The organism is Empedobacter stercoris (assembly GCF_020281205.1).
Lineage (GTDB): Bacteria > Bacteroidota > Bacteroidia > Flavobacteriales > Weeksellaceae > Empedobacter > Empedobacter stercoris.
Genome location: NZ_JACXZC010000001.1, coordinates 57672 through 115342, shown reverse-complemented (window position 1 = coordinate 115342; position 57671 = coordinate 57672). Strand labels below are relative to the sequence as shown.

Below are 57671 nucleotides of genomic sequence, written 5' to 3'. Positions count from 1 at the left end.
GCATTTGAAGAAGTTGCGATCAGGGAATAATCTGTAAAACTATTTTTTCGGATATATGATTTAATTGCTCCTTTTGCGTAAAGTCCAATCCATCCATACACAATAATTAAAGGATAGAATAAAAAAGAAATCCATAAATAAAAAAATCGAAAGCGGTTTCAAGCCAATTCATGATTAGTGTTCTTGAATAATTTGATTAATAATTTGTCTTAATTCGGGAGAATTTGATTGAGTTGAAAGTTGTAATACCTCATTTTTATCACAACAATGGATTAATGCTTTCACACTTGCTTTTTTTACTGAAAATGATTCATTTTCTATCGCCTGAGTTTTCAAGAATAAACTATTTTCTGGATTTGAAATTAGTTCTAAAGCTTTCAAAATTTGCAATTGAAATTTCTCTTCATATCTTTCGTAATGATGAATGAATAAAGTTGAAGTGGTTTCACTTTCGATTCTAACCAAAGTTTTAATTGTTTCTTTCAAGGTTTTTTCATCAGAATCGTGCAAATTTTCCGCAACCAAATCGTGCATTTGTAACAATTGAAACTTACGAATCAATTTCATCGCAAAAACTTTTACACTCTGATTCGTTGATTTCAACCAATTCGAAATTGACTGCTCAACCTCATCATTATTTGGTAAAGTGTTAATTGCTTCCAATAATTTTAATTGATGCCAATCTGTTAATTGTTCTTGTAAATCATCCAAAAAATATAAACCTTCAAAACCAGAGAATTTCACCAAACCATATTGAGCTTCTGTACGAACCAACTCATTTCTATGATGTAGCAAAGTTTTAATTTTAGGCAAAGTTTCGATGCAATTCATGGCTGTCACTTCTTGTATAGCTTCGGCTATTTCGTATCCTTTTTTACTGTTTAATTTTTGTAAGGATATTTTCTTGAGTTGATATTGTCCAAATAAATTACGAATATTCTCTTTAGAATTTCCCGAAAAGTTATGTTCTGCTTTTAGGAGTTTTTTAATGAAATAATGTTTGAATAAACTTGATTTTAAATAATCATTAAAATCTGTATTCTGTTGATTATTTTCTTCTAAAATCGTTTCATAAATCTCTTGATCAATAATCGCATTCCACTTATTTTTCTTTGTAATGATTTTATATTCAATAATACTTTTCAACAATGTATATATGATAATCAAAAAAAGTAAAATAAGTAGAATATAAATTCCTACGATTAACTCGGTATATGTTATGATTTGTAGGATAATCATTGTATTATTTTAAGATTTTTTTTACGCGTACTGATAATTCAACAGGACTAAATGGTTTTACCATAAAATCATTTGCACCAAGATCAAAAGCTTCCACAACCACATCTTCTTGTCCTAAAGACGACAAAATAATAATAGGTGTTTCAGCATTTTTACTCTTTCTAACAGCACTAATAATCTCCAAACCAGAAGCAAAAGGCATCATAATATCAGTAATAATCAGATCAATATTTTCTGTTTCTATCTTGTTGATTGCTTCTTTTCCATTTCGTGTTAAAACAACTGTATAGCCTTCTTTTTTAAGTTTATGCTCAATTGTTTTTAAAATCAATTCGTCGTCTTCGGCAATTAAAATCTGCATTCTATTGGTTTTTAAATATTTTTTAAATAATTAATAACTAATTCAATTTCGTTTTCTATTCGCATTATAAGTTGGTTTTCTTCTATGTAATTTATAGAAGTTGCTTTTTCGATTTGTTCAGTTAAATCAGCCAAAATAAGAAGTCCAGCCGTTTTCGAAGTTCCTTTTACTTTGTGCCCTAATTGATTGATTTGTTCTAAATTTTTAGTATTACTATGTGTTTTAAACGCTATTTTGTCTTTTTCTAATTCATTGATAATAATTTCGATAAACGTTTTTCTGAACGATTCATCATCTTTTGTATAATTATCAATCATTGATACATCAATATGATTTCCAAAATCTTCGTTTTCATTTTGCGTTTCTTGAGAAAAATCCAACCATTTTTTCATCATATCTACTATATCATTTTCTCGAATTGGCTTCGCTAAGAAGTCAGTCAAACCAACCTCAAGACATCTTTCTTTTTCGCCTTTCACATTTCCCGCTGTAACGGCAATAATCGGGACATCTTGATAATTATTAATCAATCGAATAAATTTCGTTGCATCAATACCATTCATTTCTGGCATTTGAATATCCATTAAAATTAAATCAACTTGATTTTCTTGACAAACAGCTACTGCTTCAGCTCCATTTATAGCCGTGTACAACACACTATTTGGTGCTATATTTTTTATGATTTGCTGATTCAGTGCCATATTCACCATATTATCATCAGCAATAAGAATATGAAATTGTTTAGAAAAATCTTGTGTATTTTCGTTTGGTTCTTCTATTTCTAATGTTTGATTTTCCTTCGAATCGATGATACTTTTTCGTAATGTTTCGAATAATTCTTCTGATTTTATTGGTTTTAATAAACGAGAATTTATCCCTAATTCTTTAGCTTTCTGAATCAAAAATTCATCTTCAGATGAGCTATGCAATAACACTAAAGGTATTTTTGTTTGTTTCGACTCAACGTATTCTTTTATTTTCTGAATTGTTTCTAAACCATTTAAAACAGGCATGTGATAATCCATCAAAATAACATCATACACTTCACCATTCAACACTTTTTGCAACGCCTCTATTCCGTTATTTGCAAGGTCAGAAGTGATTTTTTTAAACTCTAACATATGCTTCAAAATAACCTGATTACTTTGGTTATCATCCACAATCAGAATATGTTTTATCTCGTCTAAATGGTCAAATTGTTGATTAAAATTATACTCGTAATCCACTTCCAACTCAAAGTAAAATGTAGAGCCTTTATCGACTTCACTTTCCAATTCTAAATGACTTCCGAAGTAATTTAACAATTTATTTGAAATGGTTAACCCTAATCCTGTTCCTCCAAAACGTTTACTTACAGTACTATCTTCTTGTGTAAAAGCATCAAAAATTTTGGATTGTTTCTCTGGTTTAATCCCAATTCCAGTATCGCGAACAGAGAATCTAAGTTTCGCTTTCTTCCCTTCTTTAATTGGTTCGACTTGACTAATTTTAAGTTCTATTTCACCTTTTTCGGTGAATTTCACGGCATTCCCAAGTAGATTAATCAAAACTTGTTTTAGACGCGCTTCATCAATCCAAATAAATTGTGGTAAACTATTATCGATATTTAATAACAGTTCTATTTTTTTATTTTCGGCTTGATAAAGAATAACATTAATGACTTGATTTCCTAATTCGAATAAATTATTTTTTTCAATCGAAACATCCATTCGCCCCGATTCAATTTTAGAGAAATCTAAAATATCATTAATAATTGACAACAATGAATTAGCAGAATCATTAATGTAATTCAAATATTGTTTCTGTGATTGATTAAGAGGCGTTTTCAACAATAAATCAGAGAAACCAATCACTCCATTTAATGGTGTTCGGATTTCATGACTCATATTTGCCAAAAATTCCGATTTTGCTCTATTTGCGATATCTGCATTTTTCTTCGCTTTTTTAAGCTCTTTATTCTTTTTGACAGATTCGGTGATATTTTGAGAAAACATAATTAAGCCGCCAATTTGTTTTTTATTGATGTACCATGGATGAATTTCCCAAGCATAATGCTGTTCCGAATCGTATTTCGGAGTACTAAAAATGGAATCTGGATTAGAGTGTGATTCTCCTTTTAAACACGCTTCATAGATTAATTTTCTTTCTTCAGGAACATCATAAATATCGTAATGCGACTTTCCAATTACATTTTTCTTTTTAACAACAAACTCTTCACTCCATTTGTTACTTAAAGTCAAATAATTCATTTTATTATCAAACATTGCAACTGAAGCAGGTACATGATTAATAAACGTTTCGAATATCGCTTTTTGTCTGGCTAATTCTAATGTGTATATTTTCTTATCATTAATATCTTGAAATATCCCAAAAAGACTAACGCATACTCCGTCTACAAACTCTGGAATTCCTTTGCATCTCACCCAAACAGTATTATTCTTTTGCGTGATAATTTGTAATTCCAAATCATACGAAATTCCTTTCTCTATAGCATCCTTAAACGCTTTCTTAATTTTAGGATAACTTTTCTTAGGTTCATAAAAATTAAGTGCAGTTTCTACATTTGGTTCATAATCTGGCTCAACTTCGTGTATTTTTTTTGTTGTATCAGCCCAAATTAATTTGTTGTGAATTAAATCAAATTTCCAACCACCAACGTTTGCTACTTCATAGGTATGGTCTAATAATTGACGAACGCGATTCAAGTCTCTTTCCAAGATTATTCGTTGCGTCATATCAACCGCAGTACTCATCACAATCGGATTTCCATCATTATCTTTATCCAAAATATTACTGTACAACCAATAAGTCAACATACCATCCTTTTTAATCAAAGGCATCAACCCAGAATTTTGCTTTTGCTTAGCAATTGTATCTATATACGTTTCATACTCTTGGTGATTTGCTTTTGGAATTAATTTTTTAAGATCCAAATCTTTCGATTCTTCCTCAGTATAACCCATCGATTCTAAACCTTTTTTATTAATGGATAAAATATTACCATCCAAATCGTGAATCGTCATTAAACCAAGCGAAGAATTGAAAAAATTTCTAAACTTACGTTCACTGTTTTCAAGTTCCTCCTTTTTAGAGTTTTCAAGTGTAATATCTCGTCCAAATAAGAAAATCTCGTTATCATACGAAGTGTTTGATTTAGTATACCACTCAACCAATTTTTCTTCCTTCGTTTCTATTGAATACATCAAACATTTGAAATGATTCGAACCTGAATTAGTTTTCAAATCAGCCAAAAACATTTGAACTTTTTTCTTATCCTTTTCTGAAACAAAGTCTAAGAAATTTTTCGAAGGAATTGATTGGTCATTTTTAACTTCTAAAACTTTTTTAAAGGCTGGGTTAATTGATTTCAATACACCATTAATATCAGCAACTCCGATTAAATTATTCGAAATTTTATAGATATTTTGAAAGTAAGCAGCGTCTTTTTTTCGTTTTTTACTGACCAATAATTTTGTAATATTTTTCCCTAATTGAATCAATAAACTTCGTTGTTTATCACTTAATTTTCTTGGATGATGATCGTTAACACAAAGCGTTCCCAATGCATTGCCGTTATCATCTATTAAAGGTACACCTGCATAAAACTGGATGTTTGCTGCTTTTACGCCTGCTATTTTTTGTGCTGGTTCAAATTTATTTACATCATCAATGACTAAAATTTCATCTTCCATCAAAGAAAATTGACAAATTGTTTGCTGACGCGGAACTGCATCCACTTCTATTCCACAATTCGCTTTGATGATTTGATAATCTTCGTCAAAAACAGAAACTAAAGCAATAGGTGTATTGCAAATTAAACTTGCGGCATTTGCAAAAACGTCTAATTCTTCGTCTTTGTCATGTGCTTGCAAATTATAATCGTAAACTGCTTGCAATCTTTGCTTTTCGTTTGCTGGGATAGGATAATTCTCCATTAAAATTGATCTGTTTTTAATAGGAAAGTAGAGGAGGCTAAATATATTACATAATTATAAATATTTGTAATCAATTAATTTTAAAAAAGTTTAATTTTTTAAAATCATATTTATTTTCTTACATTAGTTGCATAAAAGGGAATCGAGTGCAAATCTCGAGCTGTCGCGCAACTGTAAGTAGTGAACACTATAAGCCAGACCACTTTTTAGATGATGCTTTCGCGATTGAAGCTCAATCAAAACTACAATAATCTCGGTTTTTGTTGAATTGATTGCACTTGATTTCGAAAGCATTTTTATTAAAACTTAGTTTATAAAAACATGCTAAAAGAAGAAATTCAACACCTTATTGACCTTAAAACAAAACCTCTTGGAGCTTTAGGTTTATTAGAAAAAATCGCTTTGAGGATTGGTTTAGTTCAACAAAAAAATCATTTAGAATTAGTTAATCCACATCTAATTGTTTTCGCAAGCGATCATGGTATTGCACAATCTGGCGTAAGTGCTTATCCTGCGGAGGTTACACCGCAAATGGTTATTAATTTCCTAAATAATGGGGCTGCTATTAATGTTTTTTGTAATCAAAATGAAATCGATTTAACAATTGTTGATGCAGGAGTCAATTATAATTTTGAAGATTATTCGGTTCTGAAAAATTGCAAAATTGCAAAATCAACCAAAAACTTTTTGTACGAACCTGCAATGAATGCAGAAGAATTGCAACAATGCTTTGATCATTCGAAGAAAATTGTTGATGAAATCGCTCAAAACGGAACGAATATTATTGGTTTTGGGGAAATGGGAATTGGAAACACTTCATCTGCATCAATGATTATTCACTATTTAACTCAACTTCCACTTGAACAATGTGTTGGCCGAGGTACAGGCTTGAATGATGAACAATTGCAAAACAAGATTAATATTCTGACTCAAGCAAAGGAAAATCAAGGTGAAATAAATGATCCGAAACAAATTTTAGCAACTTTCGGAGGTTTTGAAGTCGCGCAAATGACAGGTGCAATGCTCGCTGCTTATGAACATAATATGCTGTTGATGATAGATGGTTATATTGCTTCAGCTGCAATTTTAGTCGCATCAAAATTGAAACCTGAAATTTTGAAAAACGCTATTTTTTGTCATCAAAGTGATGAAATTGGACATCGTTATCTATTAAATTATTTCAACGAAGAACCTATCTTGAAAATCAATTTACGCGTAGGAGAAGGAACAGGTTGTGCTTTGGCTTATCCAATTATTAAAAGTGCAGTAAATTTCTTTAATGATATGGCAAGTTTTGAATCTGCTGGTGTCAGTAATAAAGAAACTGAAGTGGAATGCTAAAAAAAGAAATTACTTATTTCCTAACGGCATTGATGTTTTTTACTCGAATTCCAATTCCATTCAAGATTCCTTACAGCAACGAAATTATGAATCAATCGCAAAAATATTATGCTGCTGTTGGCTTATTGGTTGGTTGTTTTAATGCGATTATTTATAGTGTTTGTCAATTTATTTTACCTGTTGATATTGCGATTATTATCACCATGATTACAAGTATTTTGTTGACTGGTGCTTTTCACGAAGATGGTTTTACTGATGTCTGCGATAGTTTTGGAGGAGGTTATGGTAAAGAAAAAATTATGACAATTATGAAAGATAGCCGAATTGGAGCTTATGGAGTTATCGGTGCAATCTTGTTATTGTTATTAAAATTCACCTCTCTGAAACACATTGCAGAAGATAATTTTTGGTTGATTATTTTCACTTTAATTGCTGCACATTCGGTAAGTCGTTTTTTTTCTGGAATGATGATTTACACCCACGAATATGTCACCGATATTGACAAAAGCAAATCAAAACCAATGGCGAGTAAAGCTTTACCGATTAAAAACTTGCTCATAAGTTTTCTATTTTGTTTACTTCCTTTTATAGTTTTTGGCGAATGGAAATTCTTGTTGATTTTACCACTTTGTTATATAGGTAAAGTCTATTTGGGTTGGTATTTTAAGAAATATATAGGCGGTTATACAGGCGATTGTTTGGGAACTGTACAACAAGTTACCGAAGTTTTATTTTATTTAGGAATACTGATTATATGCAAATTTTTGTAATACGACATACAAAAGTCAAAATCCCTTCATCGGTTTGTTACGGACAAACCGATGTCGATTTGACAGACACGTTTTTAGACGAAGTAAAAGAAATACATGCTAAAATCGATCACGATTTTGATACTATTTTTTCGAGTCCATTGAATCGTTGTCAACAATTAGCCTACACTTTTTCTACAGAAATTATTTTAGATAATCGATTGAAAGAATTCAATTTTGGAGACTGGGAAATGAAACCTTGGAACGAAATTCCTTCGGAAGAAATCAATCCATGGTACGATGATTTTGTAACGATACCAACTCCAAATGGCGAATCGATGTACGAAATGTTTTTACGCATCTCTGATTTTATGAACGACTTAAGAAATACCAAACTTCAAAAAATATTAATTGTTGCTCATGGCGGAGTAATTCGATTAATATGGTGTTATTTGTTGCAAATACCAATTAAAAATGCATTCAAAATCCCTGTAAATTACGGTGAAATTTTTCAGTTTAATTTAGGTGAAACAAATGAGGAAGATTTTATAATGAGAAAAATGTAGACTAATTCAACATCCAATCAACTAAACTTTCCTTCTCTACTATATTCCAAGAATGCGGATGTTTCTGACCATTTGCTCTAAAGCCTCTATTCTCCGTTTCAATAAACTCTACACTCTTCGCTCCAATTGCTTTCAAATGCGAAGCCATTTTTTTTAATTTAAAAGCATTCAAATCTTCATAAGTTCTATTTCTATTCGAACTTTGCCACTCTATATCTGGCTCACAATATAATCTTATCTTAATATTTTTTAAAAATTGAATATTCTTATTAGAATTTTTAGACATTAAATAGGGTGAATAATACTCGTAGTTCTGAATCGAATCTTCTGGAGCACCTAATTCTTTATTAAAAAGCTCGATTAAAAATTTGCCTTCTTCTACCGCAGCTTTACTTACATTCTCTTCAATATCTTTTTTTGCACTTTTATATAATTCTTCTAAATCAATTGGAGAATCGACTACAAAAACACCTTTAGGCTGGATACTATTTTGTTCTTTCATCAGTTCATTTCCTATCAAAATTGCTACATTCCCTCCACTCGAAAATCCTCCTATATAAAGGTTAACTTTATTTAATTGATGTTGATTTAATATATCAATCAGTCGAGTTATTATATTTTTTTTCTCCTGATCGGATAAATATAATTTTTGGTTAAAATTAAATAACAAAGTCGTAATTCCTTGCTGGTCTATATGTTTTATAAATTTCGCTTCTTGTTTTGTATGTTCTATATCACAAGGAAAACAAGGAAATAAAATCAACAAAGCCTTTTGGTTTGATGCAATTTTCAACTCGTAATCTAACTCTTTACTCACTTTTGTTTCTATCACAGATTGTTTACAACTAAATGCTACGTAAGCAAACAGGAATACGAAAAGCAATTTCATAATTTTAAATTGTTTCATTATTCGCTACAAACTCATTAACAATTGTTCTCAAACTTTTATTCAAATCAAGGTCTACAATATCTTTTATAGACATCAAACTCTCAATTTTCCATGTATCATTTGTTAAAGAATAGGTTTCTAATTTAGAAATTAAACGATGATAAAAAATTTCCTCTCCTATTTCATATTCAAGTTTACCTATAAATTCTTCTAAAGTTGTTGAAGGTTCTGGCCAATCATTTTCGGCATCAAAAAGTTTTACAGCTACAATAAAATCATTTTTTGATTTGAAATTATTTCGCTCAATTAAGTTAAATAAATCTTCAAATGTCATTCAAATTATATTTTAAACTAATTTCTAAAAAAAAATCAACAAGTCAAATGTTTCAAAATTAATTTATTAGAAAAAAGTTATAAAATTTATTCTAAAAACACTTGCAAAAGTGGTTTTATTGACCTTATATTTGCACTCACAACGCGGGAATAGCTCAATTGGTAGAGCGTCAGCCTTCCAAGCTGAATGTTGCGAGTTCGAGTCTCGTTTCCCGCTCTTTGAAATATTAGATTCAAAAAATCAAATTTTGCCTTGGTGGTGGAATTGGTAGACACGCAGGACTTAAAATCCTGTGTCCATTAGGACGTGCGGGTTCAAGTCCCGCCTGAGGTACTTTTTTAATTTGATTTTTATAATGTATGCGGGAATAGCTCAATTGGTAGAGCGTCAGCCTTCCAAGCTGAATGTTGCGAGTTCGAGTCTCGTTTCCCGCTCAACAAAAGCCAAAGATTATTTATAGTCTTTGGCTTTTTTATTTTAAACTTTTTATTTGCACATAAAAAAAACCTCATCAAATAAAGGTTTGATAAGGTTTTAATTATTTTTCAATACGTATCGAACTAAATTTCTTGTTCAGCTAACATTTGTTTGTATTTTTTTCCTTCGATAAATTTTTTCTCTGCCCAAATTGTTCCTCCTGGAATAATTGCTGCAACAAAAAAGATCCAGAAAATTTTCATCGACCAATTGTATTTTTCCTTTAATATGTACAACAATATAATATAAGCAATAAAAAGTCCTCCGTGTACTCTTCCTGCGTGCGTTACCCAAGTCGGGTCATCCCAAATATATTTCATTGGCATGGCTATAAAGAATAAAATAATTGCAGAAAGTGCTTCTAAGTACCCCGTTATTTTAAATAATTTCAACATTCATCTTAAATTTGAGCCAAAAATAAACTGATTTTTTTAGATTTTAGCTATTACTTATCAATAAAACAAATACTTAACTTTTAATTTATACGTTATTACAAACAATATGCGATATTTTGTTCACATTATTTTTCTTTTATTCACATCTATTCTTGTGTTTGCACAAGAAAAAAAAATACAATTTTATCGATACAATGATGAAACAAAATCGTATACAAAAGATTTTGAAAGTAAAAACCTCGATTCTTCTTTAGACTCACTTCAAAAAAATGGTTACTATACTTTAACGATTGATTCCATCAAAAATGAGAAAATCTATTTGAACAAAGGGAAAAACTACCAAAGAATTTGGGTGAAAAACAATGATTTATTTGAGAATAAAAATGATTATTTTCCAACCAATAATTTAGATTCTATTCTGAATAAATTGGCCAAGACAAACATTAATGAAGGTTATCCCTTTGCACAAATAAAACTTGTTACAAATGGTTTTCAACAAAGTGAGCAACGAATAGAATTGCTATTAAACAAAGGGAAGCAACGAACAATTGATGGTGTAAAATTAATTGAATATGAAAAATTATCAAAAGGTTATTTGCGTCATGGACTTAACATCAAAAATGGAGAAATTTACAGTGAACAGAAATTAGCATCTATTTCTACTTTAATGCAGCAAACCAATTATATTGCAGAAGTACAACAGCCACAAACCTTATTCAAACCAGATTCTACGATCTTATATTTGTATCCGAAAAAGATTAGTTCCAATTATTTTGATGGTGTTTTAGGTTTTGGAACAGATGATAATGGTGATTTCAAATTAAACGGAAACGTACAACTTTCGTTGAATAACGTGTTTAATAGTTTAGAAGAAATTCGATTAAATTGGATTGGAACTGCTAACAAAAACACATCACTAAATATCGGTGTTAAAGTACCTTATCTATTCAAATCTCCGATTGGTTCTGAAACTAATTTCAAACTTTTCAAACAAGATTCTGTCTTTGTAAATGTAGATTTTTCGGAACGCTTGTTTTATCAACTCAACCTCAATTCAACAATTGGTGTAAGTGGAATGGTGCAATCTTCGAACTTTTTATTAGAAGATGATTCGTATCTAAAATCGAGCTATGATGATTATTCTAAAACAGGAATTGGTTTGAGTTATAATTATTTTTTAAAACACCCTTTTCGTTTGATGGAAGGAAAATCGATGTTAGATGTTGCGGTAAATTCGATTCGTAAAAAGGAAAAGAATTTTTCGTGGACAGAAGAAATTGATAATAAAACGGTAAACCAAATTGAAATAGGGCTAAAGACCTTTCGCTTATTCGAATTAACTGACAAACACTACATCAAAACTGGTGCAGAATTTAGAGGTTTACTCACGAAAGACGATGATTTTTCTGAAAACGAATTGTATAGAATTGGTGGTTTTGGCAGTTTTAGAGGCTTCAATGAAGAAAGTATTACCGCCAATATGTATGGTTTTCTGAATGTCGATTATCGTTTTGTTCCAAGTGAAGCTTTCTACATTGGTTTATTTGCTGACTATGGTTTTATTGATAACAAACGTGCAAACCTAAATACATCTTTGTTAAGTTTCGGAACTGGAATTTCATTTTTAACGAAAATGGGTATTTTCAATTTGAGTTACGCCGTAGGAAAAACAGACGAAACCTCTTTCGATTTCAAAGAGTCTAAAATCCATTTTGGAATTTTAAGCCAGTTTTAGTTATTTATAATATTCATCAACAAAATTTAATTACAAACAAGGTTGTTTTACCTTTCCCGAGGACTCAGTTTATTACAAACAAGGTTGTTTTAGCTTAACAAATGTATTGTGTGAATGGATACTAAGAAGTTTTATTAAAAAAACTTTAAATTTTTATAGGTTTATTGTTAACATTTTCGTAAAATTAGCTACTTATAAAAAACTCACACAAAATAATTTTAAAAATGCATAAAATTTTTTATCCAATTTTCGCTTCAGCAGTAATGCTTGCAAGTGCTCAATTGGTATCTGCACAAGACAACTTAGTTAATGCCTTAAACAAAAATGTTAGTGAAAATAGTAAAGAAGCTTTTCAATTTACAGATGTTATCAATTTAGCTAAAACGCCAGTAGAAAATCAAGGATCTTCAGGAACTTGTTGGTCATATTCAGGAAATTCGTTCTTCGAATCAGAAATGATCAGAATGGGAAAACAACCTATTCAATTGTCTTCTATTTTCAATGCAAGAAATACATACGTTGAAAAAGGAAAACAATATGTACGCATGCATGGCGCCACAACTTTGGGAGATGGAGGATCTTTCTTTGATGTTTTAAACACGATCAAAAAATATGGTGCTGTTCCTACAGAAGTTTACACAGGCTTAAATTACGGAACAAAAATTAACCAATTTGGTGAAATGGCTGCCATACAAGAAGGAGTATTAAAAGCTGTTGTTTCTAATCCAAATGGAAAACTAACTCCTAATTGGGAAAAAGCATACACAGCTGTTTTAGATAGTTATTTAGGAACATATCCGTCTGAATTTACGTACAACGGGAAAAAATATACACCGCGTACATTTGCAGATCAAGTGGTAGGAATTAATCCAAACGATTATGTTGCGATTACATCGTTCAAAGAGCATTCGTATTACAAACCATTTGTATTGGCGATTCCTGATAACTGGGCATACGAAGCTTTTTACAATGTTCCGATGACAGAAATGACGGATAATATTGATTATGCTTTAAAAAATGGATTTACTGTAGCTTGGGCGACGGATGTTTCTGAGAAAGGATTTAGCTGGAAAAATGGAATTGCTTATGTTCCTGAAATTGATTTTGCTGATATGACTTCAACACAAAAAGCAGAAATGTTCAAAGGTCCTAAAGCAGAAAAAGTAATTACAGAAGACATGCGTCAAGCGGCTTTCGATGATTACCAAACGACTGATGACCATGGAATGCACATTGTTGGAATTGCAAAAGATCAAAACGGAAAAGACTATTACATCGTTAAAAATTCTTGGGGATTAACAAACGACTACGAAGGATATCTTTATGTAACAAAAGCTTTTGTTCAGTATAAAACAACAAATATTTTAGTTCACAAAAACGGTGTTCAAAAACAAACATTGAAAAAATTAGGAATTTAATTTCTAATCTCATCATAAGTAAGAAAAGCTCCTATTGGAGCTTTTCTTATTTTACATTAAATGTAAGTTGTTTTGTATTGGATGGAGCATCTTTCTCCCAGCCTCTTTTATAATCAAACTGTATCGTACACTCTCCTTTACTACCAGCTATCACTGTATATACATTTTTACTTGGTACGCCTACCATTCCTTCTTGCTGTTTTTTTACATTCGACTTATCAACAATTTTTACACTACAACCATCAGGTTCTGTAGTAAACCAATCGTATCCAGTAGAAGGATTAGAAGTCACTTCTAATTTTATTTGATCTCCTACATTTAAATTGATTGTTTTGGCATTTTCGACTGTATCCAAATTGATTGTTTTCTCATTATTTATATTCGCTGCACAAGCCATTAACAAGGTTGAACTTCCTAATAAGAGTAAAGTTTTTTTAATCATAATTTATCGTTTTGATTATTTTTTTTTATAAAAACAGTTACAAAGCTATTCAACTAAGCGCTTTTTCAACTAATTTTGTGTTTTATTTTTTAGTCAATAATTATGCCTCAAAATGTAACTATTCGCATTTCTCCTGCAGAAGCAGCAAATGAAAATATTTTAAAACAACGTTTAGCATCTGCCGTTAAAACTAAACCGGAGAATATCAATGCTTATCAAATCATTCGTCGCTCATTAGATGCGCGAAGTCGAAATATTATCACTCAATTACAAGTTAATGTTTTTATCAATGAAGATTTTTCGGATGCTTTCGAGTTTCATCCAAATCTTCAGAATGTAGAGAATAAACACGAAGTTTATATTGCTGGTGCTGGTCCAGCTGGATTATTTGCTGCATTAGAATTAATTGAGCAAGGTCTTAAACCAATTATCATCGAACGTGGAAAAAATGTTCGTGATCGTCGTCGCGACTTAGCTGCAATGAACAAAGAAGGAAAAGTAAATCCTGAATCTAACTATTGTTATGGTGAAGGTGGAGCTGGAACTTATTCGGACGGAAAATTATATACACGTTCTACAAAGCGTGGAAATATTCTGAAATCTCTACAATGGTTTGTACATTTTGGCGCAACAGAACGCATTTTACAAGAAGCTCATCCCCATATCGGAACTAATAAATTACCAGGAATTATCGCCAACATGCGCGAAGCAATTATCGAATGTGGTGGAGAGGTTTGGTTTGATACAAAACTAACGGATATTCTTATCGAGAATAATCAAATTAAAGGAATTGAAATTAATCACGATAAAAAAATTAAAACATCATCGCTTATTTTAGCAACAGGACATTCGGCTCGTGATATTTTCAATATGTTGAATGAAAAGAATGTTTTAATTGAAGCTAAACCATTTGCATTAGGCGTTCGTGTAGAACATCATCAAAGTTTGATTGACTCTGCTCAATATCATTGTCCAATCGGAACAGAACGCAACGAATTCCTTCCCCCAGCATCCTATTCATTAGTTTCGCAAGAAGCCGGTCGTGGTGTTTTCTCTTTTTGTATGTGTCCTGGTGGAATTATCGCACCTGCTTCTACAGATGAAGGAGAATTGGTCGTAAATGGTTGGTCGCCATCTAAACGAGATGGTTTTTTTGCTAATTCGGGAATGGTTGTAACAGTTGATGAAAAAGATTTTGCAAAATATGGATTTACTGGACCTTTGGCAGGAATGAAATTTCAACAAATGGTAGAACAAAAAGCATGGCAAGCAGGTGGAGGAAAACTAAAAGCTCCTGCTCAACGAATGACTGATTTTGTTTCAGGAAAATTATCAAATTCGTTAAATGACTGTTCTTATTTACCAGGTTTAACATCTGGATTATTAAGCGATGTTTTACCAAAAGAAGTTCATCAATCATTACAATTAGGTTTCCAAACATTTGGTAAAAAAATGAATGGTTACTATACCGAAAATGCAAATATTGTGGCAACAGAATCCAGAACTTCTTCCCCTGTTCGTATTCCGAGAAATGAAGAAACCTTAGAACATACGCAGGTTGCAGGATTATTTCCTTGTGCTGAAGGTGCAGGTTATGCGGGTGGAATTATTTCTGCCGCCATGGACGGAGCAAAAGTTGCAATTGCAGTGAAGAATTTTATCGAAAAATAGTTTTATATTTAATACTCAAAATAAAATACAGATGTCAAGCTGAACTTGTTTTAGCTTCGCATCTTTAGAAATGATGAATTTAGAAAAAGTAAATAATCTCAAATTTTTATTGATTTCAATAGCGCTGATTTTAATAGGTTATTCAATCAACTTAATCGGTTGGAATATTGGAACAATTACAATTGTTTATTTTGGATTAGGTTTATTCTTTTTAGGAATTATTTCATTCATCATTATACTATTTTTAGCTTTGATTAAAATTGTAAACAGAATTTAATGAATCTTTTAAAATCTATACTATTTGTTGGTTTAGGTGGCGCTTTTGGTAGTGTTGCAAGATTTTTAATTTCATACGGAATCGGAAAATATTATTCACAACCATTTCCGTTGGCTACATTTTTGACAAATAGTATTGGTTGCTTTTTGATTGGAATTTTGTACGCTTATTCAATTAAGAATAATATAGGAAATACGTATTTCAATTTTTTATTCATCACCGGTTTTTGTGGAGGATTTACTACTTTTTCAAGTTTTTCATATGAAAATTTCAACTTAATTCAACAACAAAACGTAATGACATCCCTTGTTTACATTTTATCAAGTGTTGTCATTGGAATTTTTTTTACACTAATTGGATTTAGGCTTATAAAATAAATCATTATCAACATATTATATTTTTCTTTATGGTAGATAATAAAAAAATCTTATTTTTAAGAAATATAAAATTATCACATGAGGAAATCTTTTCTATTTTGCGGAATTATGTTTACTTCCGTTTTAACTTATGCACAATTAAAGACTGTGAAAAAAACAGACAACAAAGGATATACCTACGAAATGGTAGAAAATGATCCTTCTAATACAAGAATCTATACCTTAAAAAATGGTTTAAAAATTTATTTAGCTCAAATAAAAGACGAACCAAGAATTCAAACACATATTGCTGTAAAAACAGGTTCTAACAACGATCCAGAAGACAACACTGGTTTGGCTCATTATTTAGAACACATGGTTTTTAAAGGAACTTCGAAAATTGGAACTCAAAACTGGGCTGCAGAACAACCTTTGATCCAACAAATTTCTGATTTATATGAGCAGCATAAAGCAGAAAAAGATCCGGCTAAGAAAATCGAGCTTTATAAAAAAATCGATCAAGTTTCGCAAGAAGCATCTAAATATGCTGTAGCAAATGAGTACGATAAATTAATTTCATCGCTTGGAGCTTCAGGCACAAATGCACACACTTCTTTAGAGGAAACAATTTACCATAATAATATTCCGAACAACGAATTAGAAAAATGGTTAAAAGTAGAATCAGAACGTTTTAACGAATTAGTTTTACGTTTATTTCATACAGAATTAGAAGCTGTTTATGAAGAATTTAATCGTTCGCAAGATAATGACGGACGTTTAGTTTTCTATAAAATGATGGAAACATTGTTCCCAAAATCGCATTACGGAACACAAACAACAATTGGAACTTCAGAGCATTTAAAGAATCCTTCAATGGTGGCAATTCATAATTATTTTGATAAATATTATGTTGCGAGTAATATGGCAGTTCTATTAATTGGAGATTTTGATTTTGATACAGCTGTTCCGATGATTGATAAATATTTCGGAAATTATGCTACAAAACCGGCTCCTACACAATATGTAGCAAAAGAAGAGCCAATCAAAACAATCGTAACAAGTGATGTGTTCAGTCCATCTTCAGAGCGTGTACAGTTTGCTTACCGTTTTAATGGTGCAAATAGTTCTGATGCTAAATATGTTACGCTAATTGATTACATTTTGAGTAATTCTACTGCAGGATTAATCGATTTAAATATCAATCAACAACAAAAAACATTAGGTGCAAGTAGTTCTTCATCTTTCTTTAGAGATTACGGAATGCATTCTTTTTCTGGATCACCAAAACAAGGTCAAAATTTAGAAGAAGTTCGTGATTTATTAATCACTCAAATCGAGAAAATTAAAAAAGGGGAATTCGATGATTGGATGATTGAGGCTGTAACGAATGATTTGAGAAAGTCGCGTATGAAAAGTTGGGAAAACTCACGTTCGTTAGCTGCAAGTTTATACAAATCGTACATTAATGACATTCCTTGGGCGAAAGTTGTGGATCAATACGATGAAATGAGTCGTGTTACGAAGCAAGAATTAATGGATTTTGCGAAGAAAAATTACACTGATAATTATGTAATTGTTTACAAACGTCAAGGTGAAAACAAAAACTTAGTTCGTGTATCGAATCCTGGTATTACACCAATTCAATTAAATCGTGATGCTGAATCTACTTGGTACAAAGACTTTATGAACATCAAATCGAGTGAGATTAAACCAGTTTTTGTTGATTTCAAAAAAGAATTGAAGGAAGGAAAAATCAACAATACAAAGTTCACTTCAATCCAAAATAAAACAAATGATATCAGTTCTGTTTACTACATCGCTGATATGGGAGCTGATAATAACAAGAAACTTGGTTTAGCGATTAATTATTTAAACTACTTAGGAACTTCTAAATATTCACCAGAAAACTTAAAAAAAGAGTTTTACAAAATTGGAATTGATTATGGTGTGAATACAGGAACTGAGAGAACTTCTGTTTATATCACAGGTTTACAAAAGAATTTAACAAGTGGTATCAAATTATTCGAACATCTTTTAAGTGATGCTGTTGCTACTAATGAATCGTACCAAGAGTATGTAAATAAAATATTGAAATCAAGAGAAAATTCTAAAAAGAATAAAAATGTGATTTCTTCTATGTTGAATACGTATGCTCAATATGGACCAGACAATCGTTCGCGAGATATTATTTCTGAAGCAGATTTGAAAGCAATTGATCCGAAAGAATTAACACAAATCATTAAAGATTTCTTTAATTACAAGCATCAAATTTTCTACTACGGAAATAATGAAGCTGAAACGAAAAAAGCAATTGAACAAAATCATAATTTCGGGAAGAATTTAGATTATCCAAAGAAAAAAATATATCCTCAACCAGCGACCGATGGTAAAGTATATTTTGCACCTTACGACATGGTACAGTCGGAAATTAATTTCTTTGCACGCGACTCTAAATACGATCCAACGTTATTAACATCAACCGGAATTTTCAATGAATATTTTGGTGGAGGTTTATCATCTATTGTTTTCCAAGAAATTCGCGAATCTAAATCTTTGGCTTATTCAGCTGGATCTTTTTACATCAATGCGAACAAAAAAGATAATTACAACTATGTGAGAGCGGTAATTGGTACACAAGCAAACAAATTACCACAAGCTGTTGATGCTATGAAAGAGTTAATGAATAATATGCCAAAAGCAGAAAATCAATTCAATAATTCGAAGCAAGCAGCGCTAAAGCAAATCGCTACAAGTCGCTACACAAAAGCAAATGTATTCTTTTATTGGCTGTCTTTACAAGATAGAGGTCTTAACTATGATATCAACAAAGATATTTACGAGCAAACATCTAAATTAACATTAGATCAATTGGATCAATTTTTCCAAAAACACATCAAAGGTCAGAAATTCAATGTAGGTTTAATCGGTAAAAAAGACAACTTAGATTGGAATGCTGTTCAAAAATTAGGTGATATTAAAGAATTAACATTAGAAGAATTGTTTAATTATTAATCTTTTATTCAATTATAAAATCAATAAACGCGTTTAGGAAATCCTACAACGCGTTTATTTTAAATAACCAACTTACTCTTAATGAATGTCTAATCGAAAATTAAAAAATGTTCAATCTCATTAAACTTTTCTTCACTAATCGCATAACATTTTTTCAATGTTTTTGCATCCTTAAACTTACCTCCTAACGAACGTTTAAATTTTAAAATTGTGTTGACTTGTTGTTCCGTAAAGCCTAGTCTTATCCAATCTTCATGATTCAAATTATTCGGATTAAACTTTTCTGTTAACTCAATTTTTTCAACTTTATTTTCTACAATTTTAGATTCTACTTTTGGTAATTCAGCTTTATATTCAACATTATTTGGTAAATCAATATAAGGCTCCATTTCTTGATATTTTTCATCCGAAATTATATAGCATTTTTTTATTTGCTCTTTGGTTTTAAACTGACCACCCAAAATGGTTTTATATTTTAAAATAGAAATTGCTTGTTTTGACGAAAATCCTAACTTTTGCCAATCTTTTTCCGAATAATTATTTGGATTAAATTTAATATACTGAATATTTTTTCCAATTTGTTTACTTGATAATTTTTCGTCTTCTTTTGATTTTTCAGGCAATAAAATATAAGCTTTCATTTCTGCATATTTCTCATCATCAATCACAAAACATTTTCTAATTTGTTCTTTTGAAGTAAATTTTCCACCAATAATTTGTTTGTATTTCATAATTGTTTCAGCCTGTTTTGGAGAAAAACCAAGCTTTTCCCAACCTTGTTGAGGCAAATCATTCGGGTTAAAATTCTTATAAACAACTTTAGTTTTTGAAAATGTATAATCAATAAAATTTGATTTAGATTGTGTAGGTAAAAGAATAAACGGAGATAGTTCCCTGTACTTTTCTTCATCAATCACATAACACTTTTTGATTTGCTCTTTTGAGGTAAATTCACCCCCAACTATTCCTTTATATTTCAAAATAACTTCGGCTTGACGTTCCGAAAATCCTAAATTCATCCAATCTTCCAAAGACAAATCATTTGGATTAAAAGGTTTGATTGAATCTTTTAAATTATTTACAGAAGTTGTATTAAAAGCATAATTCTTAGAAGATATTTGATATTTAGCCAACAATACTTTATCCGTCTCTGTTAATTCATAAGTTTCTTTTTGAACTGAAATATGCTGAAAAATTTCAAACAATAAAATCAATACAAATAACAAATACAACCCAAATCGCTGTGATTTATTTAAATAAAAAGTAGACTTTTTCAAATATTTCATTTTAGTCAGAAAAGAGATGAAAAAAAATTATATACCACACCCTTACATTATCATTAAAAATGATATAACATTCAAATATTTAGCAAGTTAAGAAGAATAAAATAAATTATAGGTTTTAAATATTTGTAAATAACAAATTACAAATCAAAGACTGATTTTCGTTTGATAATAAAACAATCCTTTACCCAAAAAAAGAACAACATCATAAAATAGCCAACAAACGCTAAACCAAAAGTCGCGAAAGCTAAATAGATAAAAATAAATCGTAATTTAGCAACACGAACACCTATTTTATCTGCAAATCTCGAAATAACATTAAACCATTCTCTTTCTGCAAAATTTCTTATTTGATCTTTCATTTAACGTAAAATTTGTTGTCCGATAGCGCAATTTAAACATTTTTTCTCGGAGCAATATCTTTTTTTGAGTTGAATTAATTGTTGTGAATCTTTCGCAGTTTTATTTTCGAAGCCAATGCGTTCAAATTCATTCAAAATCGAATTATTTTCGGGATCCATTTCATTTAACAAATCAAGGTAAAAATCAATTTCAACTTCATCTTTTTGTCGCTCGAATGCATATCGTATTGGGATAATTGTATTAATCAACAAATTATTTATTTTGTCTTTTGAAAGATTTTTGAGTTGAAATTTAGATTCGTTTTTAAATGTATAATGTGTGTTCCAAAAAGAATTCAATTCTTGTTTGTTAAAAATTTTATAAAATTCTTTTAAATTTTTAGGTTGAATTATTACTGAAAATAAACTTAAATATTGCGTATAAATTGCGCCTAATTGCGCCAATCGAATAGTAGGAAAGCCTATTGGTCGCATTTTAGAAAAACGAAATAAACTATTTTCAATTGCTTGGATTTGATATTTATTTTTCAGAAAATTATATTCTTTTTTTAATTGATTAAAATATGCATTTTCATAATCTTCTTCCAAAAAACCTGCTTGTCCAAAAAATAAAGCCTCTACTTTTAACGCATCAAATTGTATCTTTTGCAACACGTTAAATGGAAAAGAATTTGACCACAATTCAAACGCTTCTACATTCACTTTTAAACCAAAATTTTTAGCTAAACTTTTGAACAATGTTTCTTCCCAATTCGAATTATTTTTTTCTAAAATGTGTAAAATATGTGTTGTTTTCTCTTCGAATCGTTCGATTAAAATTCGTTCAAACCAAAAATCAAATTGTTTAAAATCAAGTGTACTTAAAAATTCTTCGCAATAAATTTTATCCAATTTAGAATGAATAATATTTTGATAATTAAAAACAATTTCAGGTTTTACAAAATCTTGTAAAATCAAGGTTTGTACATTTCGTTGGCGTAAAATATCCACTTCACAATCATGGTTCCAAACCACATGTAAAATCACATTTTGGTACGCTAAATCATCTGAATGTTGGTGCGTCAGCCAATCCGACGAATTTACATGCATTTCTACACTACCAATCCATACTTTATCACCAATAATAATTTCTGCTTCCAAAAAATCTGGTCCTGCATGATGATTCAGTTTTCCAACCTTGATAATTTCAATAAAATCACCATGAAAAGTTTGCAAATTTTGATATAAAAATTGCTTCGAATTCCAAATATAATGTAGAAAAACCTCTTTCATAGGAAAAAGATAAACAGTTTTTTACAAAATTTAATTATAATAAACATTTAAAAATTAAATGTTTACAAATGAAAATAAATTATCTTAGTAACTTATTACTTTTATTACTATTTATGAAAAACTTTATACTTTCATCTGTTACAGCTTATTTCTTCTTTTCCTTTTCTGTAAATGCTCAAAAAGTTTTCACATCAGATGTCGATAATTTTTGGATAGCATATGATAAAATAGCTCAAACTAAAGATTCTGTATTGCAATATAAATATTTGAACGATGAGTATTTATCAAAAGGTACAGAAGGTTTAAAATTAATTAGAGAAACAAGAAATTATACCGAAAAAGATTATATCAATGCAATTAATTCTTATCCTAAATTCTGGAATTCGGTTCGAAAAAACACATTAAAATCTAAAAATATATCAAAAGATTTGAATAAAGGAATTAAAAAACTTCGATTGATTTACCCTGAATTGAAACCCGCTAATATTTACTTTACAATTGGAGCATTACGTACAAATGGGACAATAAAAGATAAAAGTGTTTTGATTGGAAGCGAGTTAGCCATGACGGATAAAAATACAGTTACAGACGAATTTCCTAAAAACCTACGCAACGCAAGACGTGTATATTTTGATAGCGAGCCTATTAATGATTTGGTATTATTAAATGTACATGAATATGTTCATACACAACAAAAGCCATTTGTAGACAATCTTCTTTCTTATGTTATTTACGAAGGTATTGCAGAATTTGTTTCTACAAAAGCAATGAATGTACCGTCCGCAGCTCCCGCTATTTCCTATGGTAAAAATAATAATGAAAAAGTAAGAGCGCGATTCGAACAGGAAATGTTTTATATGAATAACTTATATAAATGGCTTTGGGGAGATTCTCCAAACGAGTTTGGCGTGAGAGATTTGGGATATTATATAGGTTATCAGATAGCTGAAAATTATTACAATCAAGCTGAAAATAAAAAATATGCAATAAAAGAATTAATCGAGTTAGATTATGCAAACAAAACTGTTATTGAAGATTATGTCACTAAATCAAATTATTTTTCTAAATCTTTAGAAGAACTTCAAAAAGATTTTGAAAGCAAAAGACCTACTGTTCTTGGAATAAAACAGTTTAACAATTACAGTAAAAATGTTGATCCCAAAACAAAAGAAATCACAATCAATTTTTCTGAACCTTTAAATGGATTTAATACTGGAGTAGATTATGGTGAATTAGGCGAAGTCGCATTTCCTAAAAGTGATTTCAAGAAAAGATATTGGTCAAATGATAACAAAAGTTGGACAATTCAAGTAGAGTTAGAACCTAATAAAAAATATCAAATCCTAATTTCGAGTAATTTTAGAAATATGAATAATTATCCTCTAAAAAACTATCTGATAGAATTTGAAACTTCTAATTAGGTTTGAATAAGTAAAATCCTTGTCAAGGTTTTGAACTTTGACAAGGATTTTTTATTGTAAATTATATTTTTATTATTTCAATTCGTTTTTCAAGAATTTTCCTGTTACGCTTTTCGGATTATTCGCAATTTCTTCTGGTGTTCCTTCGGCAACAATTTTACCACCTTTTCCACCACCATCAGGACCAATATCTATGACATAATCGGCTAATTTTATAACATCTAAATTATGTTCGATAATGATTACTGTATTTCCAAATTCTACAATTTTATTGATGACTTTCATCAATACATTTACATCTTCAAAATGTAAACCTGTTGTTGGTTCATCTAAAATATAAATTGTTTTTCCGGTTTGTTTTTTTGCTAATTCTGTCGCCAATTTTACACGTTGTGCTTCTCCTCCACTCAAGGTTGTCGATTGTTGTCCAAGTGTGATATAACCTAACCCTACATCTTGCAACATTTTGACATAACGATAAATTTTCGGAATAGCTTCAAAGAATTCTACGGCTTCATTTACAGTCATCTCCAACACATCCGAAATCGATTTTCCTTTGTAACGTATCTCTAAGGTTTCTCTATTAAAACGTTTACCATTACATGTTTCACACTCGACATGAATATCAGGTAAAAAATTCATTTCTATCACACGCAAACCTGCACCTTGGCACGTTTCGCAACGACCTCCTTTTACATTAAATGAAAAACGTCCAGGTTTGTACCCTCTAATTTTTGCTTCGGGTAAATTTGTGAACAACGAACGAATATCAGAAAAAATACCTGTGTAGGTTGCAGGATTAGAACGAGGTGTACGTCCAATAGGCGATTGATCTACTTCGATTACTTTATCCAAATGTTCTAAACCTTCAATTTTTTTATAAGGCATCGGATCTTTTTCTGCACGGAAAAAATGATGATTCAAAATTCGATATAACGTTTCATTAATTAACGTAGATTTCCCACTACCAGAAACTCCAGAAACCACAACCAATTCACCTAATGGAATAGTAAGATTTACTTTTTTTAGATTATTTCCTGAAGCACCAAAAAGTTTTAGTTCGTTTCCATTTCCTTTTCGTCGTTCTTTCGGAACTTCTATTTGTAATTGATTATTTAAATACTTTGAAGTCAATGTATTTGATTTCAACATTTGTTCAGGTTCTCCTTGCCAGACAATTTGACCTCCATTTTTCCCAGCTTTAGGACCAACATCAATTACATAATCAGCTTCTAAAATCATGTCTTTATCATGTTCTACAACCAAAACAGAATTTCCGATATCACGTAATTTTTTTAAAGAATCAATCAAACGAACATTATCACGTTGATGCAAACCAATACTTGGTTCGTCTAAAATATACAAGACATTGACTAACTGAGAACCGATTTGAGTTGCTAAACGAATTCGTTGCGCTTCTCCTCCAGAAAGAGTTTTCGACGAACGATTCAAACTCAAATAATCCAATCCGACATCTAATAAAAATGACAAACGTGTATAAATTTCTTTCAGAATTTCATGTGCAATTTGTTGTTGATTAGCTGACATAGAAGCTGGCGCTTCTTCAATCCATTTCTGTAAAGATTTAAGATCCATTTCGGCAACTTCACCAATGTTTTTATCGTCGATACGAAAGAAAAGTGATTCTTTCTTTAAGCGTTTACCTTCACAAGTTGGACAAATTTCTTTTTTTCCAAACTTTTTACTAATCGAATTTGAAGAAGGATTGGTTTTATCTTCCATAATTTCAGAAAGAAATTCGTTTAATCCTTCAAAATCTATTTTATATGTTTTTTTGACTGATGCAAATTTCAAATCAACGTTCAAGGTTTCTTTCAAACCATTCATCACATCGTCAATTAATTCTTTTGGTAATTTTTTGAAAGCAGTCTTTTGATCTACATTATATTTAACAAAAATAGCCTCTAATTGTTTTTCGATTCGAGAAGAAGTTTTTAAGGCTTCAAATAATTCTTCTAAATTATCAAACAACGATTTCTCTTTATCTTGAAATAATTTTTCGTGATTCACTACTTTCAATTCGCCTAAACCAGTACAAGTTGGACAAGCTCCTTTTGGTGAATTAAACGAAAAAGTATTGGGTTCGGGTAGTGCATATGAAACACCTGTTGTAGCACACATTAATGAACGAGAAAAGAATCGAGATTCGTTTGTTTCGTAATCCAAAACCATTGTAATTCCGTTTCCTTGTTGCATTGCATGATCGATACTTGAGCGTAAACGTTGATCATTCACTTTCTCATTCAAAATCATTTTGTCAACCAACAACTCGATATCATGTGTTTTGTAACGATCTAACATCATTCCTGGCGCAATATCTTGTAACGTACCATCAATGCGCATTTCGAGAAAACCTTTTTTAGAGTAAGTCACAAAAACTTCACGGTAATGACCTTTACGAGAACGAACAATTGGTGCCAGAATAGCTATTTTTTTTCCTTCATATTGCGCACGAATCAGTTCAATAATTTGATCATCTGTGTATGCCACCATTTTTTCATTCGTTTCAACAGAATAAGCTGTGGACGCTCTTGCATATAATAAACGAAGAAAATCATAAATTTCTGTAATTGTTCCTACTGTAGAACGCGGATTCTTATTGGTTGTTTTTTGCTCAATTGCAATAACAGGAGACAATCCATCAATTTTATCAACATCTGGACGTTCCAATCCTCCTAAAAATTGACGTGCATAAGCCGAAAATGTTTCAATATAACGACGTTGACCTTCTGCATAAATCGTATCAAAAGCAAGCGAAGATTTCCCACTTCCACTTAATCCTGTGATCACCACAAGCTCGTTGCGAGGAATCTTAACATCAATATTTTTTAGATTATGTTCACGAGCTCCGTAAACTTCAATAAAATCTTTGTCCATGTTTGTTTGTAAGATTTGCAAAAGTACAAAAAAAGCCACATTTCTGTGGCTTAGTCTATTTTAAAAATTGTTAATTCTTTCTAATTTATTATTTTACAATCGGAATATAAATACGTGAAACAAGTTTTAAGCTATCTGTTTCTTTTGGATCATTCAACATCACTTCTAATTGTCGTTTTCCTAATTCTATTTTTTTCGATTGTGCGTAGTTTTTCATTTTCGTAATTGTTTGATGACGTTTAGAACGTGGTCCTATATGCAAGGTTAATAAATAATTACCTTCAGGCACAACTACTTTTTGCATTCCTTTTTGCAAAGGTAAGTCCTCTATTAATTGAATTCCTGAGAAAAAAGTAACCTGAGCTTTTTCTTTATTAAAATCAGTAAAATAGATATAAGGAAAACCTAAATCGAAATCGTACCCCCCTTCTTCCTTGTTGATTAAAGCTTTATAAATGGTTTCGAAAGATTCATCTACTTTTTCCATAATCACTTTATCAGAAAGTTTAGCTTGTTTTTTAATCGCTAATAAATTCGTTCTTCCTAAAGCTGTGATACGGAATTCACCATAATTTAGTCTTCCTTCTTTTTTATCATTATCTAAACGTATTTTAACTTGTTCGTTTAAATTATCTAATGATTCTTGAAACTTGGATTCTGGATTTTTGAAATAAGCGAAATAACGGTAAAAATAGGGAATCTCTTGGCTCAAATAATTTAGTTTAGCGATTGTTTTACCACTTTCATTTTGATCAAATTTCACATTCAAACTATCTAATTTTTCCCAACCATCATATTTTATTGTGTAATTCACGAAACGATTCACTGCAAAATTATCAATCGTTATTTTTCCCGAAGCAATTGCTGCATCATCAGAATCCCACGTAACCGAAATTTCATCATCATCTTGTGTATTCGTAAACTTTTTGATAGTCAATGAATCAGCTGCCGTAAATTTTTCCCATTTAGAAAACTGTCGAAGATTATAAAATTCATCATAAACCAATCCCACAGGCGCATCAAACTCATACTCGATTTCTTCATCAAACCGATCTGGCAATACGATAGGCAACAAAGCTATAATCGCAATAAGAATTACTAAAAGAAGATTTATTTGTTTCATTTATAAAATTAAAGTACAAAAATAGAAATACTTTACCGCACTCATAATATTAATCTAAATTAATGTTTTAAAATACTATATTTGATTAAATGAATTTAAACTTATGGACTTTACAAATTTAATTCAAGGAGCTATTGGTCAACAAGTTGTTGGATCTGCTGCGAAACAATTAAGTATTAATGAATCTCAAGCACAAAGTGCTGTTGCTGCGGCTGTACCTTTTTTATTATCAGCTTTAAATAAAAATGCACAAACTGGTGGCGCAGAAGGAATTTCGAATGCGTTAAAGCAACACGATGGTAGTATTTTAGATAATCTTTCTGGATTTTTAGGACAAGGAGGAAATCAACATGATGGTTTGGGAATTTTGAATCATGTTTTAGGTAATAAACAACAAAATGTAGCGTCTGCAATTTCTCAACAATCTGGTATAAGTGTAGGACAAGTAACACAAATATTAGCTTTGGTAGCACCAATTGTAATGGGATATTTAGGAAAACAAAAGCAATCAGAAGGTTTAGATTCTAACGGAATTGCTGGATTATTAGGCGGTTTAGTTGGAGGAACTTCCACACAATCAAATCAAGGAGGTGTAAACTTAGGAGGTTTTGAAAAGTTATTAGATCAAGATGGAGATGGACAATTAGGACTTGGAGATGCGATGGGATTTTTAGGCGGATTCTTCAAAAAATAATTCGATGTCTTAAATTGAATAAAAATATAAAATTTATCAAGCAGGAAAATTTCCTGCTTTTTTTGTTTCTAAAATTATCAAATTAAACAATCTAACCTAACTAAATTACTGATTTAACAATATATGAAACTTTTTATTATTTAAAGAATTAAAAAAACACACCTTCCTTGTATTTTTATAAAAAATTAAGCACAAAAAATCATGGATACTTTATTTTACACAGACGATTTTATTCAATCAATCCAATCAAAAAATCCGAATGAAAAAGAATTTCTGCAAGCTGTAGAAGAAGTATCTGAAACTTTATTACCTTTTATTGATGCTCATCCAAAGTATAAAAAATTTAAAATACTGGAACGAATTGCAGAACCAGAACGCGTTATTCAATTTCGAGTAACTTGGGTAGATGACAAAGGAGAAATACAAATCAATAAAGGTTATCGTGTACAAATGAATTCTGCTATTGGCCCATACAAAGGCGGTTTGCGTTTTCATCCTTCGGTTAATTTATCAATTTTAAAATTTTTAGCCTTTGAACAAGTTTTCAAAAATAGTTTAACAACATTACCTATGGGAGGCGGAAAAGGAGGTTCAGATTTTGATCCAAAGGGAAAATCCGATATGGAAATCATGCGTTTTTGTCAAGCATTTATGACAGAATTATCGCGTCATATTGGTGCTGATGTAGATGTTCCTGCTGGAGATATCGGTGTTGGAGCGAGAGAAATTGGTTATATGTTTGGACAGTATAAACGAATTCGAAACGAGTTTACAGGTGTTTTAACAGGTAAAGGATTAGACTTTGGAGGTTCTTTAATCCGTCCCGAAGCCACTGGATATGGATTACTTTATTTTGTAGAATGTATGTTGGCAGAAAAAGGGGAGAATTTAGAGGGGAAAATTATTACAATTTCAGGAGCAGGAAATGTTGCACAATATGCAGCAGAAAAATCAATCGAAATGGGTGCAAAAGTAGTAACACTTTCAGATTCTTCTGGGTATATTTATGATGAAGATGGTTTTGATCAAGAAAAATTAAACATCATTTTCAAAATTAAAAATGAAGATTACGCACGTATTTCTACTTATATTGATTATTATCCTAAAGCCAATTTTTATCCTAATCAAACACCTTGGAAAACCCCTTGTGATATAGCTTTACCGTGTGCAACAGAAAATGAATTAGATTTACAAGATGCGCAAACGTTGCATCTCAACGGATGCACGTTAGTAGCAGAAGGTGCAAATATGCCAACAACTCCAGATGCGATTCATTATTTTTTAAATCATCATATTTTGTACGGTCCTGGAAAAGCCGCAAACGCGGGTGGTGTCGCAACATCTGGATTAGAAATGTCTCAAAATTCGATTCGTCAAAATTGGAACAGAGAAAAAGTAAATTATCGACTAAAAGAGATTATGATAAAAATTCATCAACAATGTAAAAAGTATGGAGAAGAACCTCATCAACGTACTATAAATTATTACAAAGGAGCCAATATTGCAGGTTTTGTAAAAGTTGCTGACGCGATGATTGCGCAAGGAATATAAATAAAAAATCCATTTATATATTTAGTTTTCGAACTAAGTTTAAATTAAATTGTTTGTTATGAAAGCCTCTTAAATAGAGGCTTTTATTTTAGAGGTAACTCGATCTTAAATCCAATTCCACGAACAGATTCGAATTTTATTGTTTCATCGTTCTGAAAATATTTGCGCAAACGTGTCATAAAAACATCCAAACTTCGTCCCATAAAGTAATCATCTTCGCCCCAAATGGTTTCTAAAATTTCTTTTCGTGTGACCAATTTTTGATTATTTCGAATAAAATAAAACAACAATTCGGTTTCTTTTTCTGTGAGTTGAAAAAACTCATCTTTAAAAGATAAAGTCAATTGATTTCGATTAAAAACATAGGTTCCAATTAGAAATATTTCTTCTGAAATAGGATAATTTCTTCTCAAAATATTTTTGATTCTTAAGACCAATTCTTCAGGATCACAAGGTTTTGTAATGTAATCATCAGCACCCAATTTTAAACCTAAAACTCGATCAAAGCTTTGTGATTTTGCTGTTAAAAACAAATAAGGAATCGAAATCGTTTTAACCAACTCTTTTGCCAAAGAAAAACCATCAATTTCAGGTAACATTACATCCAAAATAATCAATTGAGCTGAAGATACAATCGACAAATCATTCAATAATTTTTGTGGATGATTGAACCATATTACTTCAAAATCAGAAAATTCAAGATATTGTTTGAGAACAGTTCCCAAATCTTGATCATCTTCTACTAAAATTATTTTAGTTTTCATTCGGCAAAACGATTAAAAATTGAACACCTTTTTCTTTATTATTCTCAACGTTGATTGTTCCTAAATAGCGTTCAATAATCTTTTTAACGAGATATAATCCAATTCCCAAACCACTTACATTTTGATTGATTGAGCGATCGACTCGATAATATTTATCAAAAATAAAAGGCAAATCATTTATAGGAATTCCTATTCCATTGTCTGAAAAATTCAATGTTATTTCTTTTTGAAATTTAAAATCTAATAAAATTTCAGAAGCACCATATTTGATAGAATTTTCGATTAAATTCTGGAAAATTTGTTGAAAATCTTTCGTTAGCAATCTTCCATTCTTTTCAAAAATAATTTGATGCGTGATATTAATTGCTGGAAATTGCAATTGTATTTTCTGAATAATCTCATTTAAAATCACTTCATCTAACAATTCATTATTTTCATCATTTTTTACAAAAATTGAATCAACTGTATTCTCCAAACGATTAATTTGACGATTTATCATTTCTTTGATTTCGTTATGTTGAACTTGATGTAAAGCAAATTTCATAGTCGTAATCGGTGTGTTCAATTCATGCGCAATTGAGTCGATGGTTAAATGCAGTTGATTGATTTTTTCTTCTTGTTTCGATAAATTTTGAATCGATTTCCAATATAAAAAAATGATTAATGCAATAATTAGTAAACTCACCACAATCAAAGGAATTATTTTTTTGAGCACTAAAAAATTCAAATTCAATAATTCATAGTTAGTTTGTGATTTTATTTTGTATTTATGTCGCTCACTTTTATCAATTCCTAAATCTGAATCTGTTTGATTACTTATATCATCAGAACTCCAAACACTTTGATTAATCGATTTTGGATGAATTATTTTGGTCGATGAACGATACATGACCAACGGTTTTTGGGGTAATAATTCTACATGATTGATTTCATCATAAACAGAATTAATTTCCATTTTTAACGCAATTTGATAATTTCTTTCTTTGGAATAAAAATCAATTAACGAATCTACTTTTGATGTAAATAGTTGATGATTATTATCTATGTTCAAACGAATAACATTCAGTTCATCAAACTGTTTTCCTTTTTCGTGCGATAATTTTTTAAAACTATTGATCAAATTATCTTCATCTATTGCTTTCTGAAATTCGTTCATTTCATTCATTACTTTCAATGCAATTTCAGCAGCTTCTTTATTCATATCTTTTTCCACTAACCGATACGAATTGTAAATGTAATAAACTTGCAAAGCGACTAAAATCAACAATACAAACGCAAATAAAATTGAATAATATTTTTTAGAAAGATTCATACTCAAAAATACATTGTTTTTCATCACAAAACTCACATTAACGCATCGTTAACCGTTCATTAACCGAAAAAAACGACGTTTAAAATCAACTTTGCTAAAACTATTTGAATGAAAACAATTGTTTATATCTTACTTTTATTTCCATCCATAATTTTTGCACAGGTGATAACTGGAAAATTGATGGATGAGCAAAATCAACCCATCAAAAATAGTTCAATTGAAGTTGAAATTCCTTCACAAGATTCTATTATAACTGAATCGAATGAAAATGGCGAATTCAGTTTTGAACTTCATCAAGCAAAATTATTTACGATATATATTAAAGAATTCGGCTACCAAGAATTTGAAGAAACCTATCAAACTAATAATACAAAATCTATTCAAATTGTAATTAAAAAAGATGAAACAATAAACCTAAAAGATGTTGTTGTTTCAGCTCAAAAACCTTTGTTGAAACGAAAAATTGACCGAATAGAATTTAATGTAGAAAATACGCCTTTACAAAATCTTAGCGCTTGGGATATCGTGAAAAACACACCAAATGTTCTCTTAAAAAATAATCAATTAAGCGTAAGAGGAAACACACAAATTTTGATCACGATTAATGATAAAAAAACTTTGATGACGGAAGATCAATTGAAACAATTGTTAGAAAATACAGATGGTGTCACAGTTTTTTCGGTTGAAATCATTACAAATCCACCTGCTAAATATGAGGCGTCTGGAAGTGCGATTATCAACATCAAAATGAAGAAAAATGTACTTTCTGGTTACAAAGGACAAATCGCTACGCGTTATCATCAATCGATTTATAGCAAAGGAATGTTGGGAACAACACAGTCTTACAATACAGAAAAATGGCAATTGACAGGAAATTATTATTTTGTGAATGGAAAATATGTTCGCAAAAATTTTGATGTTGTAACTTTTCAAGATGATAAAACACGTTGGGAGAGCGACATGATTCGCAGAACAGTTGCGAAACAGCAGCATCTCTACAATTTTGCTACTCAATATTCAATCGATAGTTTACAAAATTTTCAGTTCGGAATAAATGGATCAAGAAACCCTGCATCAATTGGGAATTATAATGTTCCGACAAATATTTACAATACAACGAATAATCAACTCGAATCATTTTATAAAACACAAAATCATCGTCGCGAAGCTTCAAATAATTTCAATACCTATTTGGTTTATGATAAAAAGTTTAGAAAAAACAATTTAACTTGGAGCAACAATTTTAGTCATCGCTATTACAAAGAAAATCAAGATGTTTTAACGAAATTAAATTTCAAAGATAAACCTTATGAAGAAAACCGTTTTTTAAGTACTGCACTTCAAAAATTGAATTTATTTTCTACTCAAATTGATTATAGTTTAACTCATGAAAATTTTGGTTTGGAGGCTGGAGCAAAACATAGTTTTGTGAAAAATGACAATGATTTAGATTTTTTTGAATCAATTCAAAATCAAATCGAATATCAACCCGAAAAAAGTAATGTTTTTAATTACAAAGAACAGATTTTCGCCTTATATCTTTCTGGAAATTACAACTGGAAAAAGTGGGAAGCAAAAGCTGGTTTGAGAGCTGAAACAACTTGGATTAATACGATTTCTGATCACCCAATTAATCATAATAAACGAACAAATACAGACTTATTTCCAACAATATATTTGATGTACAGTTTTGAAAACGCAGGACAAATTGGTTTGAATTATGGTAAAAGAATTAATCGACCAAATTATAATTTCTTGAATCCTTCGAAATCGTATTACAATCTATTTTCATATTTTCAAGGCGATGCAAACGCAGTTTCTACGATTATTCACAATTTGAGTTTATCTTACACTTTAAAAGATTGGAATTTTGAAATGTATTATCGCTACGAGAAAGACCCTGCAATGGAAATTTCAATTCAAAATCCTGAAACTTTCGAAACGGTTTATCATTTTACGAACATCAAAAATGGAGAAGCTTTTGGAGCAAATTTTTCGAAAAATTTCAATCTAAAGTCGTGGTGGAAACTAAATTTCTTTGCAATGGGCGAATACAATCAAAACTATTATTTTGTACCAGAACAACAACAATATAAAAATGAAGTATTTTTTTATCACTTGAATTTGAATACACAACTGGATTTGGATAAAGAAAAAACCTTTAACATTTCAGCTGGCTATCAATACAATTCAAAAGCAATTCAAGGTTCGTTTAACATCAGCTCTTCCCAAAATACCTACTTAATTTTGAATAAAAAAATATGGGACAAACGTTTCGAAATAGGTTTAACATTTAATGATATTTTCAGAACTGATCGCAATACTATTTCAACAAAATATGCAAATCAGAATCAGGTTTTCAAAGATTATCGCGACACACAATATTTTATGTTGAATTTGAAATACAATTTCGGAAATCAGAAAGTAAAGGATGCGAAACAAGTTCAAAAAACAGCAGAACAAAATAGGATTTAAAATGAAAAGCCTCTAAAACAGAGGCTTTTCATTTTAAAAAATTTATGATCAAAGAAAAATTATTTCTTTAAAATAACTGTTCCACCAGCTTGAGCTTTTGGAAAAATAGTCACATCTGCAATTTGCACATGTTCTGGTTGTTGCAATAAATACTCGATTGTATTTGCAATATCTTCTGCTTGTAAAGGCTCGAATCCTTTGTATACATTGTCTGCTTTTTCTTCGTCGCCTTTGAAACGAACCAAAGAAAACTCTGTTTCTACTGCTCCAGGCGCAATATTTGAAACTTTTATTCCGTAAGGTAACAAATCGTAACGCATTCCTTTACTCAACGATTCTACTGCTGCTTTAGACGCGCAATATGTGCCACCATTAGGGTAAACTTCTTTTCCTGCGATTGAAGAAAGATTGACAATATGTGCATGATTTGATTGTTTTAACAATGGAATAATCGCTTTAGAAACATAAATTAATCCTTTAACATTGATATCAATCATTGCTTCCAAATCCTCTACATCAGCAGAGTCGAAAGGTGCTAACCCATGTGCATTTCCTGCATTATTAATTAACACATCAATATTTTTCCATTCGTTCTCTAAACTTTCTACTGCTTGAAAAACAGCTTCTTTGTTACGAACATCAAATTGAATGGTTTTCACTTCAGTTAGTTGACTCAATTCTGCTTGAATTTCATCTAATCGTTCTTGACGACGTCCACATAAAATTAAACGGTAATTTGGTGCTAATTTCTTTGCTGTCGCCATTCCTATGCCAGATGTTGCTCCGGTAATGAAGACTGTTCTTTTCATTTTCTTAAATAATTAAAAGTGCTTTTTTAAAACCGTCTAAGATACAAGCTAAAAAGAAATTAAAAAATGATTTATCCTGTTTTCGTTCAACATTTTCTACTTTTTTTTCTCGTATTTCTCCTCGCGAATTATTTTTAATTGCTGTATTTCCAACTGCTGATAAAAGCTTGCGTTTCGATCCATCATCTCGCAAAACATTTACATTCAAATCTTGATAATCAATTCCAAAATTACCACTTGCAACTTTATCATTTCCATCAAAATCGAATTTTATTTGATTAAAAAATCCATCAACAGAAACTTTAAGATATGGTTTTACAAAAGGATCGAGATTTTTTGCAGGTAGTTTTGTTATTCCGCCTTTAATATTAAATTTTTCAGTACGATTCATAGGATTAAATGTCCAATTCGCACGCAAATCTCCCTTCATAAATTCGGAACGCCAATCAACATTGACATCTGGTAATGATTTTTTACGATAACCAGAATTGACATTTTTAACGGTTGTATTTATCGACGAAAAAGTTAATTTTCCAGTTCCAATACTTTTTTCAGTTTCTTCTTCATACTCCAATTTCGAATTCACCAATTGCAATTCCTTTACACCTAAATCAAACTTCATCTCCCGTAATTTTTCTGAAAACATTGTTTTACGTTTTGTATCATCAGGCGGAACTAAACTTCTGTAAATATTTGCATAAAGTTGATTTAATTTCAATTGATTCGCTTTCAAAAAGAAATCTTTTGAGGGCGAAATTCCCCATTTTATACCATTTCCATTGATTTGATTGACAGAAACGGTGTACAAATCTGCTTGTTTTTGCAAAGATGCTGTATACGCCTTTCGAGAAACTTTCGGTGTTAAATTCATTTGATTTAACGTTAAATTCCCGTTGTAAAATTGTAATGCTCCCGTATTTAATTGATAGGTTTTTCCTAAATCATACTCTATTCCTGAAGATTTTAATAAAACTGAATGATAGGAAAAAGGTATGGCTTCTTGAATCGTTTTTGGATCTACATTGATCTGATCGAATACCAATTGAATTTGCTTCAAGGATAAGTTTGGTATTTTTTGTTGATAAGGAATCACCTCCAAATGACCATTTACCAACGAAACCTTATCTACTTTTATAATATCATTAAATGCCTTAGAAGTTTCTCCTTCGCGCTGAGCAACACGTCTAGGTTGACCATAAATCGTGAATTTTGGATTTTTGAAAAGAATATGATTAATTCGAAGTTCTCTCCCAAACTCATTATTCAGACCTAAAACAGTCAAATTAACATGATTGAAATCAAACTTTTGCGAAGCGATAAATCGAGATTGTTTAATTTGAATTGTATCTACACCAAGATTGAAATTGATTAAAAATTTTTGAGTTGCATTTTCAGCTTTCTTCGCTATATTTTTTTGATTTTTTTGATCGATAATTTTCACATTTACCTCATCCAATTTGATTGAATTCGTATGAAAATAAAATTCACTATTTTTCATTCCCCAACTGATCTTATTTAAGGTTAAAATAGGTGCTTCAACATCCAATAACGTATTTGATTTTGTGTGATTTTTATTGAATTTATTTTTAGAGATCATTGGTTTCATTTTAAAGTTTTTCAGAATCAATTTCTTTTCTGTAAAATCAAAATTAGAAGCCGTTAACGTATGCATTTCATTTAAGCGATAATACATCGAATCTAACTTTATACGAAACGTTTTATAATCAATAGGTATTTCATTGGTGCGCGTTAATTCGTTCATTTTTATTCCTTCAATATTCAACACAACATTATTCACCGCATATTTTACAGTTGTTGCGTTCGAAAAAAGTGAACGAATTTTTCCATTTTCTATTTGCAGTTTTTTGATGTTGATCAATTCAGCATCATCTGTTTTTAGGGTAACTTTTTTGACTGATTTATCGGCTATCTTATTTTCAGATTTTGCTTGAATAATGGTAATTCGTGGTTGTTTGAATTTAATTAAATCCGTTTTAAAATACAACTTATCTTCCGAAGTAAATCCCCAATCCATATTAGAAAGTGAAAGCAAAGGAGATGCTATGTCCAATAAATCATTTTCTGAATCATTTGGAACATATAATTTCCCATTCATTTTAAGTGGTTTCATCGAAAAATCATCCAATTCAAAATCGGTTTGATTAAACTGAACTTTTCTTGCTCGAATTAATTGTTTCTCTTTCAATACAAAAAACATCGAATCTAATTTGATATCAAATGCAGCGTATTTAAATGGTATTTTTTTATTGATTGTTCTTTCGTTGAAACGAACGCCATCAAAATCAATATCAAAATTAGAAACATTTGCGAGATGTCTTTTCCCTGATTGTGAATACAAGTTAAATTCGCCGTTTTTAATGTTTACATTAGACACATCAATGCTTTGTCCAACTTTTGAATGAATCGTATCTTTTTTGACGGAATCTTTTTTTTCTTTTAAGTAATAATTGACTGAAGGATGGTGGATATTGAGCGAAAGTGCAGCAACTTCTTTTTGGGTGATTAACTTGAAAAAATTGATACCAACTACTTTAATCTCTTTAACTTTTCCGGTTGCTTCGATAGAATCCTTTATCATCAAAGAATCTTTAGGAGATACTTCGACATTTTTAAGTGAAAGAGACGAATTAAAGATAGAGAAACTTAAATCTTCGTAGGTCAGATTGTAAGCTGTATCATTTTTTTCGGCAATAATTTTTGGGAGACGATTATTGAGAAAATAAGTAATGTAAAAACTTAGTATAAAAAGTATCGCAATAATAGATATTAGCGCGATACTTATTTTTTTTATCCAACGGTTCTTACTCATTGATATAGTTTGGTTAACAACGTAAAAAGACAATTATTATACCAAACTTAATAAAATGTTAAAAGCTATTCGTTGATATCGTAAATTTCTTTGATGTTCTCAAGAATTAAATCGAAATTAAGATTCAGATCAATTAATTTCCCTGTAAACAAATCGAACACCCAACCGTGTACAATTAATCCATTTTCCATGGCGCGTTGCACGAAAGGATTTTTAACCACATTGACACATTGTTCTTGTACATTTAGCTCTACTAAACGGTTGTAACGCATTCCTTCATTTTCAATTGCATTCAATTCTTCTGAATGTAGACGGTACACATCTCGTATATTTCTTAACCAAGGATTCATAATTCCTAAATCTTTTGGAATCATGGCAGATTTAATCCCTCCACAATTGTAATGCCCACAAACCACAATATGTTTCACTTTTAAATGCTCTACCGCATAAGCCAAAACCGACGTTGTGTTCATGTCCAAACTAATGACCATGTTTGCAATATTACGGTGAACAAAGACTTCTCCAGGTTCAGCACCTAATAATTCTTCCGCTGTAACACGACTATCCGAACAACCAATATAAAGAATTTCAGGATTTTGTCCTGCCGAAAGTTTATCAAAATAGTGTTCATCTTGACCTAAACGTTTATTAACCCATTCTTGATTGTGTTCGAAAACTTTTTTTAAATTCATAATTTTTTAAATTACATCTTGTAACTCGGGATGCTTACCAATGTAAACACTTACATAACTACAAAACGGTATGATTTTCAACTGATTTTTTCTTGCGTATTTTACAGCTTCTAACACTAATTTTTCGGCTAAACCTTTCCCTCTCAATCCAGGATTAACACCAGTATGATTGACAATCATTTGTTCCTCTTTCAACATAAAAGTAAGCTCGCCTACCTCTTTGTTGTTATCGTCAGTCATAACAAAAACGCCATTCTTTCCTTCTAAATTTAATTCGATCTTCATTGCAGTTTATATTTGAGATTAAATTACTCTTTTTAGATGAGATAAAGCCCCTAATAATTGTTAAATATCTATAAATACCAGACAAATTTAAGGTCGAAAAGTTTTTTAATCAAAGAAAATTGATACAAATAAAAATATTCTTTTAAAAATCAGCTTTCTAATTGATTATCAACAACAAACCCTTCGATATAATATTTAATGTATAGGTATGAGTTTTTTACTTGATTATTTATTACATTTGTTAGATATTTTAAGGAAAGATTCTTCATATGAAATTTATTGTATCGAGCAACACGTTATTAAAAAATGTTAACTTAATCGGAGGAGTAATAAACTCTAATAATACTTTACCAATCCTTGATAATTTTTTATTCGAATTGGACGGTAGCCAATTAACGATCACAGGTTCTGATTTGGAAACGACTATTTCTACGACGTTAGAAGTTGAATCTAATGACAACGGAAAAATTGCTATTCCATCAAAAATCTTAACAGATACGTTGAAAACTTTTCCAGCTCAACCACTTACTTTTATCCAGAAAGAAGGAAATACGTTGGAAATTGTTTCAGAACAAGGAAATTATCAGTTAGCATTTGAAGACGCAAACGAATATCCACAAACACCAGATATAGAAGATGCAAGTTCTACAACACTTAGTGCAAGCATTTTATCAGAAGCAATTATCAAAACAATTTTTGCGACTGGAAACGACGAATTACGTCCTATTATGACGGGAGTTTTCTTCCAAGCAAGTGCAGATATTTTCCGTTTTGTTGCAACAGATGCCCATCGTTTGGTGAAATATACACGCAATGGTTTAGACAATTTACAAGCTGCAGATTATATAATGCCAAAAAAACCACTTAACTTATTGAAAAATATTTTAGGAGGAAATAATGACGATGTGATCATCGAATATAACAATACAAATACACGTTTCTCTTTTCAGAATATCGTGCTTACTTGTCGTTTAATTGATGGTAAATATCCAAATTATGAAGCCGTAATTCCAAAAGAAAATCCAAACGTATTAACGATTAACAGAAATTTATTCTTAACATCATTAAAACGAGTGGCTATTTTCTCGAACAAAACTACCAATCAGGTTCGATTAAAATTAGTCGGAAATTCATTAACAATTTCTGCGGAAGATATCGATTTTGCAAACAAAGCAGAAGAAAGACTTCCTTGTGATTATAACGGAACTGACTTACAAATCGGTTTCAATTCTCGTTTCTTAATTGAAATGCTAAATAATTTACAATCAGAAGAAATAACATTAGAAATGTCTGAACCAAATCGCGCAGGAATCATCAAACCGGTTGATGGACTTGAGGATGGCGAAGAAATCTTAATGTTAGTTATGCCAGTTATGCTTAACGCATAATGAACAAGAATACATAAAATTCATTTTTACAATACAATGAAAATTTCATACAATTGGCTAAAAACCTACATTGATACTAATATAACACTTGATGAAGTATCTGCTACACTAACAAGTACAGGTTTAGAAGTAGAAGGAGTAGAACAAGTAGGTGGAGCTAAAAATTACTTGGAAACTGTATTAGTTGGTAAAGTTTTATCAGCTGTACCTCATCCAAATGCAGATAAATTAAAAGTTACTAAAATAGATTTAGGAGACGGAAAAGAAACACAAATTGTTTGTGGTGCTCCTAATGTTGCAGCAGGACAAAATGTACCTGTAGCAACTGTCGGAACAGTTTTACCTTCTCCAGATGGAGATTTTAAAATTAAGAAAGCTAAAATTCGTGGTGAAGAATCTTTTGGAATGATTTGTTCTGAAGTAGAATTAGGAATCGGTACTGATCATTCTGGAATTTTAGTTTTACCAGAAGAATTAAAACCAGGTACTTCTACATTTGATCTTTTCGGAAAAAATGATGAAATTGACCATGAAATAGAAATTGGTTTAACACCAAATCGTGCAGATGCAATGTCTCATTTTGGTGTTGCTCGTGATTTACACGCAGCGCTTAAAACACGTAAAATTGACTCTACCTTCAATACGTATAATGTATCTAATTATCCTACAACGGATTTAGGTCAAAACCCAATTTCTATCGAAGTAAAAGATACAGCAGCAGCACCGCGTTATGCTGGTGTTTACTTGAAAAATATAAAAGTTACCGAATCACCTGATTGGTTAAAAAATCGTTTGAAAGTCATTGGATTATCTCCAATTAACAATGTTGTGGACATTACCAATTATATTTTACACGATTTAGGTCAACCTTTACATGCTTTTGATGCTGATAAAATTGAAGGAAATAAAATCATTGTTCAGAAATTAGCTGAAGGAACAAAATTCACTACTTTAGATGGCGTTGAGCGAACATTAAAAGGACACGAATTGATGATTTGCAACGAAAACAATCCAATGTGTATTGCGGGAGTTTTTGGAGGAAAAGATTCAGGCGTTTCTGAAACAACAACTTCTATTTTCTTAGAATCAGCTTATTTCGAGCCTGTAACAATTCGTAAAGGTGCAAAAGCACATGGATTGAATACAGATGCTTCTTTCCGTTTTGAACGTGGAATTGACCCTAATATCACAGTTGATGCATTGAAAAAAGCAGTGTTGATGTTAGTTGAAATTACAGGAGCAGAAATTGCTTCAAATATTGATGATATTTACGCAAATCCAATAGAAAACTTTAACGTAAAATTACGTTTAGGAAAAGTTGTCGAATTATTAGGCGTTGAAATTCCTGAAGCTAAAATCAAAACAATTTTAGAGAACTTAGAAATCAAAATCTTATCAGAAAATGATGACGTTTTAAATTTAGAAGTTCCTGCTTATCGTGTAGATGTCTTACGTGATGTGGATTTGATCGAAGATATTTTGAGAATTTATGGGTATGACAACATCGAAATCCCTTCTAAATTCTCTTTTTCTTACGTTCCAAATCAAAAAGTTAGCCCAGATAAAATAGAAGATTTTATTGCACGTCAACTGATTTCTTTCGGATTTAATGAAGCGATGAATAACTCATTAACGAAGAAAGAATACGAAGAAGTTTTCTTTTATCCAGAAGGAGAAAGTGTTGCCATGTTAAATCCGCTTTCAGCTGATTTAGCAGTTATGCGCCGTACATTATTGAATGGATTATTAGAAAATGTAGCGTTCAACATTAACCGTCGTAATTCGGATGTTAAATTATTCGAATTCGGAAATGTTTACCGTAAAATTGATGGTATTTATGAAGAAAATAAATGTTTAGGAATCGTTCTTTCAGGAAACTTTAATAGCGAATCTTGGACTGGAAATTTACGTAAAGCTTCATTTGCTGATATCAAAGGATTAATCAAACAAATTTTTGTTCGATTAGATATTCAAGTAACGGATGAAGTGCCTGCAAAAGATGATAATTTCTTGGATGGGATTGAATTTATTTCTGGTAAAAAATCATTAGGAAAGCTTGGAATCATCAACAAAAAATTAGCGAAAAAATTAGGTGTAAATCAAGATGTTTTCTTTGCTCAATTAAATTGGAATACAATGATTGCGTTAGCAAATAAACACGATTTAAAATACAAAGAAATTTCTAAATTCCCTGGTTCTCGTAGAGATTTAGCGTTGCTAATCGATTCTACTGTGAAGTATGACGATCTTTTTAAAGCAGCGAAAGAAATTAAAACAAACTTATTGAAAGCGGTTAATTTATTCGATGTTTATGAAGGTGATAAATTACCTGCTGGTAAAAAATCATATGCGTTAAGTTTTATGATTCAAGACGAAAATAAAACATTGAACGATCAAGAAATTGATGGTTTAATGAATAAATTAATCAAATTGTATCAAGAAAAATTCAACGCTGAGTTGAGATAAAATATTCCGAAAAATGAAAAAGATTGTAACCCTAATTTCAGCAACTATTTTAATGAGTTTTGTAGTAACTTCATGTTCTACAACTAACACTGCAAGATTAAAATCAAAAGGAGATGTTTCGATTTCAAATCAAAACTGGTATTTGATGAATGACAATAATATCGTAAAAGGTTTGTACGAAAAAGATGTGATGATACTAATTGACGAAGCGAATTCTACTGTAAGTGGATTTGCGGGTTGCAATAATTTCAATGCTTCTTTTACAAAAGTTAGTGGCGTAACAAGCTTTGTAAATTTTTCTGAAACTAAAATGGCTTGTCCAAATTTAAAAGAAGAAAAAGCATTTTTATCGATGTTGAAAAACGTAAACCGTTATGAAATTTCTGGAAAGGAATTACATCTTTACAAAGGCAATATTTTATTATTAAAATTTAAAACGATTTAGTTTTTTAGAAATATAAGCTCCCAAATTTGGGAGCTTTTTTTATACTTCATTATTTTCTACTGAGGATTGATTTGTATTTAATTCAACTGATTCATCACTTTGTTTGAAACCAATTTTTGTGATTGGTATTTCTTTTGTCGTTAAATAAAACTCTAAATCTGCATTCAATTCAATCAAACGATGCGGAAAATCTTGTCCAACATTTTGCTTAGCCTCATTTACAAAAATTGCACAATGTCTCAAATAATCTGGTGTTAATTTTGACTTTGCTTCCTGAAAAGCTGAAAACAAAACCTTTTCTGTCATCATAATATTTTTCGTTTCATCTTTTCTAAACAAAGCATACAAACGTTTTTTTAAGGATTGAGTAAAATCGATCAACATTGTATTCGAAAACAATCTCATTTCTGCAGCATAAGGAGTCCAAAAATCTTTGTTCAATGCATTTTGATTTTTCAAAATAGTTAACAACGGCGAATCCGATGCTAAATTAGCCGTCAAATGATGTAAAATCAATTGAATTCGTTCATCTAAAGTTGGAGGAAAAATTGGAATATGCATATCAAAACGTCCTGGAGCTACAATTTCATCATTCAAAGTAGACAATGATTCGACCGCTCCTACAATCAATAATTCTTGTCTATCGTTCTTCTGAATATGTCTCAAAACTGAATAAAATAAATCTATCATTTCTGGAGAAATACTGTTATCAGACGAAGAATGCAACAATTCATCAAACGAATCAATAAACAAAAGTGTATTGGGTTGATTCATTTTTTTCGAAAGAAAATCAGAAAATTTATTTTTCTTAGAATCAAAATTTCCAATTAAATAATCGTTAAAAACATGTACAAAATCATAACCAATCATATCCGCTATTTTCTTTGCCCAATATATTTTTCCACTTCCTGGAGGTCCATATAAAACCATTCCTGCAGGTTTCGAAATCCCCCATCTTTCCACTTGATCTTTACTGATAAAAGGATCTAACATATCTGTTAAATAAAAATATAAATCGGTATAACCGACTAATGATTTTCCAGAAAAATCTTCGCACTGTGGAAAAGCTTTTTCTATAAACGGATATTTTCCTCCAATGTAAGAATGTATCAAATAACTTGAAACTCCAGTTTTCATTTGTTTAGCAACATTTTCTGGAATCCCGTTTGAAACAAAAAAATGAAGAACATCTTCTTCTTTAGCTCCAATTGTTTTAGCTATTTCCTCTATTGTTTTCTCCTTAGAATAATCTTCGGCATATTTTTTCAGAAAATCTTTGTTCTTCTCCGAAAAATCAAGAAAGTTTTGTGTTACGTTAAAATTTTCATCGATACAAAAACTCAAATCAATATTAAAATCATTGATAAAATTTTGTAAACTTCCTAAAGATATTTCGAGTTGATTAGATAAATCTTTTAGTTTCATTTTTTGTGGTTTGTTCTAATTTCTATTAAAAATAGAGATTAATTCACAAACTAGATCTTTTTAATTTCTAAACTTCTGTTAAACAAACAAGCGCATCTATGGATGCGCTTGTTTGTTTAATTAATATATTTTTCAGATCTATAATTTTGACGAATGAAGATATTCATCCATTTCTTCTTTATTTGCTTCATCTACCTCTTCCTTTAATACACGATTTGCGACTTTACCAACAGTCAAACCTTGTATAACGATCGAGAATAAAACAACGATGTATGTAATTTCTAATAACAAATCTTTCCATTCAGAATTTGGCATCGAAAGTACTAATGCAATGGAAACTCCACCACGAATTCCTCCCCAAACCAATACAATTAACGAACCTCTTGAATAGGTGTTCTTTCGTAAAATAGTACGCGCCGGAATTATTATGGATAACATTCGCGATAATAAAACAATAAAAATAGCTACGACTCCAAGTAAAATCTGCCCCATCAAATCTTCTATTAATAACAATTCGAAACCTATAAAAAGAAATAAAATTGCATTCATTATTTCATCGATCAATTCCCAAAATTTAGCAAGATAATCTTGAGTAGTTTTACTCATTGCCACTTTTTTTCCATAATTACCGATAATTAAACCAGCAATTACCATTGCCAATGGACTTGAAACATGAAGTTCTTTAGCTATTAAAAATCCTCCCATTACTATAGATAGTGTAATCAGAGCTGAAACTTTGTAATCATCGATTTTTTTCATCGAATTGGCAGCTGTAAAACCTAATAAAAGTCCAAGTATAATTCCTCCACCTGCTTCCATTAAAAATAACTTAGAAACACTTACAAAATCTGCATCAAAGTTTGGATTGGTTGCAATTTGTAAAACTACAGCAAACATTACTACCGCTACACCATCATTAAATAGCGATTCTCCTGTAATTTTTGTTTCGATAATTTTAGGAACTTTTGCTTGTTTTAAAATTCCTAAAACGACAATTGGATCAGTTGGAGAAATCAATGTTCCGAATAACAAACAATAGATATACGGAATTTGTATACCGAAATATGGTGCGATGTAATATAAAATTGCTGAAATGATAAAGGCAGATATCACTACCGAAATTGTAGCATAGGTCGCAATAGTCCACCTCAAATTTTTAAGATCAAGAATATTAACATGCATTGCACCTGCAAAAAGCAAAAAATTAAGCATTGCCCCCATTAATATTTCATTAAAATCGAGGCTTTTAAATAATTGAAAAAAGTCTTTTGTTGCATCTGGAAAATAACTATCACCTAATAGACGAATGGCGACAGAAACTAGCATTGCGATAATCATAATTCCAATTGTCCCTGGTAATTTCAAGAATCGAAGATTCGCATAAGAAAATAATGCTGCAAGAACAATAAGAACCGAAAAAGAATAATATAGTTCCATTGGTGTTGATTAAAAATTTTGAAAAAGTTACAAAAAAAGAGCCACTTTAGAGTGGCTCTTTTTATAATAATTTGAATTATTTATCTAATTAGTTTTTTGGAGCTTGTCCAATTAAATCCATAAATTGATCTAATTTAGGTAAGATAATAATTTGTGTACGACGATTTTGAGATTTACCTTCTGCTGTAGCGTTCGTAGTTAATGGGTTGTATTCTCCACGACCACCAGCTGTTAAACGTTTTCCATCTACACCGTATTGGTTTTGTAATGCTTGTACAACAGATGATGCACGTAAAGCAGATAAATCCCAGTTGTTACGGATGTTTGGTTTAGAAATTGGCACATTATCTGTGTTACCTTCAATCAATACATCGTAGTCTTTATAATCATTGATGATTTTTGCAATTTTACTTAAAGTTTCTCCTGCAGCAGGTGAAATCTCATAGCTACCAGATTTATATAACATATTATCTGCTAATGAAATATACACCACACCTTTTAATACTTTTACATCAACATCTTTTGCTTCGTTGCTTGATAAAGAACGAGTTAAGTTGTTTGTTAAAACCATATTCAAACTATCTGATTTGCTTTTTGCATCAATCAAGTGTTTGATGTATTTATTCGATTGATTGATCTCGTTAACTAATTCAGACACATTTTTAGAACCACCATTAATACAATTTTTCAATTGCTCTTGTAATTGTTTAATTTGGTTTCTTTCACTCTGAACTGTGTTCTCGTATTGATCTTGATTAGCCTCGTAATTAGCTAATTTGGCTTTCGCTACAGCTAATTCTGTTTGACATCCTTGGTTCTCAGAATAAGCAGAATTGAATTTATTTTGTAATTCATCATACTTCTTCTGACTCACACAACTAAATAAAGTTGAAGCAGCGATAACCGCTACTGGCAAAATTGAAACTTTCATAATTATTTTTTTATTTCAGTTATACGAATATATGTTATTATTTTTTATTGGAACTAAATATTCCTCAAAAACCATGCTGTAAAAATAGAAAACTCCCACAATCGTAAGGTTGTAGGAGTTTTAATATCTTATCTAAACCCTATTCTATTAATCCTGAGGGATATACAACACTTGACCTGGATAAATTTTATCTTCGTGTTTTAACATTGGTTTATTTGCTTCGAAAATTTTTGGATATTGCATTGGATCTCCATAAACTTGTTTGGCAATTTTAGATAAAGAATCTCCACTTTGCACAGTGTACATTGTTTTAGAAATATCTGGAATTTCAATTTTTAAAGGTGTTTTTAACGTTAATTGATCTTCTACTGCTTCTACTCCATCAATGTTTCCTGCTGTTGCTAAGATTTTTTGTTTTTCGTTGATATCCAGAACTTGTCCCGAAACCACAATTTTTTCTCCATCAGCAGAAAATGTAACTCCTGATAAATCAAAACCTTGTTTTGCTACTTGTTCTTTTACTTTAGCTGCTTTTTCTTCTGGAGTTTCCGCTCCTCCGAAGACTTTTTCTCCGGCATTTTTAATAAATGAAAATAATCCCATAGTGAGTTGATTTTAATAATATTTATTTGTTGATTTTTAGTAAGTATACTATTTCTCTTACAATTATCGTGCAATTGATGAATATTTCTTTTTCAAATTTTCGCTCATCAATCGCTGTTGTTGAATTTGAGTTGTTAATTGATTAATCTTTGCATCAAGTCCTTTATCTTTATCCTCTTCTATTTGTATTTTTCCGTTCAATGAAACAACTTGATCTTCAATTGTACGCAAAGCGTTTTCAGTTTTAATTTTTTTCTTCATCAATCCATCCATCATTATATCATCAGATTCTCGTTCTAATTGATTCACAACTAAATCCAATTTATCGCCTAAGGCTTGCTTTTTACTTTCTAATTTTAGAAGTGTATTACTATTTTTTAAATATGATTTGATCGAGCTTCCTTTCTTTATTTGCGCATCCGCATTCTCTTTTGTTAAACGAATCATATTTTCATTTGCTAATTTCAATTCAGTTCGTACACAACTTTGTTTTGTTTTGATGGCTAAATCCTGTAATTGATTATAAATCAAATCAAATTCTGCAGAATGACTATTAAATGTCATTCCATTTTGATCTGTCAATGTATTAATCACAGTTGTTTTCCCATTTTCTTCCTCCACTAAGCTAATAACTGATTTATACACATCTTGCGAATTCTTGAACTTGATATTATTGGCTTCATGCTTTTTAAGAAATCCTGAAGCTCCTTCTTTGTTTGTCACCCAATTTTCCCACGATTTTACAATCAAACTTTGAGCACAATTATCCGTCGAAAAAGCAAATGATTTTAAATCTTGTCCATTCATTTCATATTCTACTTCAAATAATCCTTCATCAGATTGTGCAAAAACAGCGACAGAGGTAATCAAAGTTGTAATGGCTAAAAGTAATGTTTTCATCAAGTTTATATTTTAAAGTTCTATTTACAATTATTTTACCCAATTTAGCAAATTATGAGCGTTTTTGAAAAGGTATTGTACAGATTTTTTAGAATGGTTAATTTTATCCAGAAATTAATCAAAACCCCATGCAGACAAAAATTTTATTGATTTATACAGGTGGTACAATTGGAATGGCCAAAGACTATGGCGATCAATCTTTAAAACCTTTTAATTTTGATAATTTATTGAAGAGAATTCCAGAATTAAGCCTTTTGGACTGTTCTTTCGATTATCATAGTTTCGAAACGCCAATTGATTCTTCTGATATGAAACCGAAATATTGGATAGAAATTGCCGAAACAATTCAGCAAAATTACGAAAACTATGATGGTTTTGTTGTATTACATGGTACAGATACGATGGCGTATACGGCATCTGCAATGAGTTTTATGATTGATAATCTTGAGAAACCAATCATTTTTACTGGTTCTCAATTACCAATTGGAGATTTGCGAACTGACGCCAAAGAAAATTTGATCACGTCTATTCAATTAGCATCGTTGAAAAAAGATAATCAACCAATCATCAAAGAAGTATGTGTGTATTTTGAGTACAAATTATTCCGTGCAAATAGAACAACTAAGATTAATGCAGAAAACTTTGATGCTTTCGAATCACCTAATTATCCAGTTATAGGAGTTTCTGGTGTTCATTTAGAAGTTAAAGAAGATTTATTGTTTAAAAATACAGTTACAGATCAACTTAGTATCAATAAAAATCTTAATGCTGATGTTGGTGTATTAAAGATTTTCCCTGGTATGAATCGCTCTTTTATCGAAAGTGTTTTGAAAGCGCCAAATATGAAAGCGTTTATTATTGAAGCTTTTGGAACTGGAAATATTTTCACTGACGATTGGTTCATCGAATTATTAAAAGAACTTACCAATAATGAAATTCATCTCATCATCAATACGCAATGTGCAGGTGGAATGGTAGAACTTGGACGTTACGCAACAAGTGATGCTTTATTGAATATGGGTGCAATTTCGAGTTTTGATTTAACTATGGAAGCTGCTATTACAAAAGCGATTTACTTATTAGGACAAAACCTCTCGAAAGAAGAATTTAAAAAACAATACGAAACAAATCTGAAAGGAGAACTTCGTCATCATTTTTACAATGATTAATTTAAATGATATCAACATAAAAATCTCTACAAAGTAGAGATTTTTATGTTCATTATTTCTTCCCTGACATCGAAGCGCCATCAGATTCTTTTAACTTGAAAAAGATATAGGTTGATAGAATCGTCATTACACCCATTGCTAAAAATGAATAACGAAAGGCTTGTACTTCTACACCATTCGTTAACCCTTTCATATCTCTAAAAAAACCTAATATTAGAGCTGCGACAGAAATTCCAAAAGTCAACGATAATTGTTGTGTTACGGCTAACAAACTATTTCCTTCGCTTGAGGTTTTTTCATTCAAATCGGCTAAAGAAATGGTATTCATAGCTGTAAACTGAATCGAACTGAAAAATCCGTTCAAAATCATCAATGGAATAATATAATAAATGGGCGATTGTGATTCTAAAAAGAAAAACAGACAAATAATTAACCCTAAAATAATCGTATTTGCTATCAACGTATTTCTGTATCCAAATTTATTTACAATTGGTACTACAAAAGATTTTGCAATAATATTACTTGCTGCAGCTGGAATCATGATTAATCCTGCTACAGTAGCAGTATACCCATACCCTACTTGCAACAATAACGGAATAAGAAAAGGTATTCCTCCAATTCCTAAACGTGTAATTAGATTACCGATTATTCCAATTTTTAGCGTTCTTATCTTAAACAAATTCAAATCTATTAAAGGATGTTGTTTATGTTTCGCATGATAGATATATAATCCAATTAAAAAAATAGAAACAACAGTTAACGCTAACACTGTTTGTATTCCAATCACCCGAGTTGAAGTAAGTTCCATTATCAAAGTTAGAACTGTAACACCTCCACTGAAAAGTATTAAACCTTTGATATCAAATTTGAATACAGGATGTTTAAAATCAGGCAATGCAAAACTTGTCATCCAAAGAGCTAAAATTCCAAATGGAATATTCACGATAAAAATCCAATGCCAAGATAATATTTCAACTAAAATACCTCCGATAGTAGGACCTAAAAGAGGTCCAATTAAACCAGGAATAGTAATAAAATTGATTACTTTCAACAATTCACTTTTAGGATAAGCGTACAAAATCGCCAAGCGAACAACAGGCACCATCATTGCACCACCTATTGCTTGAATAATCCTCGAAATAACTAAAAAAGGTAAACTTGTTGCAAACGCACATAAAGCTGAACCAATGGTGAAAATAATAATCGCGGATTGAAAAACTTTTTTTGTTCCATATTTATCTGAGAGCCATCCACTCAAAGGAATTAACAAGGCTACTGTTAACGTATATGCCACAATAATTGATTGAATTTCTAAAGGAGATTTATCTAATTCTTTGGCAATTGTAGGTAAAGAGGTATTTAAAATTGTACCATCCAAAGATTGCATAAAAATTGCCATCGCACCAAGCCATGGCAAATATTTTAACATTTTTGGATTTAAAATATGATTAGAATTCATTGTGGTCATTGTAGCAAATTCTATTCCTTTTTAGTTACTATTTACTTCCTTGTTCGATTTTAAAAAAGACCTAAAATATTTAGGCCTTTTTTTTCTATAATTTATTTTTTAATAAACTTCAAATTTTTAGTTCCTTCGATTGTAGAAACAGAAATAATATATACTCCTTTGGTAAAAGATGAAACATCTATTTCTTTCATTTTTTTATTATTAATTGGAATTATTCGTCCATTAATATCATAAATTTTATAATCTAACACTTTCGCATTTGATTGTATATGTAGTAACTTCTCTGTTATTGTTGGATAAATTTTAAGATTAAGCTCTTTGGATGTATACTCCTGAATACCCAAATTTTGAAAATTCAGTACTGGATAATTATCATTTAATCCATTAACTATTCGCCAAGGTTTATCAGAATTTGAAGCATTTAATATCTCAGCGAAAGTTTCATTTTTCATTACAGAAGTTATATTTCCAGTAATATCAACCAACATACCTTCCATCTCTAAAACTCCAACCGCATCAATAGTGGAAACTGTCTTGTCAAAATGTGCATTTTTAAACTCTGCATTCCCTACCATTCCAGCAAAAGAACCTACAGCTATTGGTGAAGCAACATTACCTACAGCATAAGAATTTTCTACATTCAAAGCAAATTGCGCATATCCTACAAAACCACCAGCTCTTTCAATATTTGCCTCAACATCTGTAATACAATATGAATCTTTAACTACGTTCGTTCTATTTGGACCAAATGCCATCGTTGTAAAACCTACGAATCCTCCAATAATATATTCTCCTTTAACTGTTCCTTTGGCAAAAGATTTTGTAACAGTAGCTTTGTCCCATAAACTTCCTGTAAATCCACCTATTTGATTAATCCCTTCTACATAACCTTCAAAAGATGAATTAGTTGCAAAAGACTCTGTTAAAAGGCTTCCTGCAAATCCACCTACATTATAATCTGTACCTATAATTTCTCCATTAGTAACGTGACAATTCTCTGCCGAGCTATTCGTAGAAAGATTTCCTACAAAACAACCAGCTGTTCCTTTGGCTCTTATGATTACATTATCAAGTTTTAAATCTTTTAAAGAAGCTTTGAATGCTTGACCAAAGAAACCAACAAAATCTCCCGTTGGCCTATTAATAAAAACATTCTTAATGGTGTGATTATTCCCCAAAAATATCCCTGAAAAAGGTTTTTGATATGAGTATCCAATCGAAGTCCATAAATGTTTTCCGACATCAATATCATTCGAAAGTATTATCGTTTTTCCCGAAAAATCATTTCCATCATACACCAACTTAGCTAAACCAGAAAGCTGTTCCGCATTACTCAAAGTAAAAGATGTTGAAGTAGAATTGTACCAACTAACATCTGTAAAGTCTATCCATTCAGTAGTCGGAAAATTTTCAGTTCCTTTATTTGTTAACTCTTTTTGAATTGATGATTCAAGTAAATTAGGTGCTTTTCCAGTTTGCCCAAATAAAGGTACACCAGTCATTAGTGCAGTTAAGAAAATTGTAAATAGTGTTTTTTTCATATTTTGTGATTTAAACACTAATATATTATTATTTAAAACTTTAACAACTATAAAACTAAATAATAACTCCATTTATTTTAAGTAATTACAATCACTTACTGAACTAATTATAAGCAAGATATAAAAACAAAATTTTATTTTAAAACAAAATTCCATAATCATACAGATATACTTAATTTTGTAATTATTATAGCAATAAACATGTTTCTCAACGCGCATACACATCATCTATCTAACGATTCAACGGTTTTAGAATTGTACAATCAATTTCCGAATAAGCTGAATAATAGCGTAAAGCTATTTTCTATTGGAATTCATCCAGCTTATATCAAAACCTCATCAATAGAAGAAGAAATAAGACTTATTAAACAAAATCTTTCAAATAAAAATTGTTTAGCAATCGGAGAAATTGGCTTAGATAAATTGTGCGAAACAGATTTTAAGTTACAAATCGAGGTTTTTGAACAACAATTAAAGATTGCGGAAGAATTTAAAATTCCTGTGATTATACATTCGGTTCGTGCTTATCAAGAAATCTTACAGATTCGCAAAAAAATGAAATTAACGATTCCGTTTATGTTTCATGGTTTCAACAAGAACGAACAATTACTCCATCAGATTTTGGTGCAAAATTGTTTTGTATCTTTTGGTAAAAATCTTCTTTCTAACAAAAACTTACAAATTATATTTGCAAAAATTTCTGCAAATCAATTCTTTTTAGAAAATGATGCAAGCGAAATTCCGATAAAAGAAATTTATGCATTTGCAGCAAATTTGAGAAAAATAACAATCGAAGAATTACAACTTCAACAAGCAGAAAATTGGAAAACGATTTTCGGTTACGAAGTTCAATCAAAATAAAATATATTTCAATGGCAGTTTGGCAAGAAAGAGCTGAATTATTATTCAAAAAAGAAGGTTTAGAAAACCTTAAAAATTCTAACGTTTTAGTCGTAGGTTTAGGAGGTGTTGGCTCTTTTGCCGCAGAATTTATTGCACGTGCAGGCGTTGGTAAAATGACAATTGTGGATGGCGATACAATAGATATTACAAATATTAACCGTCAATTACCCGCTTTACATTCGACAATTGGACAACATAAAGTAGATATTGTTGGTGATCGTTTGATGGATATTAATCCTGAATTAGACTTAACACGTATCAACGAATTTTTGAGTCCAGAACGTACACACGAAATCGTTACACCCGATTTTGATTATGTCTTAGACTGTATCGACTCTGTTACCCCAAAAATTAATTTGATCTTAGCTGCAAAACGCAAAAAAGTGAAAGTAATTAGTAATATGGGTGCAGGAGGAAAATATTTGGCAAGTAAAGTTCAGGTGCGTGATATTAGTAAAACAGATGTTTGTCCTTTGGCAAAAAATGTACGAAAACGATTAAAAAAAGAAGGCATTAATAAAGGTGTAAAAGCTGTTTTTTCAACAGAAGTTCCTGATGAATTATCGGTAAAATTAACGGATGGTAAAAACTATAAAAAATCTTTTTATGGAACCAATTCGTGGATGCCAGGTTTATTCGGGTTGCATGCTGCTGAAACAGTGATTCGACATCTATTAAAAAATGATAAATAATTAACTACTTTCTTAAAGATTTAAGTAATTTAGTTGCAAATTAACAAAGAGACTAAAAAAATGAAAATCAATTACGATTATATCACATACGAAGATGTTTTGAGAGCACGTCAATTTATGTACGAGCAGGCGTTGGAGCAGAATGCGACTAATTCGTTGTTGAATACGGCGAGAGATTTATTTGGAAATAGTAATTTCGAGATGTGTATCAAAGTTTGTGAAGGTTTATTGGATGCAAAAGACCCAAAACAATTATATGACGCAAAAAAATTGATTGCTTTATCCTATTATAGCTTACAAGATTTTGAAAATGCTGACAATGCTTTCTTTGATTTAGCTCAGAATTCAGATAACTCAGACGATTGGTTTAATGTTGTCATTTCTGCAGCTTTAAATAAAAACATCGAACGTAGTCAAGAATGTTTCGGAATTGCATTAGAAAAATACACAAAATTTGGTCATCAACGCAATATGCCTTCTGTACAATTGATGTTGCATTACATGATTACATTAGAAACTGTAAAAGAATATGCATTGGCTTTAGAACAATGTAAAATGTTGGTGCAAGTGTATGCTAAATTGAAAAAAACAGATGAAAAATTCTTAAGCTCTCGAGGATTAGAACAAATCGAAAACTTTTTAGAAACGGCTAAACCAGTTCTGAAAAAAGCGAAAAAGAAAGAATTAACGGAAATCAAGAAAGAATTATTAGAAGCTCTTGATGCAAACGGCGTAGAAAAAGTAGAAGCTTTTTTTGCTGAGTTTTAAGAAAATTTAATTTCTACATATTTTAAAATCCACTTTGAGAGAAGTGGATTTTTTGTATGGATAAATATTGTAAATTAGTCAAAAGAGTATTGAAGCGGAAAAACGAAAAAGTTCACACTAATAACAAATAAAAAGCCTCGCAATTGCGAGGCTTTGAACTTATAACTTAATACTTAAACGTATTACTTATTTCTGTATTCATTCCAAGTTTTGATTTTTAAATCATCCATTGTTAGGGTTGTAAATGCATTGATGAAAGCTGAAGCTAAACGTGCATTTGTAACCAATGGAATGTTAAAATCTACTGCTGTACGACGAATTTGATAATCATTATCTAATTCCACTTTTGTTAAGTTTTTCGGAATATTGATTACCATATCAATTTTCTTATCGTGGATGTAAGACATTACATTTGGTTCTTTTTTATCAGATGGCCAATACACTAATGTTGAATAGACATCATTATCCATAAAGAATTTATGTGTTCCTTCTGTTGCGTAAATTTTATATCCTTTTGCAATTAATTGTTTCGCAGGTCCTAATAAAGCAACCTTAGATTCAATTGGTCCACCAGAAATCAATACTGTTTTCTCTGGAATTTCATATCCTACAGATAACATCGATTTTAATAAAGCTTCTTCAGCTGTATCTCCAATACATCCAACCTCACCTGTAGACGACATATCCACTGATAACACGGGATCGGCACCAGCTAAACGTGTAAATGAGAATTGAGAAGCTTTAACTCCTACGTAATCTAAATCGTAAACTACTTCTGAGTGTCCTTTTTCTACTTCTAATCCTAATAATACTTTTGTTGCTTTTTCGATTAAGTTATTTCCTGCTACTTTCGATACAAATGGGAACGAACGAGAAGCACGAATATTCGTTTCAATTACACGAACTGTATTATTCTTCGATAAAAACTGAAGATTCATTGGACCAGAAATCTCGAAACGTTTTGCGATTTTCGCCGCAACTTTACGCATTTGACGAATTGTTTCGATGTATACTTTTTGAGGTGGATAATACATTGTCGCATCACCAGAGTGTACTCCCGCAAATTCCACATGTTCAGAAATCGCATAGTCAATAATTTCTCCGTTTTGACAAACTGCATCCAATTCGATTTCTTTTGCTCCTTGAACGAATTCTGAAACGACAACTGGATAATCCGGAGATACTTCTTTCGCTAATTTCAAGAAAGCATCTAATTCTTCCGTATTTGATACCACATTCATCGCTGCTCCAGATAAAACATAAGAAGGACGAATTAAAACTGGAAATCCTACCTCATCCACAAAGTGATGAACTGCTTCTAAAGAAGAAAGTTCCTTCCAACGTGGCTGATCAATTCCTAATTCATCTAAAATAGCAGAGAATTTGTGACGATTTTCTGCATCATCAATACGTAAAGGAGAAGTTCCTAAAACATTGATTTTTTCGTCGTACAATTTCATTGCTAAATTGTTTGGAATTTGACCTCCTGTCGAAATAATTGTTCCTTCAGGTTGCTCAAAATCCAAGATATCCATTACACGTTCAAACGATAATTCTTCGAAGTATAAACGATCTGACTCATCATAATCCGTCGAAACAGTTTCTGGATTATAATTGATAATAATCGTTTTGTAACCATTTTTAGCTGCTGTTTGTGCTGCATTTACACAACACCAATCAAATTCTACAGAAGATCCGATGCGGTAAACACCAGAACCTAAAATACAAACTGCTTTCTCTGTTTCAGTTTCAATATCATTTTCAGTTCCGTGATAAGTTACATATAGATAATTTGTTTGCGCTGGGAATTCGGCTGCTAACGTATCAATTTGTTTTATAACAGGAACAATTCCGAAGTTTTTACGTAATTCACGAACAGTTAATTCGTTTCTGTGTACATTCACATTTCCTTTAACTAAAACAGCGATTTGTTGATCTGAGAAACCAGCTAATTTTGCTTTTTTCACTAAGTCAGCATCTACTTGTTCAAATCTTTCTAACGCTTCAAATTCTTTAGAGATGTTGAAAATTCTTTCTAAACGTTGTAAGAACCATAAATCAATTTTCGTTAAATCATGAATTTTCTCGATTGAATATCCAGCTTTGAACGCTTCTGTGATCGCATATAAACGCTCATCATTTGGCTCAGCTAACCATGTATCTAATGACTCTCCTTCTGGAATTGTAAATGAATTTGCGACAAATCCTCTGTGTCCGATGTCTAACATACGAACTCCTTTCTGAATTGCTTCTTCGAAAGAACGTCCAATTGCCATTACTTCACCAACCGATTTCATTGCAGAACCAATGTTACGACGAACACCGTAGAATTTATTTAAATCCCAACGAGGTAATTTCACTACACAATAATCTAATGCTGGTTCGAACATCGCAGATGTAGTTTGCGTTACGCTATTTTTTAATTCATCTAATGAGTAACCTAATGCTAATTTTGCTGCAACGAAAGCCAAAGGATATCCAGTTGCTTTAGAAGCTAAAGCAGAAGAACGAGATAAACGAGCATTCACTTCAATTACACGGTATTCTTCCGAAACAGGATCGAAAGC

The 57671-nt window shown here is 30.8% G+C and carries 47 protein-coding genes, 3 tRNA genes and 1 riboswitch (2 of these 51 cut by a window edge); of the genes, 23 read left to right on the top strand and 27 right to left on the bottom strand.

What is annotated here, in order from left to right; genetic code table 11:
* The 4 genes from IF125_RS00570 to IF125_RS00555 form a co-directional block, all read right to left on the bottom strand.
* Positions 1 to 101: the start of a sulfatase-like hydrolase/transferase gene (locus IF125_RS00570; protein WP_225541167.1), read on the bottom strand. The gene continues 3256 nt to the left of window position 1, outside the view; only the first 101 of its 3357 coding nucleotides appear in the window; its start codon is at positions 99 to 101; the stop codon falls past the left edge of the window.
* Between the two features lie 73 nt (positions 102 to 174).
* Positions 175 to 1239, bottom strand: coding sequence for a hypothetical protein (locus IF125_RS00565; protein ID WP_225541166.1), 1065 nt, complete (start codon positions 1237 to 1239; stop codon positions 175 to 177).
* 4 nt (positions 1240 to 1243) lie between these two features.
* Complete coding sequence (locus tag IF125_RS00560) at positions 1244 to 1600, bottom strand: response regulator transcription factor (protein WP_171621975.1); 357 nt, start codon at positions 1598 to 1600, stop codon at positions 1244 to 1246.
* An 11-nt stretch (positions 1601 to 1611) separates the two neighbouring features.
* Complete coding sequence (locus IF125_RS00555) at positions 1612 to 5535, bottom strand: response regulator (RefSeq protein WP_225541164.1); 3924 nt, start codon at positions 5533 to 5535, stop codon at positions 1612 to 1614.
* A gap of 84 nt (positions 5536 to 5619) precedes the next feature.
* A riboswitch (cobalamin riboswitch) is annotated at positions 5620 to 5758 on the top strand.
* A gap of 98 nt (positions 5759 to 5856) precedes the next feature.
* Here IF125_RS00555 and cobT point away from each other — a divergent pair.
* From cobT to cobC, 3 genes are read left to right on the top strand one after another with little or no spacing between them, the layout of a single operon-like run.
* Positions 5857 to 6876, top strand: coding sequence for a nicotinate-nucleotide--dimethylbenzimidazole phosphoribosyltransferase (cobT, locus tag IF125_RS00550; protein ID WP_225541163.1), 1020 nt, complete (start codon positions 5857 to 5859; stop codon positions 6874 to 6876).
* Positions 6870 to 7646, top strand: a complete 777-nt coding sequence (locus IF125_RS00545; RefSeq protein WP_171621972.1) for an adenosylcobinamide-GDP ribazoletransferase — start codon at positions 6870 to 6872, stop codon at positions 7644 to 7646. The genes cobT and IF125_RS00545 overlap by 7 nt, the downstream gene beginning before the upstream one ends.
* A complete protein-coding gene (gene cobC, locus IF125_RS00540; protein ID WP_171621971.1) occupies positions 7631 to 8191 on the top strand; it encodes an alpha-ribazole phosphatase in 561 nt (186 codons plus the stop codon). The genes IF125_RS00545 and cobC overlap by 16 nt, the downstream gene beginning before the upstream one ends.
* Before the next feature lies 1 nt (position 8192).
* On the opposite strand, the gene IF125_RS00535 is transcribed toward cobC, so the two are convergent.
* Both IF125_RS00535 and IF125_RS00530 read right to left on the bottom strand, forming a co-directional pair.
* Complete coding sequence (locus IF125_RS00535) at positions 8193 to 9080, bottom strand: alpha/beta hydrolase family protein (protein ID WP_225541162.1); 888 nt, start codon at positions 9078 to 9080, stop codon at positions 8193 to 8195.
* 4 nt (positions 9081 to 9084) lie between these two features.
* Entirely contained in the window at positions 9085 to 9414 is a 330-nt protein-coding gene (locus IF125_RS00530; RefSeq protein ID WP_225541161.1) for a hypothetical protein, read from the bottom strand.
* Between the two features lie 143 nt (positions 9415 to 9557).
* On the opposite strand from IF125_RS00530, the gene IF125_RS00525 reads away from it, so the two are divergent.
* The 3 genes from IF125_RS00525 (at position 9558) to IF125_RS00515 (ending at position 9848) form a co-directional block, all read left to right on the top strand.
* Positions 9558 to 9630: transfer RNA gene (locus tag IF125_RS00525), tRNA-Gly, on the top strand.
* A 33-nt stretch (positions 9631 to 9663) separates the two neighbouring features.
* Positions 9664 to 9747, top strand: a tRNA-Leu gene (locus IF125_RS00520).
* Positions 9748 to 9775: 28 nt separating this feature from the next.
* Positions 9776 to 9848: transfer RNA gene (locus IF125_RS00515), tRNA-Gly, on the top strand.
* A 126-nt stretch (positions 9849 to 9974) separates the two neighbouring features.
* Here IF125_RS00515 and IF125_RS00510 read toward each other — a convergent pair.
* Positions 9975 to 10286 carry a DUF3817 domain-containing protein gene (locus IF125_RS00510; RefSeq protein WP_171621968.1) on the bottom strand — a complete coding sequence of 104 codons (312 nt, stop codon included), beginning with the start codon at positions 10284 to 10286 and terminating at the stop codon, positions 9975 to 9977.
* 154 nt (positions 10287 to 10440) lie between these two features.
* Here IF125_RS00510 and IF125_RS00505 point away from each other — a divergent pair, with 154 nt between their 5' ends.
* Positions 10441 to 12021, top strand: coding sequence for a BamA/TamA family outer membrane protein (locus tag IF125_RS00505; RefSeq protein ID WP_225541160.1), 1581 nt, complete (start codon positions 10441 to 10443; stop codon positions 12019 to 12021).
* A gap of 224 nt (positions 12022 to 12245) precedes the next feature.
* Positions 12246 to 13439, top strand: coding sequence for a C1 family peptidase (locus IF125_RS00500; RefSeq protein WP_225541159.1), 1194 nt, complete (start codon positions 12246 to 12248; stop codon positions 13437 to 13439).
* A 46-nt stretch (positions 13440 to 13485) separates the two neighbouring features.
* Here IF125_RS00500 and IF125_RS00495 read toward each other — a convergent pair whose 3' ends face one another.
* Positions 13486 to 13881 (bottom strand): protease inhibitor I42 family protein, encoded by a 396-nt coding sequence (locus IF125_RS00495; RefSeq protein ID WP_225541158.1) that lies wholly within the window; start codon positions 13879 to 13881, stop codon positions 13486 to 13488.
* 102 nt (positions 13882 to 13983) lie between these two features.
* Between IF125_RS00495 and IF125_RS00490 the strand changes: the two genes are divergently transcribed.
* From IF125_RS00490 to IF125_RS00475, 4 genes are all read left to right on the top strand, one after another.
* Complete coding sequence (locus tag IF125_RS00490) at positions 13984 to 15552, top strand: NAD(P)/FAD-dependent oxidoreductase (protein WP_171621963.1); 1569 nt, start codon at positions 13984 to 13986, stop codon at positions 15550 to 15552.
* Between the two features lie 70 nt (positions 15553 to 15622).
* A complete protein-coding gene (locus IF125_RS00485) occupies positions 15623 to 15829 on the top strand; it encodes a hypothetical protein (RefSeq protein WP_225541157.1) in 207 nt (68 codons plus the stop codon).
* The gene (gene crcB, locus IF125_RS00480) at positions 15829 to 16206 is read left to right on the top strand and encodes a fluoride efflux transporter CrcB (protein WP_225541155.1); all 378 of its coding nucleotides are present in this window, start codon (positions 15829 to 15831) and stop codon (positions 16204 to 16206) included. Before IF125_RS00485 ends, crcB begins: the two co-directional genes overlap by 1 nt.
* Positions 16207 to 16284: 78 nt before the next feature.
* Positions 16285 to 19197 (top strand): M16 family metallopeptidase, encoded by a 2913-nt coding sequence (locus IF125_RS00475; RefSeq protein WP_225541154.1) that lies wholly within the window; start codon positions 16285 to 16287, stop codon positions 19195 to 19197.
* Between the two features lie 89 nt (positions 19198 to 19286).
* Here the strand turns inward: IF125_RS00475 and IF125_RS00470 are convergent, their stop codons facing one another.
* From IF125_RS00470 to IF125_RS00460, 3 genes are all read right to left on the bottom strand, one after another.
* Entirely contained in the window at positions 19287 to 20474 is a 1188-nt protein-coding gene (locus IF125_RS00470; RefSeq protein WP_225541153.1) for a helix-hairpin-helix domain-containing protein, read from the bottom strand.
* Positions 20475 to 20620: 146 nt separating this feature from the next.
* Positions 20621 to 20842: a PspC family transcriptional regulator gene (locus tag IF125_RS00465; protein WP_171621958.1), complete on the bottom strand. Its 222-nt coding sequence runs from the start codon at positions 20840 to 20842 to the stop codon at positions 20621 to 20623.
* A complete protein-coding gene (locus tag IF125_RS00460) occupies positions 20843 to 22114 on the bottom strand; it encodes a DUF2851 family protein (protein ID WP_225541152.1) in 1272 nt (423 codons plus the stop codon).
* Between the two features lie 113 nt (positions 22115 to 22227).
* Between IF125_RS00460 and IF125_RS00455 the strand changes: the two genes are divergently transcribed.
* A complete protein-coding gene (locus IF125_RS00455) occupies positions 22228 to 23535 on the top strand; it encodes a gliding motility protein GldB-related protein (RefSeq protein WP_225541150.1) in 1308 nt (435 codons plus the stop codon).
* Between the two features lie 72 nt (positions 23536 to 23607).
* Here IF125_RS00455 and uvrA read toward each other — a convergent pair whose 3' ends face one another.
* Together uvrA and IF125_RS00445 are read right to left on the bottom strand one after the other, a co-directional pair.
* Positions 23608 to 26433, bottom strand: coding sequence for an excinuclease ABC subunit UvrA (uvrA, locus tag IF125_RS00450; protein WP_225541149.1), 2826 nt, complete (start codon positions 26431 to 26433; stop codon positions 23608 to 23610).
* An 88-nt stretch (positions 26434 to 26521) separates the two neighbouring features.
* Positions 26522 to 27556: a GyrI-like domain-containing protein gene (locus IF125_RS00445; protein ID WP_225541148.1), complete on the bottom strand. Its 1035-nt coding sequence runs from the start codon at positions 27554 to 27556 to the stop codon at positions 26522 to 26524.
* 103 nt (positions 27557 to 27659) lie between these two features.
* Between IF125_RS00445 and IF125_RS00440 the strand changes: the two genes are divergently transcribed.
* Positions 27660 to 28250 carry a DUF937 domain-containing protein gene (locus IF125_RS00440; RefSeq protein WP_225541146.1) on the top strand — a complete coding sequence of 197 codons (591 nt, stop codon included), beginning with the start codon at positions 27660 to 27662 and terminating at the stop codon, positions 28248 to 28250.
* A gap of 201 nt (positions 28251 to 28451) precedes the next feature.
* A complete protein-coding gene (gene gdhA, locus IF125_RS00435) occupies positions 28452 to 29801 on the top strand; it encodes an NADP-specific glutamate dehydrogenase (RefSeq protein WP_171621953.1) in 1350 nt (449 codons plus the stop codon).
* 83 nt (positions 29802 to 29884) lie between these two features.
* Here the strand turns inward: gdhA and IF125_RS00430 are convergent, their stop codons facing one another.
* Entirely contained in the window at positions 29885 to 30565 is a 681-nt protein-coding gene (locus IF125_RS00430; protein ID WP_225541144.1) for a response regulator transcription factor, read from the bottom strand.
* A complete protein-coding gene (locus IF125_RS00425) occupies positions 30555 to 31901 on the bottom strand; it encodes a sensor histidine kinase (protein WP_225541143.1) in 1347 nt (448 codons plus the stop codon). Before IF125_RS00425 ends, IF125_RS00430 begins: the two co-directional genes overlap by 11 nt.
* A gap of 84 nt (positions 31902 to 31985) precedes the next feature.
* On the opposite strand from IF125_RS00425, the gene IF125_RS00420 reads away from it, so the two are divergent.
* Positions 31986 to 34352 (top strand): outer membrane beta-barrel family protein, encoded by a 2367-nt coding sequence (locus tag IF125_RS00420; RefSeq protein ID WP_225541142.1) that lies wholly within the window; start codon positions 31986 to 31988, stop codon positions 34350 to 34352.
* Positions 34353 to 34411: 59 nt separating this feature from the next.
* Here the strand turns inward: IF125_RS00420 and IF125_RS00415 are convergent, their stop codons facing one another.
* The 4 genes from IF125_RS00415 to IF125_RS00400 form a co-directional block, all read right to left on the bottom strand.
* Positions 34412 to 35161 (bottom strand): SDR family NAD(P)-dependent oxidoreductase, encoded by a 750-nt coding sequence (locus tag IF125_RS00415; RefSeq protein ID WP_171621949.1) that lies wholly within the window; start codon positions 35159 to 35161, stop codon positions 34412 to 34414.
* A 4-nt stretch (positions 35162 to 35165) separates the two neighbouring features.
* Positions 35166 to 37991 carry a hypothetical protein gene (locus IF125_RS00410; protein WP_225541141.1) on the bottom strand — a complete coding sequence of 942 codons (2826 nt, stop codon included), beginning with the start codon at positions 37989 to 37991 and terminating at the stop codon, positions 35166 to 35168.
* A 65-nt stretch (positions 37992 to 38056) separates the two neighbouring features.
* Positions 38057 to 38683: a carbonic anhydrase gene (locus IF125_RS00405; RefSeq protein ID WP_225541140.1), complete on the bottom strand. Its 627-nt coding sequence runs from the start codon at positions 38681 to 38683 to the stop codon at positions 38057 to 38059.
* A 6-nt stretch (positions 38684 to 38689) separates the two neighbouring features.
* Positions 38690 to 38968, bottom strand: a complete 279-nt coding sequence (locus IF125_RS00400) for a GNAT family N-acetyltransferase (RefSeq protein ID WP_225541139.1) — start codon at positions 38966 to 38968, stop codon at positions 38690 to 38692.
* Between the two features lie 269 nt (positions 38969 to 39237).
* Here IF125_RS00400 and dnaN point away from each other — a divergent pair, with 269 nt between their 5' ends.
* Genes dnaN through IF125_RS00385 form a run of 3 tightly spaced genes read left to right on the top strand, consistent with a single transcriptional unit; the run spans position 39238 to position 43267 of the window.
* Complete coding sequence (dnaN, locus tag IF125_RS00395) at positions 39238 to 40356, top strand: DNA polymerase III subunit beta (RefSeq protein ID WP_171621945.1); 1119 nt, start codon at positions 39238 to 39240, stop codon at positions 40354 to 40356.
* Positions 40357 to 40392: 36 nt separating this feature from the next.
* A complete protein-coding gene (gene pheT, locus IF125_RS00390; protein ID WP_225541136.1) occupies positions 40393 to 42822 on the top strand; it encodes a phenylalanine--tRNA ligase subunit beta in 2430 nt (809 codons plus the stop codon).
* A 13-nt stretch (positions 42823 to 42835) separates the two neighbouring features.
* A complete protein-coding gene (locus tag IF125_RS00385; RefSeq protein WP_225541135.1) occupies positions 42836 to 43267 on the top strand; it encodes an META domain-containing protein in 432 nt (143 codons plus the stop codon).
* Between the two features lie 39 nt (positions 43268 to 43306).
* Here the strand turns inward: IF125_RS00385 and IF125_RS00380 are convergent, their stop codons facing one another.
* The 5 genes from IF125_RS00380 to IF125_RS00360 all read right to left on the bottom strand — a co-directional run bounded on the left by IF125_RS00380 (position 43307) and on the right by IF125_RS00360 (position 48563).
* On the bottom strand, positions 43307 to 44692 hold the full coding sequence (locus tag IF125_RS00380) for an AAA family ATPase (protein ID WP_225541134.1): 1386 nt from the start codon (positions 44690 to 44692) through the stop codon (positions 43307 to 43309).
* 138 nt (positions 44693 to 44830) lie between these two features.
* Positions 44831 to 46129: a cation:proton antiporter gene (locus IF125_RS00375; protein WP_225541133.1), complete on the bottom strand. Its 1299-nt coding sequence runs from the start codon at positions 46127 to 46129 to the stop codon at positions 44831 to 44833.
* An 88-nt stretch (positions 46130 to 46217) separates the two neighbouring features.
* Complete coding sequence (locus tag IF125_RS00370) at positions 46218 to 47060, bottom strand: OmpA/MotB family protein (protein WP_225541132.1); 843 nt, start codon at positions 47058 to 47060, stop codon at positions 46218 to 46220.
* A 147-nt stretch (positions 47061 to 47207) separates the two neighbouring features.
* Complete coding sequence (gene lysM, locus IF125_RS00365; RefSeq protein ID WP_225541131.1) at positions 47208 to 47663, bottom strand: peptidoglycan-binding protein LysM; 456 nt, start codon at positions 47661 to 47663, stop codon at positions 47208 to 47210.
* A 63-nt stretch (positions 47664 to 47726) separates the two neighbouring features.
* On the bottom strand, positions 47727 to 48563 hold the full coding sequence (locus IF125_RS00360) for a hypothetical protein (RefSeq protein ID WP_225541130.1): 837 nt from the start codon (positions 48561 to 48563) through the stop codon (positions 47727 to 47729).
* A 128-nt stretch (positions 48564 to 48691) separates the two neighbouring features.
* Here IF125_RS00360 and IF125_RS00355 point away from each other — a divergent pair, with 128 nt between their 5' ends.
* A complete protein-coding gene (locus IF125_RS00355) occupies positions 48692 to 49732 on the top strand; it encodes an asparaginase (protein ID WP_171621937.1) in 1041 nt (346 codons plus the stop codon).
* 52 nt (positions 49733 to 49784) lie between these two features.
* Here the strand turns inward: IF125_RS00355 and IF125_RS00350 are convergent, their stop codons facing one another.
* On the bottom strand, positions 49785 to 51191 hold the full coding sequence (locus IF125_RS00350) for a DHA2 family efflux MFS transporter permease subunit (protein WP_225541227.1): 1407 nt from the start codon (positions 51189 to 51191) through the stop codon (positions 49785 to 49787).
* Between the two features lie 101 nt (positions 51192 to 51292).
* The gene (locus tag IF125_RS00345) at positions 51293 to 52741 is read right to left on the bottom strand and encodes a T9SS type A sorting domain-containing protein (RefSeq protein ID WP_225541129.1); all 1449 of its coding nucleotides are present in this window, start codon (positions 52739 to 52741) and stop codon (positions 51293 to 51295) included.
* Positions 52742 to 52942: 201 nt separating this feature from the next.
* Here IF125_RS00345 and IF125_RS00340 point away from each other — a divergent pair, with 201 nt between their 5' ends.
* The 3 genes from IF125_RS00340 to IF125_RS00330 are packed head-to-tail and all read left to right on the top strand — an operon-like array spanning position 52943 to position 55104.
* Positions 52943 to 53602 (top strand): TatD family hydrolase, encoded by a 660-nt coding sequence (locus tag IF125_RS00340; protein WP_188319164.1) that lies wholly within the window; start codon positions 52943 to 52945, stop codon positions 53600 to 53602.
* An 11-nt stretch (positions 53603 to 53613) separates the two neighbouring features.
* A complete protein-coding gene (locus IF125_RS00335) occupies positions 53614 to 54336 on the top strand; it encodes a tRNA threonylcarbamoyladenosine dehydratase (protein WP_171621934.1) in 723 nt (240 codons plus the stop codon).
* A gap of 60 nt (positions 54337 to 54396) precedes the next feature.
* Positions 54397 to 55104, top strand: coding sequence for a hypothetical protein (locus tag IF125_RS00330; protein WP_225541128.1), 708 nt, complete (start codon positions 54397 to 54399; stop codon positions 55102 to 55104).
* A gap of 182 nt (positions 55105 to 55286) precedes the next feature.
* On the opposite strand, the gene carB is transcribed toward IF125_RS00330, so the two are convergent.
* Positions 55287 to 57671: the 3' portion of a carbamoyl-phosphate synthase (glutamine-hydrolyzing) large subunit gene (gene carB / locus IF125_RS00325; RefSeq protein ID WP_225541127.1), read on the bottom strand. It continues 843 nt past the right edge of the window; only the last 2385 of its 3228 coding nucleotides appear in the window; its start codon lies beyond the right edge, outside the window — the gene reads right to left on this strand; it ends in the stop codon at positions 55287 to 55289.

What these genes read in the sequence shown, in the direction of transcription:
- IF125_RS00565 (WP_225541166.1), bottom strand. Translation starts at nt 1,239, where the DNA reads ATGATTATCCTACAAATCATAACATATACCGAGTTAATCGTAGGAATT.
- IF125_RS00560 (WP_171621975.1), bottom strand. Translation starts at nt 1,600, where the DNA reads ATGCAGATTTTAATTGCCGAAGACGACGAATTGATTTTAAAAACAATT.
- IF125_RS00555 (WP_225541164.1), bottom strand. Translation starts at nt 5,535, where the DNA reads ATGGAGAATTATCCTATCCCAGCAAACGAAAAGCAAAGATTGCAAGCA.
- cobT (WP_225541163.1), top strand. Translation starts at nt 5,857, where the DNA reads ATGCTAAAAGAAGAAATTCAACACCTTATTGACCTTAAAACAAAACCT.
- IF125_RS00545 (WP_171621972.1), top strand. Translation starts at nt 6,870, where the DNA reads ATGCTAAAAAAAGAAATTACTTATTTCCTAACGGCATTGATGTTTTTT.
- cobC (WP_171621971.1), top strand. Translation starts at nt 7,631, where the DNA reads ATGCAAATTTTTGTAATACGACATACAAAAGTCAAAATCCCTTCATCG.
- IF125_RS00535 (WP_225541162.1), bottom strand. Translation starts at nt 9,080, where the DNA reads ATGAAATTGCTTTTCGTATTCCTGTTTGCTTACGTAGCATTTAGTTGT.
- IF125_RS00530 (WP_225541161.1), bottom strand. Translation starts at nt 9,414, where the DNA reads ATGACATTTGAAGATTTATTTAACTTAATTGAGCGAAATAATTTCAAA.
- IF125_RS00510 (WP_171621968.1), bottom strand. Translation starts at nt 10,286, where the DNA reads ATGTTGAAATTATTTAAAATAACGGGGTACTTAGAAGCACTTTCTGCA.
- IF125_RS00500 (WP_225541159.1), top strand. Translation starts at nt 12,246, where the DNA reads ATGCATAAAATTTTTTATCCAATTTTCGCTTCAGCAGTAATGCTTGCA.
- IF125_RS00495 (WP_225541158.1), bottom strand. Translation starts at nt 13,881, where the DNA reads ATGATTAAAAAAACTTTACTCTTATTAGGAAGTTCAACCTTGTTAATG.
- IF125_RS00490 (WP_171621963.1), top strand. Translation starts at nt 13,984, where the DNA reads ATGCCTCAAAATGTAACTATTCGCATTTCTCCTGCAGAAGCAGCAAAT.
- IF125_RS00485 (WP_225541157.1), top strand. Translation starts at nt 15,623, where the DNA reads ATGATGAATTTAGAAAAAGTAAATAATCTCAAATTTTTATTGATTTCA.
- crcB (WP_225541155.1), top strand. Translation starts at nt 15,829, where the DNA reads ATGAATCTTTTAAAATCTATACTATTTGTTGGTTTAGGTGGCGCTTTT.
- IF125_RS00475 (WP_225541154.1), top strand. Translation starts at nt 16,285, where the DNA reads ATGAGGAAATCTTTTCTATTTTGCGGAATTATGTTTACTTCCGTTTTA.
- IF125_RS00465 (WP_171621958.1), bottom strand. Translation starts at nt 20,842, where the DNA reads ATGAAAGATCAAATAAGAAATTTTGCAGAAAGAGAATGGTTTAATGTT.
- IF125_RS00460 (WP_225541152.1), bottom strand. Translation starts at nt 22,114, where the DNA reads ATGAAAGAGGTTTTTCTACATTATATTTGGAATTCGAAGCAATTTTTA.
- IF125_RS00455 (WP_225541150.1), top strand. Translation starts at nt 22,228, where the DNA reads ATGAAAAACTTTATACTTTCATCTGTTACAGCTTATTTCTTCTTTTCC.
- uvrA (WP_225541149.1), bottom strand. Translation starts at nt 26,433, where the DNA reads ATGGACAAAGATTTTATTGAAGTTTACGGAGCTCGTGAACATAATCTA.
- IF125_RS00445 (WP_225541148.1), bottom strand. Translation starts at nt 27,556, where the DNA reads ATGAAACAAATAAATCTTCTTTTAGTAATTCTTATTGCGATTATAGCT.
- IF125_RS00440 (WP_225541146.1), top strand. Translation starts at nt 27,660, where the DNA reads ATGGACTTTACAAATTTAATTCAAGGAGCTATTGGTCAACAAGTTGTT.
- gdhA (WP_171621953.1), top strand. Translation starts at nt 28,452, where the DNA reads ATGGATACTTTATTTTACACAGACGATTTTATTCAATCAATCCAATCA.
- IF125_RS00430 (WP_225541144.1), bottom strand. Translation starts at nt 30,565, where the DNA reads ATGAAAACTAAAATAATTTTAGTAGAAGATGATCAAGATTTGGGAACT.
- IF125_RS00425 (WP_225541143.1), bottom strand. Translation starts at nt 31,901, where the DNA reads ATGAAAAACAATGTATTTTTGAGTATGAATCTTTCTAAAAAATATTAT.
- IF125_RS00420 (WP_225541142.1), top strand. Translation starts at nt 31,986, where the DNA reads ATGAAAACAATTGTTTATATCTTACTTTTATTTCCATCCATAATTTTT.
- IF125_RS00415 (WP_171621949.1), bottom strand. Translation starts at nt 35,161, where the DNA reads ATGAAAAGAACAGTCTTCATTACCGGAGCAACATCTGGCATAGGAATG.
- IF125_RS00410 (WP_225541141.1), bottom strand. Translation starts at nt 37,991, where the DNA reads ATGAGTAAGAACCGTTGGATAAAAAAAATAAGTATCGCGCTAATATCT.
- IF125_RS00405 (WP_225541140.1), bottom strand. Translation starts at nt 38,683, where the DNA reads ATGAATTTAAAAAAAGTTTTCGAACACAATCAAGAATGGGTTAATAAA.
- IF125_RS00400 (WP_225541139.1), bottom strand. Translation starts at nt 38,968, where the DNA reads ATGAAGATCGAATTAAATTTAGAAGGAAAGAATGGCGTTTTTGTTATG.
- dnaN (WP_171621945.1), top strand. Translation starts at nt 39,238, where the DNA reads ATGAAATTTATTGTATCGAGCAACACGTTATTAAAAAATGTTAACTTA.
- pheT (WP_225541136.1), top strand. Translation starts at nt 40,393, where the DNA reads ATGAAAATTTCATACAATTGGCTAAAAACCTACATTGATACTAATATA.
- IF125_RS00385 (WP_225541135.1), top strand. Translation starts at nt 42,836, where the DNA reads ATGAAAAAGATTGTAACCCTAATTTCAGCAACTATTTTAATGAGTTTT.
- IF125_RS00380 (WP_225541134.1), bottom strand. Translation starts at nt 44,692, where the DNA reads ATGAAACTAAAAGATTTATCTAATCAACTCGAAATATCTTTAGGAAGT.
- IF125_RS00375 (WP_225541133.1), bottom strand. Translation starts at nt 46,129, where the DNA reads ATGGAACTATATTATTCTTTTTCGGTTCTTATTGTTCTTGCAGCATTA.
- IF125_RS00370 (WP_225541132.1), bottom strand. Translation starts at nt 47,060, where the DNA reads ATGAAAGTTTCAATTTTGCCAGTAGCGGTTATCGCTGCTTCAACTTTA.
- lysM (WP_225541131.1), bottom strand. Translation starts at nt 47,663, where the DNA reads ATGGGATTATTTTCATTTATTAAAAATGCCGGAGAAAAAGTCTTCGGA.
- IF125_RS00360 (WP_225541130.1), bottom strand. Translation starts at nt 48,563, where the DNA reads ATGAAAACATTACTTTTAGCCATTACAACTTTGATTACCTCTGTCGCT.
- IF125_RS00355 (WP_171621937.1), top strand. Translation starts at nt 48,692, where the DNA reads ATGCAGACAAAAATTTTATTGATTTATACAGGTGGTACAATTGGAATG.
- IF125_RS00350 (WP_225541227.1), bottom strand. Translation starts at nt 51,191, where the DNA reads ATGAATTCTAATCATATTTTAAATCCAAAAATGTTAAAATATTTGCCA.
- IF125_RS00345 (WP_225541129.1), bottom strand. Translation starts at nt 52,741, where the DNA reads ATGAAAAAAACACTATTTACAATTTTCTTAACTGCACTAATGACTGGT.
- IF125_RS00340 (WP_188319164.1), top strand. Translation starts at nt 52,943, where the DNA reads ATGTTTCTCAACGCGCATACACATCATCTATCTAACGATTCAACGGTT.
- IF125_RS00335 (WP_171621934.1), top strand. Translation starts at nt 53,614, where the DNA reads ATGGCAGTTTGGCAAGAAAGAGCTGAATTATTATTCAAAAAAGAAGGT.
- IF125_RS00330 (WP_225541128.1), top strand. Translation starts at nt 54,397, where the DNA reads ATGAAAATCAATTACGATTATATCACATACGAAGATGTTTTGAGAGCA.